Origin of the sequence: Paludisphaera rhizosphaerae, from assembly GCF_011065895.1 — a bacterium.
GTDB lineage: Bacteria > Planctomycetota > Planctomycetia > Isosphaerales > Isosphaeraceae > Paludisphaera > Paludisphaera rhizosphaerae.
In genome coordinates this window covers 1-57,671 of the sequence record NZ_JAALCR010000026.1, presented here as the reverse complement: position 1 = coordinate 57,671, position 57,671 = coordinate 1, and the positions used below count along the sequence as shown (strand labels likewise).

45 protein-coding genes (1 of these 45 running past the window's edge) are annotated in these 57,671 nt (G+C 65.5%); 19 read left to right on the top strand and 26 right to left on the bottom strand.

The features are described 5' to 3' along the window. The 12 genes from G5C50_RS25685 to G5C50_RS25630 all read right to left on the bottom strand — a co-directional run. Positions 1 to 56 carry the beginning of a cytochrome c oxidase subunit 3 family protein gene (locus tag G5C50_RS25685; RefSeq protein ID WP_240907363.1) on the bottom strand. The gene continues 679 nt to the left of window position 1, outside the view, so 56 of the gene's 735 nt are visible here — the first part of the coding sequence; it begins with the start codon at positions 54 to 56; its stop codon lies beyond the left edge, outside the window. Continuing rightward, positions 25 to 1,683 (bottom strand): cytochrome c oxidase subunit I, encoded by a 1,659-nt coding sequence (gene ctaD, locus G5C50_RS25680; RefSeq protein ID WP_165073834.1) that lies wholly within the window; start codon positions 1,681 to 1,683, stop codon positions 25 to 27. The genes G5C50_RS25685 and ctaD overlap by 32 nt, the downstream gene beginning before the upstream one ends. Then, on the bottom strand, positions 1,680 to 2,642 hold the full coding sequence (gene coxB, locus G5C50_RS25675) for a cytochrome c oxidase subunit II (RefSeq protein WP_165073833.1): 963 nt from the start codon (positions 2,640 to 2,642) through the stop codon (positions 1,680 to 1,682). Before coxB ends, ctaD begins: the two co-directional genes overlap by 4 nt. An 18-nt stretch (positions 2,643 to 2,660) precedes the next feature. After that, a complete protein-coding gene (locus G5C50_RS25670) occupies positions 2,661 to 3,575 on the bottom strand; it encodes an SCO family protein (protein WP_165073832.1) in 915 nt (304 codons plus the stop codon). After that, a complete protein-coding gene (locus tag G5C50_RS25665) occupies positions 3,572 to 4,108 on the bottom strand; it encodes a hypothetical protein (RefSeq protein WP_165073831.1) in 537 nt (178 codons plus the stop codon). Before G5C50_RS25665 ends, G5C50_RS25670 begins: the two co-directional genes overlap by 4 nt. Next, complete coding sequence (locus G5C50_RS25660) at positions 4,105 to 5,379, bottom strand: hypothetical protein (RefSeq protein WP_165073830.1); 1,275 nt, start codon at positions 5,377 to 5,379, stop codon at positions 4,105 to 4,107. Before G5C50_RS25660 ends, G5C50_RS25665 begins: the two co-directional genes overlap by 4 nt. Beyond that, positions 5,376 to 6,014, bottom strand: coding sequence for a c-type cytochrome (locus tag G5C50_RS25655; RefSeq protein ID WP_165073829.1), 639 nt, complete (start codon positions 6,012 to 6,014; stop codon positions 5,376 to 5,378). Before G5C50_RS25655 ends, G5C50_RS25660 begins: the two co-directional genes overlap by 4 nt. 58 nt (positions 6,015 to 6,072) lie before the next feature. Further along, positions 6,073 to 6,633: a DUF3341 domain-containing protein gene (locus G5C50_RS25650; protein WP_165073828.1), complete on the bottom strand. Its 561-nt coding sequence runs from the start codon at positions 6,631 to 6,633 to the stop codon at positions 6,073 to 6,075. After that, positions 6,630 to 8,045 carry an NrfD/PsrC family molybdoenzyme membrane anchor subunit gene (gene nrfD, locus G5C50_RS25645; protein WP_165073827.1) on the bottom strand — a complete coding sequence of 472 codons (1,416 nt, stop codon included), beginning with the start codon at positions 8,043 to 8,045 and terminating at the stop codon, positions 6,630 to 6,632. Before nrfD ends, G5C50_RS25650 begins: the two co-directional genes overlap by 4 nt. Beyond that, a complete protein-coding gene (locus tag G5C50_RS25640; RefSeq protein ID WP_165073826.1) occupies positions 8,038 to 11,091 on the bottom strand; it encodes a 4Fe-4S dicluster domain-containing protein in 3,054 nt (1,017 codons plus the stop codon). The genes nrfD and G5C50_RS25640 overlap by 8 nt, the downstream gene beginning before the upstream one ends. Further along, complete coding sequence (locus G5C50_RS25635; protein ID WP_165073825.1) at positions 11,088 to 11,744, bottom strand: cytochrome c3 family protein; 657 nt, start codon at positions 11,742 to 11,744, stop codon at positions 11,088 to 11,090. Before G5C50_RS25635 ends, G5C50_RS25640 begins: the two co-directional genes overlap by 4 nt. Before the next feature lie 531 nt (positions 11,745 to 12,275). Next, on the bottom strand, positions 12,276 to 12,446 hold the full coding sequence (locus tag G5C50_RS25630) for a hypothetical protein (RefSeq protein WP_165073824.1): 171 nt from the start codon (positions 12,444 to 12,446) through the stop codon (positions 12,276 to 12,278). 15 nt (positions 12,447 to 12,461) lie between these two features. On the opposite strand from G5C50_RS25630, the gene G5C50_RS25625 reads away from it, so the two are divergent. The 4 genes from G5C50_RS25625 to uvsE all read left to right on the top strand — a co-directional run bounded on the left by G5C50_RS25625 (position 12,462) and on the right by uvsE (position 22,996). Next, entirely contained in the window at positions 12,462 to 18,089 is a 5,628-nt protein-coding gene (locus tag G5C50_RS25625; protein ID WP_165073823.1) for a GH36-type glycosyl hydrolase domain-containing protein, read from the top strand. Further along, on the top strand, positions 18,086 to 20,197 hold the full coding sequence (locus G5C50_RS25620; protein WP_165073822.1) for a hypothetical protein: 2,112 nt from the start codon (positions 18,086 to 18,088) through the stop codon (positions 20,195 to 20,197). Before G5C50_RS25625 ends, G5C50_RS25620 begins: the two co-directional genes overlap by 4 nt. A 79-nt stretch (positions 20,198 to 20,276) precedes the next feature. Continuing rightward, positions 20,277 to 22,100 carry a glycoside hydrolase family 15 protein gene (locus G5C50_RS25615; protein ID WP_165073821.1) on the top strand — a complete coding sequence of 608 codons (1,824 nt, stop codon included), beginning with the start codon at positions 20,277 to 20,279 and terminating at the stop codon, positions 22,098 to 22,100. Beyond that, a complete protein-coding gene (uvsE, locus tag G5C50_RS25610; RefSeq protein ID WP_165073820.1) occupies positions 22,097 to 22,996 on the top strand; it encodes a UV DNA damage repair endonuclease UvsE in 900 nt (299 codons plus the stop codon). The genes G5C50_RS25615 and uvsE overlap by 4 nt, the downstream gene beginning before the upstream one ends. 57 nt (positions 22,997 to 23,053) lie before the next feature. On the opposite strand, the gene G5C50_RS25605 is transcribed toward uvsE, so the two are convergent. Both G5C50_RS25605 and G5C50_RS25600 read right to left on the bottom strand, forming a co-directional pair. Beyond that, on the bottom strand, positions 23,054 to 23,551 hold the full coding sequence (locus G5C50_RS25605; protein WP_165073819.1) for a hypothetical protein: 498 nt from the start codon (positions 23,549 to 23,551) through the stop codon (positions 23,054 to 23,056). 15 nt (positions 23,552 to 23,566) lie between these two features. Beyond that, entirely contained in the window at positions 23,567 to 24,481 is a 915-nt protein-coding gene (locus G5C50_RS25600) for a cation diffusion facilitator family transporter (RefSeq protein WP_240907362.1), read from the bottom strand. Between the two features lie 802 nt (positions 24,482 to 25,283). Between G5C50_RS25600 and gpmA the strand changes: the two genes are divergently transcribed. After that, positions 25,284 to 26,030: a 2,3-diphosphoglycerate-dependent phosphoglycerate mutase gene (gene gpmA, locus G5C50_RS25595; protein WP_165073818.1), complete on the top strand. Its 747-nt coding sequence runs from the start codon at positions 25,284 to 25,286 to the stop codon at positions 26,028 to 26,030. Beyond that, positions 26,027 to 26,614, top strand: a complete 588-nt coding sequence (locus G5C50_RS25590) for a DUF1697 domain-containing protein (protein ID WP_165073817.1) — start codon at positions 26,027 to 26,029, stop codon at positions 26,612 to 26,614. The genes gpmA and G5C50_RS25590 overlap by 4 nt, the downstream gene beginning before the upstream one ends. Here G5C50_RS25590 and G5C50_RS25585 read toward each other — a convergent pair whose 3' ends face one another. The 4 genes from G5C50_RS25585 to G5C50_RS25570 are packed head-to-tail and all read right to left on the bottom strand — an operon-like array spanning position 26,615 to position 29,680. Next, positions 26,615 to 27,172 (bottom strand): sugar O-acetyltransferase, encoded by a 558-nt coding sequence (locus G5C50_RS25585; protein WP_165073816.1) that lies wholly within the window; start codon positions 27,170 to 27,172, stop codon positions 26,615 to 26,617. It lies immediately after the preceding gene. Between the two features lie 4 nt (positions 27,173 to 27,176). Beyond that, positions 27,177 to 27,380: a DUF5989 family protein gene (locus tag G5C50_RS25580; protein WP_165073794.1), complete on the bottom strand. Its 204-nt coding sequence runs from the start codon at positions 27,378 to 27,380 to the stop codon at positions 27,177 to 27,179. 8 nt (positions 27,381 to 27,388) lie between these two features. Next, the gene (locus G5C50_RS25575; RefSeq protein ID WP_165073815.1) at positions 27,389 to 27,805 is read right to left on the bottom strand and encodes an SxtJ family membrane protein; all 417 of its coding nucleotides are present in this window, start codon (positions 27,803 to 27,805) and stop codon (positions 27,389 to 27,391) included. A gap of 18 nt (positions 27,806 to 27,823) precedes the next feature. Further along, positions 27,824 to 29,680: a carbamoyltransferase family protein gene (locus tag G5C50_RS25570; RefSeq protein ID WP_165073814.1), complete on the bottom strand. Its 1,857-nt coding sequence runs from the start codon at positions 29,678 to 29,680 to the stop codon at positions 27,824 to 27,826. A gap of 315 nt (positions 29,681 to 29,995) precedes the next feature. Here G5C50_RS25570 and G5C50_RS25565 point away from each other — a divergent pair, with 315 nt between their 5' ends. Beyond that, on the top strand, positions 29,996 to 30,772 hold the full coding sequence (locus tag G5C50_RS25565) for an exosortase-associated EpsI family protein (protein ID WP_165073813.1): 777 nt from the start codon (positions 29,996 to 29,998) through the stop codon (positions 30,770 to 30,772). Between the two features lie 3 nt (positions 30,773 to 30,775). Here the strand turns inward: G5C50_RS25565 and G5C50_RS25560 are convergent, their stop codons facing one another. Then, positions 30,776 to 31,024, bottom strand: coding sequence for a hypothetical protein (locus tag G5C50_RS25560; RefSeq protein WP_165073812.1), 249 nt, complete (start codon positions 31,022 to 31,024; stop codon positions 30,776 to 30,778). A 640-nt stretch (positions 31,025 to 31,664) separates the two neighbouring features. Here G5C50_RS25560 and G5C50_RS25555 point away from each other — a divergent pair. The 5 genes from G5C50_RS25555 to G5C50_RS25535 all read left to right on the top strand — a co-directional run bounded on the left by G5C50_RS25555 (position 31,665) and on the right by G5C50_RS25535 (position 37,880). Next, positions 31,665 to 34,109: an exopolysaccharide transport family protein gene (locus G5C50_RS25555; RefSeq protein ID WP_165073811.1), complete on the top strand. Its 2,445-nt coding sequence runs from the start codon at positions 31,665 to 31,667 to the stop codon at positions 34,107 to 34,109. Positions 34,110 to 34,262: 153 nt separating this feature from the next. Further along, positions 34,263 to 35,243: an exosortase/archaeosortase family protein gene (locus G5C50_RS25550; RefSeq protein ID WP_165073810.1), complete on the top strand. Its 981-nt coding sequence runs from the start codon at positions 34,263 to 34,265 to the stop codon at positions 35,241 to 35,243. Beyond that, positions 35,240 to 36,061 carry a WecB/TagA/CpsF family glycosyltransferase gene (locus G5C50_RS25545; protein ID WP_206107851.1) on the top strand — a complete coding sequence of 274 codons (822 nt, stop codon included), beginning with the start codon at positions 35,240 to 35,242 and terminating at the stop codon, positions 36,059 to 36,061. Before G5C50_RS25550 ends, G5C50_RS25545 begins: the two co-directional genes overlap by 4 nt. After that, positions 36,058 to 36,633: a D-glycero-alpha-D-manno-heptose-1,7-bisphosphate 7-phosphatase gene (locus tag G5C50_RS25540; protein ID WP_165073809.1), complete on the top strand. Its 576-nt coding sequence runs from the start codon at positions 36,058 to 36,060 to the stop codon at positions 36,631 to 36,633. Before G5C50_RS25545 ends, G5C50_RS25540 begins: the two co-directional genes overlap by 4 nt. Next, positions 36,630 to 37,880: a glycosyltransferase gene (locus G5C50_RS25535; RefSeq protein WP_206107850.1), complete on the top strand. Its 1,251-nt coding sequence runs from the start codon at positions 36,630 to 36,632 to the stop codon at positions 37,878 to 37,880. The genes G5C50_RS25540 and G5C50_RS25535 overlap by 4 nt, the downstream gene beginning before the upstream one ends. Before the next feature lie 30 nt (positions 37,881 to 37,910). Here the strand turns inward: G5C50_RS25535 and G5C50_RS25530 are convergent, their stop codons facing one another. The 4 genes from G5C50_RS25530 to rfbF form a co-directional block, all read right to left on the bottom strand. Beyond that, on the bottom strand, positions 37,911 to 38,840 hold the full coding sequence (locus G5C50_RS25530) for an NAD-dependent epimerase/dehydratase family protein (RefSeq protein ID WP_165073808.1): 930 nt from the start codon (positions 38,838 to 38,840) through the stop codon (positions 37,911 to 37,913). A 7-nt stretch (positions 38,841 to 38,847) separates the two neighbouring features. Further along, the gene (gene rfbC, locus G5C50_RS25525) at positions 38,848 to 39,396 is read right to left on the bottom strand and encodes a dTDP-4-dehydrorhamnose 3,5-epimerase (protein ID WP_165073807.1); all 549 of its coding nucleotides are present in this window, start codon (positions 39,394 to 39,396) and stop codon (positions 38,848 to 38,850) included. Between the two features lie 54 nt (positions 39,397 to 39,450). Beyond that, positions 39,451 to 40,449, bottom strand: a complete 999-nt coding sequence (locus G5C50_RS25520; protein WP_165073806.1) for an NAD-dependent epimerase/dehydratase family protein — start codon at positions 40,447 to 40,449, stop codon at positions 39,451 to 39,453. Positions 40,450 to 40,530: 81 nt separating this feature from the next. Beyond that, entirely contained in the window at positions 40,531 to 41,328 is a 798-nt protein-coding gene (gene rfbF / locus G5C50_RS25515; protein WP_165073805.1) for a glucose-1-phosphate cytidylyltransferase, read from the bottom strand. Between the two features lie 241 nt (positions 41,329 to 41,569). Between rfbF and G5C50_RS25510 the strand changes: the two genes are divergently transcribed. Both G5C50_RS25510 and G5C50_RS25505 read left to right on the top strand, forming a co-directional pair. Beyond that, positions 41,570 to 42,592, top strand: a complete 1,023-nt coding sequence (locus G5C50_RS25510; RefSeq protein ID WP_165073804.1) for a glycosyltransferase — start codon at positions 41,570 to 41,572, stop codon at positions 42,590 to 42,592. Further along, positions 42,592 to 43,221: a serine O-acetyltransferase gene (locus G5C50_RS25505; protein WP_165073803.1), complete on the top strand. Its 630-nt coding sequence runs from the start codon at positions 42,592 to 42,594 to the stop codon at positions 43,219 to 43,221. The genes G5C50_RS25510 and G5C50_RS25505 overlap by 1 nt, the downstream gene beginning before the upstream one ends. Here G5C50_RS25505 and G5C50_RS25500 read toward each other — a convergent pair. Beyond that, positions 43,216 to 44,241 carry a glycosyltransferase family 2 protein gene (locus G5C50_RS25500; protein ID WP_165073802.1) on the bottom strand — a complete coding sequence of 342 codons (1,026 nt, stop codon included), beginning with the start codon at positions 44,239 to 44,241 and terminating at the stop codon, positions 43,216 to 43,218. The genes G5C50_RS25505 and G5C50_RS25500 overlap by 6 nt on opposite strands. Positions 44,242 to 44,580: 339 nt before the next feature. Here G5C50_RS25500 and G5C50_RS25495 point away from each other — a divergent pair, with 339 nt between their 5' ends. From G5C50_RS25495 to G5C50_RS25480, 4 genes are all read left to right on the top strand, one after another. After that, positions 44,581 to 45,489 carry an ABC transporter permease gene (locus G5C50_RS25495; RefSeq protein WP_165073801.1) on the top strand — a complete coding sequence of 303 codons (909 nt, stop codon included), beginning with the start codon at positions 44,581 to 44,583 and terminating at the stop codon, positions 45,487 to 45,489. Between the two features lie 68 nt (positions 45,490 to 45,557). Next, positions 45,558 to 46,850 (top strand): ABC transporter ATP-binding protein, encoded by a 1,293-nt coding sequence (locus G5C50_RS25490; RefSeq protein WP_165073800.1) that lies wholly within the window; start codon positions 45,558 to 45,560, stop codon positions 46,848 to 46,850. 123 nt (positions 46,851 to 46,973) lie between these two features. Then, a complete protein-coding gene (gene rfaE2 / locus G5C50_RS25485; protein WP_165073799.1) occupies positions 46,974 to 48,383 on the top strand; it encodes a D-glycero-beta-D-manno-heptose 1-phosphate adenylyltransferase in 1,410 nt (469 codons plus the stop codon). Between the two features lie 780 nt (positions 48,384 to 49,163). Further along, on the top strand, positions 49,164 to 49,856 hold the full coding sequence (locus tag G5C50_RS25480; protein WP_165073798.1) for a sugar transferase: 693 nt from the start codon (positions 49,164 to 49,166) through the stop codon (positions 49,854 to 49,856). 124 nt (positions 49,857 to 49,980) lie between these two features. Here G5C50_RS25480 and G5C50_RS25475 read toward each other — a convergent pair whose 3' ends face one another. Then, positions 49,981 to 51,534, bottom strand: a complete 1,554-nt coding sequence (locus G5C50_RS25475) for an FHA domain-containing protein (protein ID WP_165073797.1) — start codon at positions 51,532 to 51,534, stop codon at positions 49,981 to 49,983. 300 nt (positions 51,535 to 51,834) lie between these two features. Here G5C50_RS25475 and rfbA point away from each other — a divergent pair, with 300 nt between their 5' ends. Further along, on the top strand, positions 51,835 to 52,734 hold the full coding sequence (rfbA, locus tag G5C50_RS25470; RefSeq protein WP_165073796.1) for a glucose-1-phosphate thymidylyltransferase RfbA: 900 nt from the start codon (positions 51,835 to 51,837) through the stop codon (positions 52,732 to 52,734). A gap of 63 nt (positions 52,735 to 52,797) precedes the next feature. On the opposite strand, the gene G5C50_RS25465 is transcribed toward rfbA, so the two are convergent. Beyond that, positions 52,798 to 57,324, bottom strand: coding sequence for a tetratricopeptide repeat protein (locus tag G5C50_RS25465; RefSeq protein ID WP_165073795.1), 4,527 nt, complete (start codon positions 57,322 to 57,324; stop codon positions 52,798 to 52,800). Positions 57,325 to 57,671 lie beyond the last annotated feature (347 nt).

Genomic DNA, 57,671 nt, shown 5'->3' with positions numbered 1-57,671 from the left:
GACAGAAGGATCTGTCGCCCCGAGTCAGGCGCTGTGGACGTGCTGGGCGTGTGCATATTCCCGTTCCGCCTCCTCGGGCGAGTACAAATAGGGTTCGCAGGTGACCAGGACCGGTTCGTGGAAGTTGTGGGTGGTCGGCGGCGATTCGATCTGCCATTCCAGACCGGTGGCGCCCCAGGGGTTGTCGCCGGCGTTCTTGGGCTGACGGAGCGAGAGCCCCAGGTAGATCATCGGCATCAGCATGCCGACCGCGAGGACCGTGGCGCCGGCCGTCGACATGACGTTGAGGACCTGGAACTCCGGCCGATACTCGAAGTAGCGGCGGGGCATGCCCAGGTAGCCCAGCAGGAACTGGGGGAAGAAGGTCAGGTTGAAGCCGACGAAGACCAGCAGCGCGGAGAGCTTGCCCCAGATTTCAGGGTAGGTCCGGCCGGAGATCTTGGGCCACCAGAAGTGGATGCCGCCCAGGTACGCCATCACCGTGCCGCCGACCATGATGTAGTGGAAGTGGGCGACGACGAAGTAGGTGTCGTGGACGTGGACGTCCAGCGCCAGCGAGGCCAGCATCAATCCGGTGAGGCCGCCGATGGTGAACAGCCCCATGAAGCCCAGGGCGTAGAGCATCGGGGTGTCGAACGAGAGCGACCCCTTGTAGAGGGTGGCCGTCCAGTTGAACACCTTGATGGCCGAGGGAATGGCCACCAGGAAGCTGAGGATCGAGAAGACGGCCCCGGCGTACATCGACTGCCCGGAGACGAACATGTGGTGTCCCCAGACCAGGAAGCCGAAGATCGCGATGGCGACGCTGGCGAAGGCGACGAACCGGTAGCCGAAGATCGGCCGCCGGGCGAAGCAGGGGATGATCTCCGAGATCACGGCGAACCCGGGGAGCACCATGATGTACACGGCCGGGTGCGAGTAGAACCAGAAGAGGTGCTGGAAGAGGACCGGGTCGCCTCCCAGCCTGGGGTCGAAGACGCCGACGCCGAAGAACTTCTCCAGGCCCACCAGCACGATCGAGATCGCCAGGACGGGGGTCGCCAGGACCATGATCAGAGCCGTCGCATAGTGCGACCAGACGAACAGCGGCATCCGGAACCAGGTCATCCCCGGGGCCCGCATCGTGTGGACGGTCACGATGAAGTTGAGGCCCGTCAGGATCGACGAGAAGCCGGTGATGAAGACCGCCACGGCGGCCGTCAGGACCATCGAGTTCGAGTACATCGAGCTGAACGGCGTGTAGAACGTCCAGCCGGTGTCGATCCCGCCGTGCATCAGGATCCAGACGCCCATGATCCCGCCGACCATGTAGACGTACCAGCTCAGCAGGTTGATCTTCGGGAACGCCAGGTCGCGGGCCCCGATCATCAGCGGCAGCAGAAAGTTCCCCAGCACCGACGGGATCGCCGGGACCAGGAAGAAGAAGATCATGATCACGCCGTGCATCGTGAACATGCGGTTGTACGTGTCGGGCGACCCCAGCACGTCGCCGCGAGGCGTCATCAACTCCAACCGCATCAGGCCCGCAAGGACGCCGCCGGCGATGAAGAAGATCGTCACGGAGATCAGGTACAGGATGCCGACGCGTTTGTGGTCGGTCGTCAGCAGCCACGACTTGACCGTGGACTCCGACAGGTAGTCCGCCGGCGGCCCGTCGTGATGGGCCTGGGCCGAGGCGCTCATTGGGCGGTCTCCGGGGTGGCGTTGGCGTTCGAGATCGACTTGATGTATTCGATGATCTTCAAGAGATCGGGCTCGCTGATCTGGTCCTTGAAGGACGGCATGATCGGCTCGTAACCGGCGACCACCTGCTTCTTGGGGTCGAGGATCGAGTCGCGGATGTAGAGATAGTCAGCCGTGGCGAATTCCACGTTGTTGCCGTTCTGAATCGGCACGGGCTTGCCGTACACGCCTTCCAGCCTGGGGGCGTGGACGATCTGGCTGCCGCGGTGGCAGCCGGCGCAGTGGTTCTGGACGAACAACCGCTCGCCCTCCTCGGCCTGCGACGGGCCCGAGCCCTTCTCGGTGAGCCAGTGCTCGTAGTCGGCCGGTTCCATGACGTGGACCTTGCCGATCATCACCGAGTGGTTCGTGCCGCAGTACTCGGCGCAGAAGAGGTTGTACACCCCCACCTTAGTGGGCTCGAACCAGAGTGAGGTGTATCGTCCCGGCAGCACGTCCTGCTTGATGCGGAAGGCCGGGATGTAGAAGCTGTGCAGCACGTCCTGCGACGTCATGTTGAGCTTCATCGGCCGACCCAGCGGGACGTGCAGCTCATTGGTCTCGGAGCGGCCCTGGGGGTGCTGGAGGTACCACATCCACTGCTTGCCGACGACGTCGATCTGGGCCGCGTCGGGCGGAGCCTCGTACAGGTCGAAGAACAGGCGCGTCGACCAGACGAACATGATCAACGACAGAATCAGCGGGACGCCGATCCAGACCACCTCCATCGCCTTGCTGTGAGTCGGCGGGTGGCTTCGGTCGACCGGGTTGCCGCGGCGGAAACGCACGCAGAAGGCCAGGACCAGCAGGCCGATCATCAACGTGAAGAAGACGACGACGCCTAGCTCGAAGAGCATCAAGGCGTCCAGCTTCGGCGCGTTGACCGAGGCCTGGTCGGGAAGCAGGGGGAAATCCCACATGGATGAAATACCTTCGTTTCAGATCCGAGGGCCTTCGACGGCAGCCGCCGGGGCCGCGTCGGGGGGCCCGTCCCCGGTCCGCCCCCGGCGCTCGCGCCGGAACATCAGGAAGAGATACAGGCCCAGCGACAGAGCCGTCAGCGTCCCGAACGCCCGCAGCAAGCGGACGATCGAGAGCGTGTACTTGCCCGTCGCCGCGTCGTAGTCGTAGCAAAGCAGTAGCAGGGCGCCGATCTTCGAGCCGACCCGCCCTTCGGCGGCCGCCCGGACGGCGGCGTCGAGCTCCTTGGGCGGGTAGTCGATGCCGAAGAAGTACTGCGAGGTCCGGCCTTCGGGGGTGAGGACGACGATCCCCGCCGCGTGGGCGAACTGCTTGGTGGTCGGGTTCTGGACGTACTGAAATCCAACAGCGTTGCAGAGGGCGTCGATCGAGTCCTTGCGGCCGGTGAGGAACTTCCATCCCGCCTCGGTCCCCGGGCGGTCGTACCGCTCCAGGTAGCCGAGCTTTTTCTTCTTGGCGGATTCAGGGGTGTCCTCCGGGTCGATGCTGACGGCGAGGACGTCGAAATCGACGCCCGCCAGCAGCGGCAGCGGCTTGAGGCTGCGGGTCAGACCTGCGAGCACCTGATTGCACAAGAGCGGACAGCGGTGGAAGACCAGGGCCAGGACGACCGGACGACGGCCGAAGCACGATGAGAGCGAGACCTCGCGCCCTTCCTCATCGATGAACGTCGCGTCCATCGGAATCTGCGATCCCAGCTTTTGCTCGAACTTGACCTTCGACGCCGTGCTCTCGAACGCCGAAGGGTCCGAGACCGGAGTCGGCCGGGGCGCGGCCGGGTCGATCGGCTCGTCGCCGACGACCGAAGGCGCCGCGGCCAGCAACAGGCCGGCGGTCAGCAGGGTGAGGATCGGGAGCGAGTGCCGGTTCATGGTTTGGGTTCCGAAGCCGGCGCGGCCGCCGGCGACGGTGCGGCGGGCAGTCCGATCTTGGGAGTGTTGGACGAACCGGGTTGAGGGTGGAACTGGTCCATCACGCCGCGCTCGGGGAGGCCCTTCTCCGCCAGGATCGAGATGGCTCGATCGATCGGGATGTGGGCCGACTTCTTCGCGGCGTCGTTCCAGCCGTACGATTCGAGCCGGGCCTTGGCCTCGGCGACGATCTCGTGAGTCTCCAGCTCCGGATGGGCCTGGAGCACGGGCGCCGGCGGCGGCTGGTCCTTGGAGAACCGCAGCGAGAGCCGGTCCTTGTCCAGCGCGGCCTCTTCCGACTGGAAGTGGCCCATGACCAGGCTGATCACCCAGAACGTGACCGCGCAAAGGCCGATCAGGACGCCCGTGTTGACCAGGACGCCGCGGATGTCCAGATCGGTGTCCTCGTGGAACTCCTCGAGGTCGTGGTGTGCGACGAAGCGGCCCTGGGGAACCTTGTCCCCCTCCAGCATGCTGGGGTCGATCTCGCTCATAGGACGGCACCTCCGGTGTGCTGCTGGTGTGCGTGGGCGTGGGCTCGGTCGCGCTCCAGGGCCTCAACGACGCGGGGGTCGCGGAGGGGGACAAGCGGAGCGGTCCGCAGCCGTCGGATGAAGGCGGCGACCCAGATCCCGCCGACGCCGGCCAGGGCGGCGGCGTACCAGAGCAGGCTTCCCCAGGCGAACGAGTCGCCCTCTTCGCCGTGCGGGCCGGGGATCTTGCCGAAGCCGGGAACGATCACCCAGAAGAGGTCGACCGCCCGCATCACCAAAATCCACGAGGCGATCGGCAGAATCCAGTTGGCGTCGCGCTTGTGCGACCGCTGGAGCAGAGCGAGGAACGGGGCGAAGAAGCCGAAGGCGATCAGGCCCAGGGCGATCGCGCCGTAGATCCCGAAGACGCGGCGCTGGTAGTAGACCACTTCTTCCGGCAGGTTCCCCAACCAGGTGATGAGGAACTGCGAGAACGACATGTAGGCCCAGAGCATGGTGAAGGCCAGCATCAGGTTGCCCAGGTCGTTGAGCCGGCCGACGGTCAGCGCCGAGTGGATCGGCTCATACTTGCCGTTGCGGATCGAGAAGACCGCGGCCAGGGCCAGCGTCGACAGGATTGAGCCGACGATGAACAGGGCGCCGTAGATGGTCGAGTACCAGTCGGGGTCGCGGGACATGCCCCAGTCGAACGACGCGAAGGACGCCGTCAGGAACATGAAGACGGTGGCCGGTCCGGCGACGGCGTTGAGCCGACGGCTGGGGGCCTTGTCGGCCGCGTCGTCCTGCTGGCGGGACCAGGCGTTGACGATGTAGGCGGCGGCGGTCGCGATCGCGAAGTAGATCACGGCGCGCAGGGTGAAGGAGCCGGGGTTCAGCCAGTGCACCTTGTTGGCGACGTGGTGGTTCGCGTCGACGACCGCCTTGTCGGCCCAGGCGTAGGTGTACCCGAGACCGAGCAGGATCGGCACGAAGAACAGGGCCATGAGGACGATCAGCGACCCAGCCGCCTCGAACGACCGCCGGTGGGGCACAGCCCACGAGCCGCCGGTGAGTTGGTGCAGCAGGCAGAGCCCGATCGATGCGAACGAGACGCCGGTCCACAGGAGGAAGGCGGCCAGGTACGACGGGAAGAACGCCGCGGGGGCGATCACGGCCCCGGCCACGCAGGCGGCCAGTCCGACGAGCCCGATGCGGCCGGCCGTCGATTGGATCAGGTCGAATCGGGTTTCGAGTTCGGCTGAGGCGCGGGCGCCGTTGGCTTCGATGCTCATCGGGCGGCCTCCTGGAGCTTGCTTTGGTCTTCGGGAGGCAGCTCGGAGGGGACGGCGCCCTGGCTGAGCTGGAGGGCCCGGATGTAGGCGGCGATCTTCCAACGGTCCTGAGGGGCGATGCGGGCGGCGAACGAGTACATCGCGCCGTGGCCGTTGCTCATGACCTGGTAGAAGTGCCCGATCGGCGAATCGACCAGGCGGGCCTCCGTGTACGCGGGGGGCTTGGTGAAGCCTCGCTGAACGATCACGCCCCGACCGTCGCCGGCGATGCCGTGGCAGGGGGTGCAGTAGATGTTGTAGCGGTTCCGGCCGCGTTCGAGGGCTTCCCGATCGATGGGGAACGGGGTGACCTTGGACGGCAGGCCGTCCTTGAGGCCGGTGACCAGCAGGTCGCGGTCTTCGACCTTCGGCAACCCTCGGGGGTCCTCGTGGGGGACGGTCCCCTGGACCAGCGGTCGAGACGCTGCGCCGTTGGCGAACAACGGGCTGGCCTCGTAGGGCTCGTATTTGGCCTGGTCGTACATGTCGGTGCAGCCCGGCGCGACGGCCAGCAGCGCGGCGAAGGCGGCGGCGAGCCGGATCGGCCGGCGGGCCTTCGCGTTCCAGGCGCGGGTGGTTGGGATGTTCGGGAGCATCGTGGGCGGGCGGATCCCAATAAAGTTGAGGGCGGCCGGAGCCCCGGCCCGGGCCGGGTCAGTACGGTACGACGGAGATCGACAGCGGCGAGCAGGCTTCCAGGAACGCCAGCGTCCCTTCCGGATCAAACTGCGGGTCCCGAGACTGGACGCACAGGAAGAACCGGTCGTCGGAGGCCCGAGCGAACGCCGGCGCGTTGAAGATCGGGTGGTAGAGCCGCGGCAGGCCGTTGTAGATCAGCATGCCGAAGACCGCGGACAACGCGCCGCCCAGCACGGTCAGCTCAAACGTGATCGGGATGAACGCCGGCCACGAGTAGAGCGGCTTGCCCGCGATGTTGTGCGGGTAGTAGTACATCGCCGACCAGCACTGCAGCAGGAAACCGGTCAGCCCGCCGAGGACGGCCCCCGTGAACACGGTGATCGGCACCTTGTTCTTGAAGTAGCCCAGGGCGTGGTCGAGGCCTTCCACCGGGAAGGGGGCGTAGGCCTCGATGGACCGGTACCCGTTCTCGTAGGCGGTCTTGGTCGCGGCGACGAGGCGGTCGGGGTCGTCGAACTCGGCCAGCAGGCCGTAGACCTCGGGCTCGGCGGCGACGGGGGCGTGTTGGGCGCTCATGCGGTCTCTCCGTGCGCCCCGGACGCGGCGTGGGGGGCGTGCTCGATGTGCGTCTCGTGCACCAGCTCTCGCATCTCGGCGACGGCGATCGCCGGCAGAGTCCGGACGAACAGGAACAGGCAGAAGGTGAACAGGCCGAGCGTCCCCAGGTAGGTCATGACGTCCCACTTCGTCGGGCTGTAGTCGGCCCAGGCGCCCGGCAGGAAGTCCTGGCTGAGGCTCGTGACCACGATCACATAGCGTTCGAGCCACATGCCGATGTTGACGAAGATCGAGATCACCCAGAGGATCGCCGTGTTCCGCCGGATCGAAGGCACCCAGAGCAACTGCGGCACGATCACGTTGCAGAAGAACATGAACCGCCAGGCGTTCGAGTAGGTCCCGAAGGGGCGGGCGTTCAGCAGCAAGAACTGCTCGTAGGGGTTGCCGCTGTACCAGGCCATGAACAGCTCGGTGACGTAGCCGTAACCGACGACCATGCCCGTGGCCAGCATGACCTTGGCCATGTTGTCCAGGTGGCGGTCGGTGATGAAGTCCTTCAGCCCGTACCACGACCGCAGGGGGACGCAGAGGGTGACGACCATCGCGAAGCCCGAGAAGATGGCGCCCGCAACGAAGTACGGCGGGAAGATCGTGGCGTGCCAGCCCGGGATGACGCCGGCGGTGAAGTCGAGCGACACCACCGAGTGCACCGAGACGACCAGCGGGGTGGCCAGGGCGGCCAGCAGAATGTACGCGCTCTTGTAACGCGCCCAGTGCCGGGCCGATCCCCGCCAGCCCAGGGCCAGGGCGCCGTAAATCATGGCGATGTACTTGTTCTTGGCCCGGTCGCGGAGGGTCGCCAGGTCGGGGAGTAAGCCCACATACCAGAAGAGGGCCGAGACCGTCGCGTAGGTCGAGACGGCGAACACGTCCCAGACCAGCGGGCTGCGCCATTGGGGCAGCAGCGCCATGGTGCTCGGGTAGGGCATCATCCAGAAGAACTTCCAGGGCCGACCCATGTGCAGCAGCGGGAAGACGCCGGCGCAGGCGACGGCGAACAGGGTCATCGCCTCAGCGAACCGGTTGATCGACGTCCGCCACTGCTGCTTGAGCAGCAAGAGGATGGCCGAGATCAGCGTCCCGGCGTGGCCGATGCCGACCCACCAGACGAAGTTGATGATCGCCCAGCCCCACATGACCGGGGCGTTGATGCCCCAGATCCCGGTGCCCATGTAGATCAGGTAGGCCACCGCGATGCCGAAGATCATCAGCAGCGAGGAGCCTGCTCCCATCCCCAGCGCCCACCGCCAGTCGGGGGCTCGCTCCAGGACGATGTCGCTGATCGTCCTGGTGACCGAGGCGTAGTCGTGCCCCGGGGCCAGGACCGGCGTCTTGGAGTCGCCGCCGGCCTCGTGATGATTCTCAGCCATGGTGCGACTCCTTCGGGGCCTCGGCCTCGTGGCCGGCGCCGCCGGCGGGGTTGGTCAGCTTCGCCAGGTAGGACGTCCGCGGCAGCGTCCCCAGCTCCCCGAGCAGCGAGTAGTTCCGGGTTGAAGCCTTCAGCTTCGACACGGCGCTTTCGGGGTCCTTGAGGTTGCCGAAGACGATCGCCTTGGTGGGGCAGGCGCCCTGGCAGGCCGTGACGACCTCGTCGCGACCGATCTTGCCGCCGGCGATCTTGGCGTTCTGTCGAGCCTCGTTGATCCGCTGCACGCAGTAGGTGCACTTCTCCATCACGCCCCGCATCCGGACCGTGACGTCGGGGTTGTTCACCATCGGCAGGTTGCTGACGTTCGGCTCGTAGTTGTTGTAGCCGAGGAAGTTGAACCGCCGGACCTTGTAGGGGCAGTTGTTGCCGCAGTATCGCGTCCCCACGCAGCGGTTGTAGGTCATCTCATTGAGACCTTCATCACTGTGGGAGGTCGCTTCGACGGGGCAGACCAACTCGCAGGGGGCCTTTTCGCACTGCTGGCAGGGGACCGGCTGGAAGTGGGTCGCCGGGTTCTCCTCGCCCCCCTCGTAGTAGCGGTCGACGCGGATCCAGTGCATCTCGCGAGAGTTGAGCACCTGGTCCTTGCCGACGACCGGGATGTTGTTTTCGGCCTGGCAGGCGATCGTGCAGGCCGAGCAGCCTAAGCAGCGGTTCAGGTCGATGGCCATCCCCCAGGCGTAGTCCTCGCTTTGCGGGACCGGCGGGTCGGGGATCAGGCTGCCCGTGGGCTCCTCATGGTGGTGAGGATGCTCGCCGAGCTTGTGAACGCGGAGGATGTCGCGGCCGTCCTCCTCGCTCCTCATCGAGTTGTGGTGCTGCGTGATCGGCAGCTTGGTCGTTTCCTGGGTCGGCTTGAGGGCCAGCCCAAAGCTCGACCAGAGGGCGTCGGACCGTCGCAGCAGATTGGCGTCGAATCCGATGTCGTTCCCGACGCGGCCGGCGCGGGCGCGGCCGTAGCCGAGGTGGACCGTCACCGAGTTCTCGGCCTGACCCGGCTGGATCAGGATCGGGATCTTCTTCTCGAGGGGCGTGCTGCGGAAGTCGAGCACGACGAGCTGGCCGTCGCGGAGGTTCAGCTTCTTGGCCAGCGCCGGGCTGACCATCGCCGCGTTCTCCCACGTCATGGTGGTGATCGGCTTGGGCAGCTCCTGGAGCCAGCCGTTGTTGGCGTACCGACCGTCCCAGATGGTGGGGTCGGGCCGGAAGACGATTTCCAGATCCTCGCCGCCCGGAGCGGCCGGGGCCGGCCAGGTCACCTTATCCAGCTTGGGAGCGGCGACGGTCGGAGCCGCCTCGCTCTCGCCGGGGAGCCGGAAGACGCCGTCGCGGAGGGCGGCCCGCCAGGTCTGCTCGAAGGAGGGGGCCGGCAGCTTGGTCCGCCAGTAGTTGCGGACGACCTCGCGGGAGGGGACGCCGACCTCGCCGAGCAGGGCCGACAGGACCTCGATCGGCGAATGACCCTGATACAGCGGCTCGATCAGCGGCTGGATCGGGGCGATGGTGCCGTCGGACGAGCGGACGTCGCCCCACGATTCGAGGAAGTGAGCTTCCGGCAGATGCCAGTGGCTGATCGCGCCGGTCTCGTCGTTGTACAGGCCCATGTGGACCAGGGTCGTGAGCTTCTCGTTCTTGAGCGCTTCGGCGACCTTGAGGTCGGCCGGGGCCTCGTAGACCGGGTTGCCCCCCAGAACCAGCAGGGTGTCGACGTTGCCGGCGTCGATGTCGCGGACCAGCTCGACGAGCGAGGCCCCCTGTTCGACGGCCGGGCCGAACGTGAGCGTGGTCCCGATCGCGCCCAGGGCGGAGTTGATCGCCAGGGCGAGGGCGTGAACCTCGGCCGGCTGCGAGTCGCCGACGAGGACAATCGCCTTCCCCTTGTGGGCTTCAAGCTCGGCGGCCAGAGCGGTGATCGCGTCCGAGTGGGCGCTGATCCGATCGGTCGCCAGGGCGGGAGCCCCTTCGACCTTGAGGGCCTTGGCCAGAGCGGCGGCGACGAGCAGGACGTCGGCCGCGGCGACGGGCGTCCGGTGGTCGGCGGCCGCGCCGGTGACGGTCGGGGTCGGCTCGAAGGCGTAGAGCCGGAGCATCGTCCCGCCGGTGAGGTCGGGGTCGCGGCGATCGGCGAAGGCTCGCGAGAGGCGGACGGAGGCTGGCCCCCAGCTAAGGAAGTCGGCGTCGAGGGCGACGACGACGTCAGCCTTATCAAGATGCGGCCGAAGCTCGTGGGAAGCTCCCAGAGCCAGCTCGGCGCCCTTGTGGGCGGCGTCGCGAGAGACGGCCTCGTAGGTGTGCCACTTGGCCTCGGGCATGGCCTCTTTGAGCCGCCGGAGCTGGTCGAGCATCGTCGGCGAGGAGACCGAGCGAGTCAGGATCCGCAGGCCTCGGCCCTTGGATTCCAGCTTGCGGGTGCGGAGATCGACGGCGAACCTCAGGAAGTGGTCCCAGGTGTCGACGCGGCCGTCATGGACGAGGACCTGCGAGCGGTCGGGATCGTAGAGGGTGAGGATCTCCGCCTGGGCGAAGATGTCGGTCGCCCCCTGGCTCGCCGGGTGGCTGGGGTTCCCTTCGATCTTGGTCGGCCGGCCCATGTGGCTTTCGACCAGCAGGCCGAGGCCGTCTCCGCCCGCCGGCGAGGCGGTGGCGAAGAAGAGCGGCCGTCCCGGGACGATCAGCTCGGGCTGTTCGACGTAGGGGACGATCTTCTCAACCGGCTGGACGCCGCAGCCGACGACGCCGGAGAGGGCGAACGAGGCCCCCATGAGCGTCAGGAACTTGCGGCGGCTGGCCTCGTCGAGGCCGTAAATGGCGGCCTGCGCTCGGGCGGCGGCGCTGCGGGCCTGCTCGGCGAACGAGCCGTCGTCGGCCAGTTCGGAGAGGCTGCGCCAGAATCGGGGGCCGGTGGGCTCGGGGTCGGCGTCGGCGGCCCCCATCAGCTCGGCGAGGGTCAGCGGCTTCTCGACGTCGTCGATTGGTGGCTTCATCATCGGTGACAAATCGAGCAGTTCGTCAACTGACCGACCTCCACATGGTTCATCGGTTTCGTCTCAGCCGCTTCGAGCCCGCTCCCCTCGGGGGGCGTCCAGTCCATGGCGAAGACGGCCTCCTTGGGACGAAGATGGGGCTCTGGATTGCGGTGACAGTCCAGGCACCACTGCATCGTCAGCGGCTTCTCACGCCAGGCCAGGGGCATCTTGTCGACGCGGCCGTGGCACTCGACGCAGCCGACGCCCTTCTGGACGTGGACGCCGTGGTTGAAGTACACGAAGTCGGGCAGGTCGTGGACCCGGTTCCACTGAATCGGCTTCTGCTCCTTCAGACTGGCCCGCACCGGCTCAAGCATTGGGCTGCCGGACCAAATCTGGGAGTGGCACGTCATACAGGTGTGGGTCGGCGGCATGCCGGCGGCGGCCGACGTCTCGACCGAGGCGTGGCAGAAGCGGCAGTCGATCCCCAGACCGGTGACGTGGTGTTCGTGCGAGAACTGGACGGGCTGCTCGCGGACCACGCCGACCTGCGTCTGCAATGGGGACCGGACCAGCAGCATCATGGTCCCCAGCACCGCCGCCGGCCCGGCCGCGAGGCCGAACAGGACCACGCGCGAGAGCGTGTTGGCACTCGGGGGGAAGACCTGGGGCATCGCTCGTCTCGTCCTGTGGGTCAAGGAAATCGAATGGAAGTCACCAAAAGCTATACGATGGGCCGGATTGTCGCAACCGGCCGACGCGAGCCTGCCTTAGGGGGCGCCCGCTTGTTTTAAGCCGCGGCGTCGCGGTACGCTTCCGGGCGCCGTCCGGGACGCGGGCGCCGCGATGCGGCGCGAGGACCCGGAGTCGTTCCGGAAGGGAGTAGGAATATGTGCGAGCGAGGAAGGATCCGGCCCGGCCGCCCCCGGCGCGTGGCGTTCGCGGCGGCGACTCAGTGGGCCGTCGTCATCCTCGGCGTCTCGACCGCCGGCTTCGCCGACGTCGAAATCCCCGGGACGACGTCCCTCGGGAATGCTGGTCAACAAGGTACGTTCAACGTGGGGCTCGCGCAGGGGACCGTGACTCGGACGTTCGAGCCGGCCGCCGGCGGAAACGTGTCGCGTCTGGAGTATACGGTCCATTCCGACGCGACTGTAGGTGTCTTTGCGAAAGAATTTCGCGAAACCCCCGTCGATGAACGTTCCTCAATCGTCGAAATCCTCGTCGAACCCAGCACTTCCGAAGAAATCGCCGAAGTCGAAACGACTTTGGAAATCAAGGGTTCCGCCGGAGTTCAGCGTCTGCCCATCACGCTTCGGCCGGGATGGACGACCGCCGAACATCTTTTCGATTCCCGCACCGTCGGAAATCTCCAAGAAGTCGTTCTGGCCGTGAAACGCCGCCCCGGCTCGCCAGACCCCGTCGTCGGCAAGATCAGCTTCGACGTTCGGTTTCAGCCCATGAGCCAGTTACGCGAACTCAGCTTCAATCCATTCGCCAGGCTTGGCTCCGTCGCGCTGGCGGCTCTGGCGGCCGCGATGATCGCTCTGGCGCTGCGGCCCTGGCTGGGAACGCACGCCCAGGGCCGTCAAACCTGGACGACGGGCGCGAAGGCCGTGGCGCGAGATCTCGCCCTGGGCGCGGGCTGGGCGGCGACGGCTGCTTTGATCGCCGCGGTTTATGGGATCGGCGAGTTGGACGCTCTGGCGGCCGGCTGGCGAGCGGCCTGGATCGCGCTAGGGGGAGCGGCGGTCGGGGCCTGGTGGTCGCTCGTGCTGTCGGGCAGGACGCCCAGCCCGTGGGAGGCCGCGCGGCACGCGGCTGTCGCCGGTCTGCTGGCGTTGGCGTCCAGTCCCATGACGCTGATCCAACCGCCCGGGGAATGGCGGCAGATTCTCTGGCTGAGTCAGACGGGCGCGGCGGTGACGCTGGCGGTGTACGTCCTGGCCCACGTCGTGCGTCTGTCGACGACGGGGAAGGGGCTGGGAGCGGCCGGAGCGGCTCTCATCGCGGGAACGCCATTCGTCGCCGGCGGGCTCACGCTGCTGGAACCGAGCGGGCTGCTCGACGGCCTTGCGGGAAGCTCGGCGATCGCCGCCTACCTGATGCGTGCGGGGGTCGTCTTCCTGTTCAACGTGCTGCTGGCCGAGGGCCTGGGATGGGTCTCGGGGAAGGCTTCGCGATCGGCGGCCGGATTCCTGGCAATGCTGGCGGCGGCGGCCGCGGTCGCGGCGGGACCGTGGATCGCCTCGCTGGGATCGGGGGCGAACCTCGCCGGCCTGATGCCCGACCTCCGCCTGCCGATCGTCGTGCTGGCGACGATCTTCTCGCAGGCCGGCCTGTGGGCCGAGGCCTACCTCTGCACGGGCCTGGCGATCGACGCCGTGAACGGACGGCCTCCGACGGGGACCTCGATGCGGTCGCATCCGTGGCAGGGGATGAAGAAGGGGATGATCTACAGCGGGATCTTCATGACCTTGCTGTACGTCGTCGCAACGCTCGTCGCGCGTCCTGGATTCCGCGGCCTGTTCGACGCGCATCCGCTGCCGTGGTCGGCTCTGCTGGGGGCGATCGCCTTCCCGTTCGTGAAGACGATCTTCGAGTCGTTCGACGGCAGTCCGCCGTTCTTCGAGCGACTCGCGCGGAGCTATCGCGACCCCTGGCTGACGGCTCGGGGCGCGATCATCGGCTTTGGGTTGGCCTTCGGCTTCCTGGGTTCCTGGCAGGACCGAGAGATGTCGCACCGCGCGGCCCTGGGCTTCCTCATTGGAGCCGCGGCTTACGCGGGGGTTGACGCCGTTCGCGACTCGATCCGCGGGGCTCTGAGCCGGGGCGGTTTGCAGGCCCTGCGGTTCTACGGCGTGCGGGTCTTGCTGGGCGGCCTCATCGGCGCGGCGATTGGGTTTTACCTTGATGCGACCCAGGTCGGGGTCGTGATCGCGAAGTTCCTCAAGTACACGTCGGTGGGACGACCGGCCGAGGATTTCGGGATCTATCCGCTCGTAAGCAAATGGGGGTTCATGAGGCTGGGAACCGTGCAGGGGGGGGCCGACCTCCTCTTCGCCGAGGCGCTCGCCGGGGTGCTGACCTGGTCGACGGCCGCCTGGCTGTTCGCGCTCAATCGGACCTTCATGGCGGCCGGCTTCGAGAAGCAAACCGCCCCGATCCGGGCGATGTTCTCGGCGGCCGGGCTGCGGCAACTGGGCGAAAATTCGATCCAGGTGGCGCGGTGGGGCCTCTGGATGTCGCCGATCATCAACTCGTTCCTCCGACCGATGGGCGACCCGACCTGGTACAACCAGGACGGCGCGTTGCGGACCGTCGTCGCGACGTTCGAGTCGCTAACGAAGACGCCCGAGGCGTTCCGTGCCTGGTCGTTGCAGATGTTCATTTACCTTCTGGCCTACGACGCGGTCCGGGTCCTGATCTGGATGGACCACATGGGCCTTCGGGTGGCGACGCTCGTCAACCTGAGCTTCCTGGGCGTCGACGCCGGGGAGCGCAAGCTGGCCCGCTTCCTGGCGCCGTCGTCGACGGCTCGCTGCATCCCGGAAGCCGTCAAGCGATTCGCCACCTGGGCGCCGTTGCTCCTGCCGTTCTACATCCCTCGAGGCGCGGACTGGGACCACGCCTGGACCGCATCCCAGGCCATCATCAGCCAGGAGGGGAGCTTCTGGGGCGATCTCGCCGCGCGGCCGATCGGCGAACAATTCAAGCTGCTGGCGCTGGCGGCCCTCGCCTGCGCTGCTGTCTGCATGATCGTCCGATTGGTCCGCCGCCTGTTGGGAGTGAAGGCGCCGACGACGCTCTCGCTCCACAACGCCTCTTACGAGTTGACAGTCCGGGAGGACGGCGCGGTCATCGGGCGGTCTCCGCTGAAAGATCAGGACGTGAGCCGTCGTTCGTACGATCTGCTCGACCCGGCCGGCCGCGAGTTCTTCCTGGTGGAGGGGGGCGAGTCGTCTTCGATCCTCGCCGGGAGCTACCTCTCCGACTGGCGGCGACACGGAGACTCCCTGGACCACGGCAAGGGGCATGAGGCCTCTCACCTGGGGACGATGATGAAGGTCAGCCTCCCGGAAGACGGCGACCCCGTCGAACTGTGGACGCTGACCGTCGGCAACCCCACCGACTCCTTGCGCACCGTCAAACTCGTTCCCTACATCGAGTGGGTTCTGAACCGCGCCGACGCCGATCGAAACCACACGCAGTACAACCGCCTGTTCGCCGAGCTGGAGTACGTCGACGCGCTCCATGCGATCCTCGCCTGGGACAAGCACGCCAAGGCGATGGGCTTCCTGGCGACCGACCGCAAGCCCGAAGGGTTCCTGACGTCTCGGATGGACTTCATCGGCCGGGCTCGATCCCTGGACCAGCCTCGGGCGTTGGAGACGCTCGACTTCACGCCCGCGCGAGACGAAGCGGCGCATCCGACGCTCGATCCCATCGGAAGCCTCCTCGTGGATGTGATCGTGCCTCCGAGGGGGGAAGTCTCGGTCCGTTTTTTGATCGGCCTGGCGACCGACAAGGCCCAGACGGCCGATCTGATCGCCAAGCATCTCGAGATCCCCGGCGCGAATTCGGGGCCCCCGGCTCGAACGCGAAAAGAACGGCACCGGATCGGTCACGGCGAGATCCCCGAGGGAACGCCGTCGCCCTACTGCGAATTCGTCGAGGACGGCTCGAAGCTCCTCGTCCGCACGCCCTTCACGCCTCGACCGTTCGACCACACGATGTCGAACGGACTGGGCCACATCATGGTCGTGACGAATCGGGGATTGCACACGTCGGCGAGCGTCAACGCCCAGCAGAACCGACTGACGCCCGACTGGTCGGACATCGTGACGAAGGAAGTTCCGTCGGAGGCGTTCTACCTCCACGACCCGGCGACCGGCGAATGGTTCTCGCCGACGTACCACCCGCTGAACGATCCCGAGGCGGCGACGGAATCCGAGTTCGGCGTCGACGGTACGGCCGTCTTTCGGATGAGCAAGGGGACTCTCGAAACCGAGCTGACCACCTTCGTCCCGCCCGACGATCCAGTCGGCGTCTATCTCCTGATGGTGAAGAACAACGCCGACTCGCCGCGACGGCTGCGCGTGGCCCCGTACTTCCAGATGGTTCTGGCTGGCCAGCCCGAATTCGCCGGCACGCTCGCGGTACGGATCGATAAGACGCTCAACGCCGTCTTCTTCGAAAACCCCCGCAACACGTTCCGGACCGGCCCGGCGTTCGTCGCCGTCTCGGAAGACGTTGAGCGGTTCGAGACCCGCCGTGGCCGGTTCTTCGGCCGTCAGGGAAGGCTCGGCCTGAGTCGTCCGTTCCTCGTCGAACAGGGCGATCCGAACACGAACATCGACGACGACCGGCCCATCGCCGGCCTGCTGACGACGATCGAGGTCCCGGCGCGGGGCTCGTACACGGTCGTCGTCGTGCTGGGCCAGGCCGACGATCGGGCCTCGGCCGAGGCCGTCATCCGGAAGTATCAGGACGTGGCCGACGTCGAAGAAGGCCTGGAGGCTACCCGCCGCTGGTGGTTGAATCTCGCGGCGACCGTCCAGGTCGACTCGGATTCGCAGGAGTTCGACGCCTACCTCGACTGGCTGAAATACCAGGCGCTCGCCGAGCGGATCTGGTCGCGGCGGGGGTTCTACCAGGCCAGCGGCGCGTATGGGTTCCGCGACCAGTTGCAGGATTCGGTCAACCTGATCTGGGTCGACCCGGAAATCGCGCGGCGGCAGATCATTCTGCACGCCTCTCAGCAGTTCCTCGAAGGGGACGTCGTCCACTGGTTCCACCGGCTCCAGGATGGCCGCACGGGCTTTGTGGGGAGGTCGCACGCCTCCGACAACCTCCTCTGGCTGGCCTGGGCCGTTGCCGATTATCTCGACGCCACTGGAGACGCCTCGCTCCTCGACGAGCGGACGCCCTATCTGGAATCGGAGCAGCCCTTCGAGCCCCTGCCGAGGGGCAAGCACGGGATGGGCTTCGACCCGATCCGATCGACGCGGTCAGACACGGTCTATCGCCACTGCCTCCGCGCGATCAACCTCGTCCTCGACAAACGGATGGGGGCGCACGGGATCCCTCTGATCGGCACGGGCGACTGGAACGACGGCCTGGATGAGATCGGCAGCGAGGGCAGGGGGGAGAGCGTCTGGCTGGGCTTCTTCCTGTCGTACATCCTCCAGCGGTTCATCCCGGCGATCGAGGCCCGCGACGGCAAGGCGCGAGCCGAATCCTATGCCCGTCGACTCGCCGCCCTGAACGAGGCGATCCAGAAGACCTGGCGAGGCGACCGCTACTTGCGGGCGATCCACGACGACGGCACGGAGATCGGCGTGAAGGGGAGCGGCGTCTGGGAGATCGACGCCCTCACCGCCGCCTGGGCCGTGATGTCGGGGATCGACCCCGACCGAGGCCGGATCGTCTTCGAAACCGCCCTGGAGGTCCTGGAACAGCAAGACACGATCCTCCTGGGGTATCCCCCTCTGCGCGAGGATACGAAACCCTACCTCGGCCGCAGCAGTTGGTATCCCGAGGGGGTTCGCGAGAACGGCATGTACAGCCACGGCGTCCAGTGGCTCGTCGGCGCGGCTCGCGTGCTGGCCGAGCAGGCCGCGAAACGCGGCGACATCGAGGCGGCGAAGGCTTATACCGAAACGGCCTTCCGCCTCTGGAAGAAGATCGCCGCCGTCTTCCATTCAGACCCGACCACGATCGAGATCTACGGGGGCCAGCCCAACAAGCAGGCGGCCGACATGGTGACGACGTTCGATCCGGGCCGTATGATCTGGAATGGCTACACCGGCGCGGCGGGCTGGATGTTCCGCCAGGCGATGGAGTCGGTCCTCGGCCTGCGACTCGCAGCCGGGACCGCCTTCGAGCCGACGGACGTCGAGGCCGCCGAGGAGTTGGGAACCGTCCACGTCGTGCGTGACGTCTCCTGCAGCCCGTTCGCCGCGACCGGCCCCGGCGCTCCCGAGGACCGGCCGGCCGCTTCGAGGATCGAACGATGATCATCCGTGCGAACTGGCTGGGCGCCCTCCTCAAGACGCCCCAACGCGCGCTCGTCGGCCTGTCGCTGGCCCTGGCCGGCGCGGCCTCGGCCGCCCCGCCGCCTCCGGAGGTCTCCCCCGGGTTCCGGTTCCCCACCGTCCCGGCCGAGCACCCCCACGCCCGCGCCTTGCTGGCGAACGCGCTCCAGTATCTGGGCCCGGACAACCGCATCTTCGACCCGGAATCGGGCTATCCCTTCGAGGGCTGGAATCAGGATCCGCCGAAGGGTCTTTTCCTGCGGTCGTTCACACAGTTGACGGCGATCGGGCAGGGGATGGAGATCCTCGCGAACGTCGCCGCCGGGCTCTGCGATGCTCCTTTCCTCTCGCGTCAGGACGCGTTGGCGAAACTCCACCAGCAGACCCGAAGTCTGTTGAAGGACCAGGCCGATCCTCGCCTGAGCGCCGACGGATTGCTGGGGAACTTCCTCGACCTGGCCACCGGCAAGCGTTTGGGACCGTTGACCGGGGAAGTGGAGAAGAGCAAGCTCGCCGCGGCCCTCGGGGCCGAGAAGGCCGAAGCGGCCTGGAAGGCGCTCGCCGCCAAGGGGTGGATCACCCCTCGCAAGGACGGCCAGGAGGCCTCCGTCAACCGCACGCAGACCTACGGCTGGTCGCACTTCGACGGCGAATTGCAGCCGTTCCGCGACAATGAGACGAAGCAGAAGATCATGGACGTGCTCGACGACCGAGTCGTGATGACCGTGTTCGTCGACAACGCCAACCTCTCGTCATCGGTCGCCCGCTGCATCGGGGCCCTCTCGCGGGCCGACGTCCGCGACATGCCCGAGGTCGTCGAGCTTCGCCAGAAGATGGAGCAGTTCCTCGAACTTCAGCGCGACGGCTACGCCCGTCTCTACGACCCGGCCGCCGGCCAGTTCTACTTCGGCCGCGACGCCACCCACAACCGCCTCTTCGGCTGGAACGACCTGGAAGGGAAGTGGGTCGACGGCCACGTCGACTACCTCGTCAACGAGTTCCGCGGCCCGGCCACGTTCATCGTCCTGCGTTACGGGCTGCCGACCGACGCGATCAAGAACCTGGGCTTCAAGCTTCGGCCCTATCAGACGGTCGACGGCAAGACGCTGAACGTCCTGGCGCCGTGGGAGGGCTCAGCCTTCCAGGGCCTGGGCTTCGAACTGGCGATGACCGAGCTCGACCGTCCGAGTTGGCGGCGCCTGCTGGAGGACTTCGTCGCCGTCGAGATCGACTACTCGACCCGCAACAAGCTCCCCGGCTTCCTCTCTGAGTCGTACAGCGGCCGAGGATTGCAGTACACCGGATCGATCGGCATCCCCGACGTGACCGTCTCGCCCGATCCTCGGATCACCGACGCCCCCTCGCTCTACACGATCGGCCCGGCCTACTCCGTCTCGCCCGCGGCCGTCGAGTCGTTCCTGGCCGCCAACTGGACGACGATCGACGAACTCCTAACCGAGCACGGCCCCTGGGAAGGCTATCGCACGACGACCAAGGAGCCGATTCGGTTCCAGACCTCGGCCCATACGTTCTCGCTGATTCTGGGCCTTCTGGGAACGGCGTCGGAGCATATGAAGTCGTACCTGGCCTCCAAGAGTCTCGGCGCGGCGCTCGACGATCTATTCCACCCTGGGGTTACCGCCGGCCTGCTCCACGACGATTCCTCCTCGGCCTTCGCCTGGGACTCCAAGGACCACCCGATCGAATCCGGCCGCGACGGCGCAGGGTTCTTCGTTCGCAGCATGGGAATCGCCGATCCGGGCGTCGCCGTCGTCGCCAAGAGCGATGAGGGTTTCGACCTCTCGGGCGTCGAGCTTCGGCTGCGGTATCAACTGAAGTCGGAGGCGAGCGTCGTCAAGATCGCGCTCAAGCCGGCCAAGACGGCGACCAACACTCATTCCGGGATGATCCCCACGGAGATCACCGCCGAACTGGCCCGGACTGGAACCAGCGAGGCCGAGGTCAAATTCCAACTCCCCGCCACCCCCGGCCTGGCCCAGGTCAAGGAAGTCGTCCTGACGTTCGGACCGGGCTCGAAGGGGAAACCGCTCGACCTGACGATCCTCAGCCTGACGGCGGCTTCACGCTGAGTTTGATCCCCGGCGCCCGGTTTGCGGACATCCTCCTCGGACGTTCCGCTTCCGCGTCGCCGGGGAGGGCAGGGCCGCGATGGGCTATCGACCAATTGAGGAATACGGGCTGATCGGCGACCTGCATACGGCCGCCCTGGTGGGTCAGGACGGGTCGATCGACTGGCTATGTTACCCACGGTTCGACTCGCCGAGCCTCTTCGGCGCGATTCTCGACGAGCACAAGGGCGGATCGTTCCGGATCGCCCCGAGCTGCCCGCATGCAACCCGGAAGCAGCTCTACTGGCCCGACACGAACGTCCTGGTGACGCGCTTCCTCTCCGAAAAAGGCGTGGCCGAGATCACCGACTTCATGCCGGTCGGCCTGCACAACGTCCCCGGTGCGCCGTTCCTCGTGCGAAAGGTCCACGTCATCCGAGGCTCGGCCCCATTCCGCCTCCATTGTCGGCCGGCGTTCGACTACGCCCGCACGCGTCACCAGACGAGGATCGACGGCGCCAGGGCCGTGTTCGAAGGTCCCAGCCTGGAGTTGGAACTCGTCGGCTCGATCGATCTGACGCCCGAGGACGACGGCGTCGCCGCGGTGTTCACTCTCAAGCCGGGCGAGACGGTCGCCTTCGCCCTTCGCCGACCTTCCGACGGCCCCTTCGGTCATGACGAGGCGGAGGAGCTCATGCGCGCCACGATCGCCTACTGGCAGACGTGGCTGTCGCACTGCACCTACAAGGGGCGATGGCGCGAGATGGTCGAGCGCTCCGCGCTGGCCCTGAAGTTGCTGACCTATGAACCCACCGGCGCGATCGTCGCCGCGCCGACGTGCAGCCTTCCCGAAAAGATCGGCGGTGAGCGGAACTGGGATTATCGATTCACCTGGATCCGCGACGCCGCCTTCACGCTCTACGGCTTAATGCGGATCGGCTTCACGGAGGAAGCCGGTCGGTTTATGAACTGGATCGAGGCTCGCTGCCATGAGGACTGCGGCGACGCCCCGTTCCAGGTCGTCTACGGCATCGACGGTCGACACGACTTGCCAGAAGAGGAATTGAGCCACCTGGACGGCTACTGCGGCTCGAAGCCCGTCCGAATCGGCAACGGCGCCGCCGGCCAGCTTCAGCTCGATCTGTACGGCGAGTTGCTGGACGCCGTCTACCTCTACAACAAGCATGGCGCGCCGATCTCTTACGACCTGTGGGTCCAGCTTGAACGGATCGTGAACTTCGTCTGCGACAACTGGAAGCGCGAGGACGAGGGAATCTGGGAGGCTCGCAGCGGCCGCCGGCATTACGTCTATTCCAAGCTCATGTGCTGGGTGGCCATCGACCGGGCGATCCGACTGGCTGACAAGCGGTCGTTCCCCGCCGATCGCGAACGCTGGATCAAGGCTCGCGACGAGGTCTACCTGGACGTGATGAAGAACGGCTGGAGCAATCAACAGGGCTCGTTCGTCCAGGCGTACGGCGCCGAAGCGCTCGACGCCTCGGTCCTCATCATGCCGTTGGTCTTCTTCCTGTCGCCGACCGACCCGCGGCTGTTGAAGACCGTCGAGGCGATTCGCCGCCCGCTGGCGCAGGGGGGGCTGTCATCCGACAGCCTGGTCTACCGCTATGACCCCGAGTTGAGCCCCGACGGGCTCGACGGCCGAGAGGGCGCCTTCAATATGTGCTCGTTCTGGATGGTCGAGGCCCTGACCCGGGCCGGGAAGGCCGATCCCAAGTACCTGCGAGACGCCCGCCTGATGTTCGAACATATGCTCGGATACGCCAATCATCTCGGCCTCTATGGCGAGGAGACCGGTGCGACCGGCGAGGCCCTGGGCAACTATCCCCAGGCGCTGACCCACCTGTCGCTGATCAGCGCCGCGTTCAACCTCGACCGCGCTCTCGACGAAGGACGGTCCTCGTGATCCGGTTCGGCCTCTGCTGCGTCTTTCTCAACGAGCCCATCAAGTTCTCCACGACCACGGCCGCCTCGCTCGGCAAGCTGGACCGCGCGGCCGGCCTGGCGAAGCTCTCCGCGATCGGCCTGGCGAACGCCGGGTCTTTGCGCTCGGCCTTGACGTATTGCGCGGCGAATGGGATCGGCTGCTTCCGGGTCAACAGCCAGATCCTGCCGCTGAAGACGCACCCGCTGCTGGGTTACAACGTGGAAGACCTGCCGAACTCCGACCAGGTCGTCGCCCGGTTCAAGGAGTGCGGCGACTTCGTCCGCGCCCACGGCCTGCGGACGTGCTTCCATCCCGATCAGTTCGTCGTCCTGAACTCGAAGCGAGCGGACGTGGTGGACTCCTCGCTGCGCGAGCTTGAGTATCAGGCCGAGGTCGCCGAATGGATTGGGGCCGACGTGATCAACGTCCACGGCGGCGGGGCGTTCGGCGACAAGCCGACTGCGCTGGCTGATTTCGCCAGGGCCCTGGACCGCCTATCTCCCCGAGCCCGCGAGCGCCTGACCGTCGAGAACGACGACCGCGTCTTCACCCCGGCCGACCTGCTGCCCGTCTGTCGCTCAACCGGAGTGCCGCTCGTCTACGACGTCCACCACCACCGTTGCCGCCCCGACGGCCTGTCCGTCGAGGAGGCCACGACGGCCGCCCTCGCCACCTGGAACCGCGAGCCGCTCCTGCACATCTCCAGCCCCATCGACGGCTGGACCGGAGCCCGCCCCGAACGCCACCACGACTTCATCGACACGACCGACTTCCCCGACTGCTGGCGAAGCCTCGACGTAACGGTGGAGGTCGAAGCGAAGGCGAAGGAAGTCGCCGTCCTCAGACTGAAAGGCGACCTGGCTCGGCGGATTTGAACGATCGGTGACGTCAGAGGAATCGTCTGATAAGTGGCCTTATTCGGTCGGCCCATTTCACCGTGGGGCCAGTCGCCGGTCCGTCGCAACGGCCGCATTCCGTCTCGCTCTCGCGATGCCCATCGCCACCGTCCCCCCGGCCAGTGCAACGAGCAGTTGCGGCGAACCGAGGACCAATCCTTGGACTTCCAGGCTCAACCGATAGACCTCGCCCAGGTCGGCGTCATAAAGGCTCGGCTCAATCTCGTTGATGTAGTACACGACGGACCGCCTCACGAGTTCAGGGGTCGTCAGGCAGCAGACAAGATAGATGCAGACCGTGACCGCAAGAGACGCCGCGAAGCCCCTGACGAAGGTCCGGCCTTGTTCCCCGCGTCGCCCGTTCGTCGACACAGACATAAGTGAGATGGCCAGAACGGTGACGCTCGGCAACAGGCCGACTTCTAGGTTGCCCAGACCAAGAGGCGGAGAAGAGGAACAGACGACCGCGAGATGAAACCCGATTAGGGCGATAGCGAGCATGAGCCAGCCGAGCGAGATTCGGTAACGAGTCACTTCGACCTCCTACGGTCAATCGAACGGTTCCATATGCACGAGGACTCCGGCCACGTTGGGGACGGCCGAGCGGATGGCTCCTTTGACCTTGCCGCTCATCACATGAGCCTCCCAGAGGGGAATCATGCGGTCCGCCTGGACGTGGAGGTCGACGAAGAATTCGGTGCCGAGCCTTCGGACTCGTAGTTTCTCGATGGACCGGACCCCTTCGACGCCTCGGGCCGCTTCCGCGATTCGCTCCGTGGGGAAATCCTCAGGCATCCGGTCCATAAGGTCGCGGATAGCGGGACGAAGCAGCAGGAAGCCGTTGATGGCGATGATGCCGGAGGCGACCAGGGCCGCCCAATCGTCGGCCGACTCCCAGCCTGGACCACCCCAGAGGGCGACGGAGATTCCGATGAACGCAGCGGCTGAGGTCAGGGCGTCGCTGCGGTGATGCCAGGCGTCGGCCTTGACCGCCGTGCTTCCGGTCTCCTCGCCGACCCGCAGCACTCTTCGCGAAAGCACCTCTTTCACCACGACGACGACGGCAATGACGGCGAGCGTGAACGGGGCGGGCATGTGGTGCGGCGTCCGTATCTCCCTAACGGCGGCGACGGCGATGCCGAGGGCTGCACCGAGAAGCATGAGCGAAACGATGGCGGCGGCGAGTGTCTCAGCCTTCCCATATCCGTAGGGGTAATCCTCGTCTGCGGGTCGCGTGGTGACCCGCAGACCAGCCCAAACGATGAGCGAGGAAAAGATGTCGGTCGACGATTCCACGGCGTCAGCCACAAGGGCGTACGAGTGGCCGAGGATTCCGGCCAGGAGTTTGACTGTGACCATCGCGGCGTTGACCCCGAGGCCCGTCAAAGCGGCCTTCATGCCGCGTTCGGCCGGCGAGGCGAGACTTTCGTTCCGAGAGGGGACGGTGTTGGGTGAAGTGCTCATGGGGCCATTTCATCTCATCGAGCAGAACTTGGATAGATGAGCGGGGGGGCTCAAGCGAAGCTCTCCCAAGGACGCCACGCGGACGTCAGCAGGCCGAGCAGATTGCCGGGAGGCTTTGTGCAGGATAAACCCCTTTATCTTCCCCTTGCCCTCGTGCCGATTACCGGGCAGAACGCCCATTATCTCCTACAAACGCCGACAGCCTTCTGGAGCGACAACCAGAACGCGGACTGCTGGATGGGCAGTCCGAAGGTGGTCTTAATCTAGGTCGACATCCCAAGCTACCAGTGGGTCCGATAATCGAAATTATGTTGCTGAATGAAAGTCTGGATCGATCGTATTGATTACGCCGGGACTCCAGCTGTCGATGAGGTTTGGAGAGTACATTCCCCCATAGAGAGAACCGCTGCGTGCGGGATCTTTGACATCTCGGTTGGATTGTGAGAATCGCCGAGCCCAGGCGCAGGCGGCTCCGCGGCCGTCTCCACAGGCTTGCCTGGAAGAGCCGCCCGACCGGAGGTTTTCTCAGGATGAGGCGGGAGCGAGTCCTCCGGTTTCTCGCCGAACGAAGCGACTGACCCAACAGCGCAACACGTTTGCTTACAAGTCATTGCGACCTGATTCCGGGAGGCTGCTCAAGCCGATCGAACCCAAAGCGAAGCCATCGAAGGGGAGTTGATATCCGTCGAGGGTGAGCCTCAATCCGATGCGACGGGCGGTCGCGTTGACCAGGGTCCGGGTGACGGGGACAATAGGGCGGTGAGCGGCCTCCGCCGCCGATTGTCCCAATTGAGGAGAAGCGATGCCCAAGATCGTCCTGTTGCGCCACGGCGAAAGCATCTGGAACAAAGAGAACCTGTTCACCGGCTGGTACGACGTCGACCTGTCGGATCAGGGGAAGGTCGAGGCCAAGAAGGCCGGCGAGGTGCTCAAGGCGGAGGGGTTCGCGTTCGACGTGGCCTACACGTCGGTCCTCAAGCGGGCGATCCGCACCCTCTGGTACACGCTCGACGAGCTGGACCAGATGTGGCTCCCGGTCTTCAAGACGTGGCGGCTCAACGAGCGGCACTACGGGGCGCTCCAGGGGCTGAACAAGGCCCAGACGGCCGCCAAGTACGGCGATGAGCAGGTCCTCGTATGGCGCCGCAGCTACGACACGCCTCCGCCGGCCCTGGAGGAGTCCGACCCCCGCTATCCCGGCACCGACCCCCGTTACGCCGGACTGACCAAGGCTGAGCTCCCCAAGACCGAGTGCCTCAAGGACACGGTCGCACGGGTCCTCCCCTACTGGAACGAGACGATCGCCCCGGCCATCAAGTCCGGGAAGCGGGTCATCATCGCCGCCCACGGCAACAGCCTCCGGGCGCTGGTGAAGTACCTCGACGGGATCTCCGACGACGACATCGTCGGCCTCAACATCCCGACGGGCATCCCGCTCGTTTATGAGCTGACCGACGACCTCAAGCCGATCAAGAACTACTACCTGGGCGACCAGGACGAGATCGCCAAGAAGGCCGCCGCGGTCGCCGCCCAGGGCAAGGCGAAGTGACCCAGATCAGCCGCACCGGCGAGGACGGCCCGAACTCTCGGACCGTCCTCGTCGCGCTGTATCGGGGTATCAACGTCGGCGGCAATAACGCCGTGAAGATGGAGTCCCTGCGCTCCATGCACGAGCGGCTTGGACACCGCGGCGTGAAGACCTACATCCAGAGCGGCAACGTCGTCTTCGCGGCCGACGGGCCGATCGAAGAGGTCGCCAAGGCCTGCGCCGTGGAGTTCGCCCGCGATTTCGGGTTCTCGTCGCGGGTCATGCTCGTCGATGCGACTCGGTGGTCCGAGATCGTGGCGGGCAATCCTTACTCGGAGCCCGCCGCGGAAGACCCGAAAACGGTCCACGTCGGCATTTGCCTCGGCACCCCGGACGCGGAGCGTATGGCGGCGCTGCTGGCCAAGGCCAAAGGACGCGAGGCGTTCGAGATCCGAGGCGACGTCGTGTATCTCCACGCCCCCGACGGCCTCGGCCGCTCGAAGTTCGCCGAGGGGATGGAGAAAGCGGCCGGCGTCCCGATGACCATGCGGAACTGGCGGACGATGGAAACGCTCCGCGACCTGGCCGCAGCCGTCGAGGACTGATCAGCCCTCGATCGGCCGGATGACGCGGCAGGGATTGCCCGCGGCGAAGACGCCCTCGGGGACGTCGCGGGTGACGACGCTGCCGGCGCCGATCACCGACCGCGAGCCGATCGTCACCCCCGGGCAGATCACCGCCGCGCCGCCGACCCAGACGTCCTCGCCGATCGACACCGGGCGAGCGTACTCGCGCAGGCGACGAGCGGCGGCGTCCATCGGGTGCATCGCCGTGTAGATCTGGACCGAGGGGCCGAACATCGTGTACGAGCCGATGCGGACCTCGGCGACGTCCAGCACGACACAGTTGAAGTTGAAGAAGACCCGCTCTCCCATACGGATGTTCGAACCGTAGTCGCAGAAGAACGGCGGCTGCATCCCAACGGTATCCCCACCGGCCCCGAACAACTCGCGGAGGATTCGCCGACGCTCGTCGGCGTCGGCGTCTCGCGTGGCGTTGAGGGCCCAGCAAAGGTCGCGGGCTCGCTCGCGCGCCGCGACCAGCTCGGGGTCGGCCGGGTCGTACAACTCCCCGGCCAGCATCTTCTCGCGTTCGCTGGGCATCGGCTCAGAAGAGAGTGTAGATGAACGGGGCGGCGGCCGTGCTGGAGAGCCAGATCAGGACGCCCAGCAAGAGCATCACGACCACGATCGGCATCAGCCACCACTTCTTGTTCTCTCCAAGGAAGGCCAGGAACTCGGCGACGAGGCTTTCGCCCTCGCCTTCGGCGGCGGCCTTCTCAAATTCGGTTCGGCGCGGGGCTTCGGACATGGTCGGCCTCAGAACTGCTTGAAGTAGCGGCGGGGATCCGTGGGGGTCGTCTTGGGAGTCCAGTACGTTTCGGCGGCCGGCTCGAATCGACGGTCGAGCGGGTCGCGGCCGATTAGCCGGAACAGCAGGGCCAGCGGCGTGAACAGCCCGTAATACATGACAGCCAGGGTCAACAGCGAGACCGTCCAGCCGATCGGGAAGGCTAGAACCATCCAGGCGACGTAGATCGGCCTCAGCAGAGCCGGGGCGACCAGTCCCAGCAGGCCCATGACCAGGGCGACCCCGCCCAGGACCATGGCGACCGTCGTGCGGCCTCGGTAAAGCCCCTGGTGCAGGGCGAGCCCCCCGAAGAAGACGAAACCGATCGCGGCGAACTGCCGGAGCGTCTTCAGCGTCGGGTCGAACTTGATGTCGGACCACTGCATGCGGGCGTCCTCGTCTCGTCAGTCGAGCTGAAACTGGGAGAGATACCGTTCGCGGACGCTCGCGCCGGCCTTCCGCGCGGCGTCGTCCTTGACGATCACGTAGTCCTCCAGGACGAGGACGTCCATGTCGGTGGCCAGGAAGCAGCGGTAGGCGTCCTCGGGCGTGCAGACGATGGGCTCGCCGCGAACGTTGAAGCTGGTGTTGACCAGAATCGGGCAGCCGGTGAGCCGCTCGAAAGCCTCGATGAGCCTGTGGAACTGAGGGTTGCGTTCCTCGTCGACGGTCTGAAGCCGCGCGCTGTAGTCGACGTGCGTAATCGCCGGCACCTCGGAGCGGACCACGTTGACCCGCCGTCGGAGGTCGGGATCGTCCTGCATCGTCCTGAGAGCCTCGGCGTCGATCGGCGTGCGGCGATCCTCACGCACCGGGGCGACGAGGAGCATGTAGGGGCTCTCGTGCTCCGGGTCGATCTCGAACCAGTCGGAGGCGCGCTCGCGGAGGACGGCCGGTGCGAAGGGGCGGAAGCTCTCGCGGAACTTGATCTTGAGGTTCATCGTCGCCTGCATGGCGGGCGATCGGGGATCGCCGATGATGCTGCGGGCGCCCAGCGAGCGCGGGCCGAACTCCATCCGGCCGTGAAACCAGCCGACGATCTTGTCGTCGGCGAGGTGACCGGCGACCTGCTCGCAAAGCTCGGCCTCGGTTTCACAGGGAGCCGCGTCCACCCCCTGCCCCGCCAGGAACCGGCCGATCTCCTCGTTCGTGAACCGAGGGCCCAGGAAACTCCCCTGCTGGGAGTCGCGGCCGTGGGGCTCACGAGGCTTCTCCAGTAGTTGATGCCAGACGAAGAGCGCCCCACCGAGCGCCCCACCGGCGTCGCCGGCCGCGGGCTGGATCCAGATGTCGTCGAAAGGCCCTTCGCGGAGGAGCCGACCGTTGGCCACGCAGTTGAGGGCCACGCCGCCCGCCATCACGAGGTTGTTCGCCCCCGTCTTCCGGTGCGCCTCGCGGCCGATCCGGAGGACGACCTCCTCCGTCACCCACTGGATGCTCGCCGCCAGGTCCATGTGCCGCTGTTCGAGGTTCGACTCCGGCGACCGCGGCGGGCCGCCGAACAGCTCATCGAACCGGGCGTTGGTCATGGTCAGCCCCTGGCAGTACTGGAAGTAATCCATGTCCAGCCGAAAGCTGCCGTCGGGCTTGAGGTCCATCAGGCGATCGAGGATCGCATCCTTATAGATGGGCCGACCATAAGGGGCCAGGCCCATCAGCTTGTATTCGCCGCTGTTGACCTTGAACCCGCAGTAGTAGGTGAACGCCGAGTACAGCAGGCCCAGCGAGTGCGGAAAGGCGATGTGCTCGAGCAGATCGATCCGCGAGCCCTCGCCGACGCCCACGGTCGTCGTGCTCCACTCGCCGACGCCGTCGAGGGTGAGGATCGCGGCGCGGTCGAAGGGGCTCGGAAAGAAGGCGCTGGCGGCGTGGCTCTCGTGGTGGTCGGTGAAGACCAAGCGGGCGCGACAGCCGAGGCCCAGGGCCTCCCGGATCATCCGCCGCATGTGAAGCTTGTCCTTCAGCCAGAGCGGGATGGCCAAACGGAAGCTCTTGAAGCCGGCGGGTGCGTAGGCCAGATAGGTCTCGAGAAGCCGTTCGAACTTCGTGAGCGGCTTGTCGTAGAAGACGACGTAATCGACGTCGGCCGGACTCAGGCCGGCGGCCTCGAGACAATACGCGACGGCCCTCGTGGGAAACGCGGCGTCGTGCTTGATGCGCGTGAACCGCTCCTCCTGGGCGGCGGCGGCGATCCGGCCGTCCACCACCAGAGCGGCGGCGCTGTCGTGGTAGAACGCGGAAACCCCCAGGATCGCCGTCATGCTCGTCCTCGTCCCTGTTTCTCGAGCGAGCCGGGCGGCGGGCCTCCCGCCCCCCCTCCTGTATACCGGCGATTCCCAGGTTATCACGAGCGTCCAATCCTGGCGAGGCCGGCCGGCGCGGTCCTCGCGCCGAGCAGGCCGCCGCTGGACGGACGGCGATTCCGGACCTACTTGGTTTTTATATAGACTTTCGTGGTTTTCAGGGTCGGCGCAGTCTTGAAGGCGTCGTCTTCGTGATGTCATAATAATGGGTGGAGCGCATCCACGGCATCACCCGCAACTGGCCCGCCCCCTCCCAGGCACCGAGGAGAGCTCATGGAAAACGCCCTGGTCGATCAACCGGCCGCGAGCCACTCCGAGTCAGTGGTCCGACGTCCCCAGACCGCCAGTCGTTCTTCCGCCTGGAAGCTCGACGTGCGCTGGTTGGCGATGATCTGCTTGCTGCTCGGAGTCTCTGGAGCGGTACGATACTGGCGGGAATTCCAGTTCGCCTCCATCCTGACTCGGGAGAAGGAATCCCCGTTTCCGCTGAAAGACATCCCCAAGATTCTGGGGGATTGGCGGATGATCGAAGGGGCGGAAGCCACTCTCGATCCCGAGATCGCAAGGATCGCCGGGTCGAGCGACCATATCGTGCGCAACTATGAAAACCAGCGAACGGGGGAGACTGCCACCGTCCTGGTGCTCTACGGCCTCGCGGAGCTGGTCTGGGGCCATACGCCTGAGGTCTGCTACCCGGCCACCGGGGGCAAGGCGGTATCCGTCCCTCGGACTGTGATGATCGCCGGCGCGAACGAGTCAGCCCCTCCCATTCCCTTCCGTGCGGGAGTGTTCAGCCGCATCGAGGGTGGAATGAACGTCTTCCATGACGTCTACTACTCGTTCCGAAACGCTGGAACCTGGGATCCCTCCATGGGAGGGCGTTGGAAACTCTTCCGGTACAACCCGGGGATGTTCAAGGTCCAGGTTCAGCGTACGATCAAATCCTCCGAGCCCCCCGACGAGGCGTGCAACGACTTGCTCAGCGCGCTGGCCGCCGAGATCGACTCAAAGGCGCGAACCGGGAATGGGACCGAGGTCGCCGCTCGATAACGTTCAGAGCGTCGAAGACCGCTCCTTATGCACGACGCGGCTCACGACCGCAGCCATTTTGATCGCCCCGGCCCCAAGCCCGCCGACGACGAGCACCGTCGCGAGCGCGGGGAGCAGGAGGATCGCCAGGCCGACGTGCACGCAGCGGACGCCGACGTGAAAGCCCCGAGCGTCATTCGAAGTCGAAGCTTGGATCGATCGTGACGCGGCCGCAAGATCCGGCCGCCCTCGCTCCAGGTCTTGAGCGATCATGATCGTCGCTCCCTTCGTCTAGTTTCCCGGACGAGGTGAAGCCGTCGGCTTCCGCCGTCCTCGCACTTAACCGGCGCGCACGAGACTCGCCCATCGAACTCGATCGGCCCCAGGCACGACCAGGCTCCTCAAAAAACACCCCACGCGATGACGCGCCGGCGATGCCTCCGACAATTCCGCAAAAATCCGTTGCTTACAGGCAACGAGGATGCATCCAAATCGCCGCCGCCTGCGACACGCGGGATGTCCTATACGTAATCATAGAAAGCCGGCGCTCGAATTCTATCAGGTCACGAACTTGGGTTAACCAGCTAAAATAGATAAAATCATGGTCGCCAAACGGAAACCGGCTCTTGAGTCGTATCCAGGCCTACAAGGCGGCATGTTCCAGCGTGTGCGTGGACACGGCCGCACGCGGGGATTTCGTTTGACGATTTTGAACGCGTTGGATTACAGTTTCACGATGACGGCGGGGGGCGGGCGTCGAGAATTCCACGGCCTGCGAGCCCTCTCCCTGGTTGACGGGGACCGTCGATCCCTTCTTCTCGACCGGGACGGCTTCGGACCCTCGCCGTCCCCCGCGGCGATCTCGCCGGCGCACGATCTCGATAGCGATCCCACCACCTTCGAGTAATCATCGATGGAAATTTCGGACAGGCACGACTCGACACTGCCGGCGCGATCGCTCTCGCCATCACCGTCGCCGCTCACGCCGGCCCGGCCGGCCGCCTCGTTCGGGGAGCGTCGCGAGTTGGCGACCGTGGGTGCGGGCGCGAACATGGGTGCAGGGCCGACCACGCGAATCGACCCGGTCAGCATCCTGCGAGGCCTGGCCCGGAACTGGTGGAAGATCCTGGGCCTCTGGTTGGCGGCGTCGGCCCCCCTGCTCTACCTGATCTACACTCAGGTGAAGCCGACGTACCAGGCGGTCAGCATGATCGAGGTGCATGCGATCCAGCCGGACCTGTTCGGCAGCGACAACCGCAACTCCTCATCGATGGCCGATCGGAAACTCGAAACGGAAATCAACGCAATCACGGTCGACGATATCCTTAATGAGGTCGTGGCCGATCCGTCGGTGGTCAACCTGCCGATCGTCAAGAATTCGACCTGGCCCGTTCAGACGCTCAGAAACAAGCTGGTCGTCTTCAACCTCCCGAAGACCGAGTTGATCCGAGTCTCGTTGGATTCGACCGACCCCGTCGAAGCGGCGAACGTCGTGAACGCGGTCGTCCGAACCTATATGGATACGACCAGGAATAAGAAGAGCGCCGGCGACGAGCAGTTCATGAAGAGCCTGAAGACGTATCTGGATTCGAAGAACCTCGAACGCCAGAAAAAGGAGGCCGAGCTCTTCGCGCTGATGGATAAGGGAGACATCGATCCAGACAAGGTAACGGTCGGCGCAACGAAAGGCTCTCAGGGAGCGAAAGCGGAGCAATCCACCAACAAGCCGTCGCTCGAGCAGAACACCTCGTTCGAGGAGTTTCGGAAGTACAAGAGCATGCTGCTGGAAAACCAGGTCAAGCTGCTCGAGGCGCAAGCCGAACTCGATCAACGGTCGGCGGGATTCGAGGAAGTCGCCGACGTCGCCGAAGACCCCAACACTGCGACCCGGATCTCGAAGGCGGAGCTTACTCAACTCGTCGCCGCCCAATTCTATCGCCTGCCGCCTGTCGCGGAACTCCTGGAGAAGATGAGGGACATCGAAGGTCAGATGGATCGTATCGAGAAAGGCACTCGCAAGGGGAACGATCCCGCACTTCGTAGGTTCCAGACAACTCACGACGATCTCAAGGCCCGCATCGAGGAGAAGTGGCAGACGCACCGAGCCGAGGTCGAGGAACAGGTCAAACTTTCGTTGCAACAAGGCCGACCAGCGGCAGCGGGCGGCGGGGATCAGCATCTGGAAGGTCGGCCCCGGACGATCCCCGAGCTGCGGGAGATCGTGTTGGAACTCCAGCGGAAGGAGGCTGCCATCACGAAAGCCCTGGACCAGACCCAATTCGAAACCCAGCAGTTGAATTCCGACACGTTCCGGGCCCAATTCCTTCAGACGCAGATCGAATCGATCGTGGAAGACGAGCGCGTCGTCAACCGAAAGCTCCAGGACCTGGACTTCCGCTATCGAGACTCCTTGAGCGTCGAGTTGCGGCAAGAAGCTTCGATTCCCCGGACGCCTTCTGACAGCAAACGGCTCAAGCTGATGGCGGCGGCGCCGCTGGCCCTTCTGATCGCCCTGCTGGGGCTGTTCTCCCTGTTCGAGATCAAGGCGGAACGGGTCGGCGATCCCGACTCGCTGTCGAGCCGGGTTCAGTCGGAGGTCTACTCGCTGCCGCCGATCCCCATGTCGCGGTCGCCGAGACGGCTGGGCTCCAACGGCGACGACAACATCGACCGCTTCATCCAGCGACTGGACCATCTGCGGTTCGCCATCTGCGGCGACCATCCCGACGTCGGTCTGGGGCGTTGCGTGCTGATCACCAGCGCCGTCGGGGGTGAGGGAAAGACGACTCTGGCGGCGCAACTGGCGGCTCGTTGCGGCCACGCCGGCCACTCGACGCTGCTGATCGACGCCGACCTCCGGCGCGGGGCTCTCAGCCCCCTGCTCGACGTCGCCGAAGGCCTGGGCCTCAATGACGTGCTGACGCGGGAAGACCTGAACGTCGAAGACGTGGTGATCCCCGTGCAGGGCGGAACCTTCCACCTTCTCTGCGCTGGAACGCCGACGTCCGACACCAGTCGCGTTTTTCAGGGGCGCTCGTTCGGGATGCTGATCGCCCGGCTCCGACAGCTCTACGATCTGATCATCATCGACTCGCCGCCGATCCTTCCGGTCCCCGACGCCTTGATCATGGGGCGTTGGACCGACGGCGTGGTGCTGGCTTCGCGTTACGACGTGAGCCGCGCCCCGCAGGTCGAACGGGCCCGCCGTCAGCTCGATCTGGCGGGCATCCCGGTTCTGGGCACCGTGATCAATGGCATGAGGTCGTCGGACTCGTATTACGGCCGCTACACCTACAGTCGCCAGCCGACGGCGAGCGCCGACCCTGGCGTAGCCGGCGACGAGACCTCCCCCGAGTGAGCGGCGCGGCTCGCCGGTTCGTGCACAACCGACCCGGCGATGCCCTAGGCTTGAATAGGAGACTGCGAGGAGGCTGCGGCCGCTGGCTCTGGACTGCAGCGGCCTGCATCCGCCTCTCCTCTTAACCGATCTCAGACCCCAAGGGATTCGACCTTGTCTCAACTCCCAGCCTACCCAACGACGGACCCGTCGCAGAGCGCCGGCGTTGGACCGTCCCCACTCGAACGGCTCCGCGACCACCCCTGGCTGCCTGCCGCCGTCGTAGGCATCGCCTTGCTGGTCTTCGCGTACCTGCCGAACCTCCTTTCCCTGGCCAAGGTCTGGGAAATCGAACCGAATTATTCGCACGGCTTTCTGGTGATCCCGATCGCGGCCGTCATCCTCTGGCGGCGGATCAACGATCACCCCTTCACCTGGTCTCCCCCGAAGACGTCCTGGCGGACCTGGGCTCTGCTGGCCTTGCTGCTGGCGGTACGGGCCTTCTCCTATGAGACAGGAAGGGCCTGGACTGAGAACATCACTTTGATTCCGGTGGCGGCGTGCGTCACATATGCGGTGGGCGGCCAGCAGCTGCTCTCGCGCGCCTGGCCGGCCCTGGCGTTTCTGGTGTTCATGTTCCCCCTGCCGGAGGCGCTCAATTCGCTCGTCTCGCAACCGCTGCAGAACGTCGCCACGAAGGGGAGCTGTTTCATCCTCCAGCTCATGGGCATGTGGGTCATTCCCGCGGGCAACGTCATCAATTTGACCTCGCCCCACGGCCCTGAGCAGTTGGAAGTCGCCCTGGCCTGCAACGGTCTCTCCATGCTGATGACGCTGGCCGCGACGGTGACGGCCACCGTGATCCTCATCCCCATGCCGCTGTGGAAGCGCATCGTCGTGTTGCTGAGCGCGCTGCCGATCGCCCTGATCAGCAACATCTCGCGAATCGTCGCCACCGGATGGTGCTACTACTACGTAACCGACGAGGCGTGGCGGCACCGATCGCACGACTGGGCGGGCTTTCTGATGATGCCCCTGGCCCTGGCGTTGGTCGGTATGGAGGTCTGGATTCTGTCCTGGCTGTTCGACGATCGTGAAGCCGAAGCCGCGGCGCGTCCGATCGGTCCGGCCGTCATCCAGCAGAGGTCCTCGTGATCGATCCCGTCTGGGTCTGGGGCGTCCCCTTCGCTCAAATGACGCTTGAGGAAACCGTCGCCGCGATCGACGCACTGATCGAAGAGCGACGGCCCTCATACTTCATCACGGCCAATCTGCACTACGTGATGTTGACCCACCAGGAACCCGACCTGGATGCGATCAACCGTAGGGCCGCGTTCATCCTGGCCGACGGCGCTCCGATCGTCGCGGCCTCGCGCCGCCTGCCGTCGCCGCTCCCGGAGCGCGTCGCCGGCTCGGATCTGATCTTCCATCTCTGCGACCTGGCGGCCCGCAAGGGACGAAGGCTCTTCTTCCTGGGCGCCCCGCCGGGAGTCGCCGAGGAAGCCGCCACCAAACTCCGCAGCCGGTATCCCGGACTTCAGATCGTCGGCACGGCCTGCCCGCCGTTCCGCAAGCTCACCGCTGAAGAGCATCAGACGCTGGTCGACGAGATCCGCGGCGCGCGTCCCGATCTGCTGTTCGTCGCATTCGGTCAGCCCAAGGGCGAACGCTGGATCTCCGAGAACCTGGAGCAGCTCGACGTCCCGGTGGCCGTTCAGGTCGGGGCCTCCCTGGAATTCGCCGCGGGCCGGTTTACTCGGGCTCCTCGTTGGATGCAGAAGACGGGCCTCGAGTGGCTCTTCCGACTTCTTCAAGAGCCCCGCCGACTGACTTCGCGATACGCACGTAACGCGGCGTTCTTGGGACGGATGAGACTCCGCGAGAAACGCGGCGGCCTTGAAGCAGCCCACGCGCCCCGCCGATCGGATAATCATCCCGAGGCTGTCGTTGCAGCGCAGGACGACCGCCCGTGAGCGCTGCACGCCCCGCCGTGTTCCTCGATCGGGACGATACGCTGATCGCCGACGTCCCCTATCTCTCCGACCCTGCCGGGGTCCGGATCCTCCCGGGAGCGGCGAAGGCGCTAACGGCCCTGCGCCGGGCCGGGTTCGCGCTGGTCCTCGCCACCAATCAATCGGCCGTCGGTCGGGGAATGATCACGGAGGCCCGCCTCCAGGAAATCCACGACGAGCTTGAACGCCGGCTCGCCGTCGACGGCGCCGGGCTCGACGCGATCTATCACTGCCCCCACGCACCTCGAAGCACCGACCGGACGACGATCGAACACCCCGATCGCAAGCCCGCCCCCGGGATGCTCCTGCGTGCGGCCGAGGAGCTGCGTCTGAACCTCGCGGCCTCGTGGATGGTCGGCGATCTCATCAGCGACGTCCTCGCCGGGCTCAACGCCGGCTGCCGCAGCATCCTCGTCGGCTCGAAATCAACCCTGGACGATCTGCCCACCCCCGTCGCAGCCGGTCGCGTCTTTGCGGCCGCCGACCTCGCCGCCGCCGCCGATCTGATCCTCGCCCACCCGGAGACGCCGTGAAGCCGACGCCCGACGACGAGACCGCCCCGCGGATCGCCTACCTCGTCAACACCTATCCCGTCCCCAGCGCGACCTTCATTCGCCGCGAGCTGCGCCAGGTCGAAAGCCAGACCGGACCGGTCGCTCGATTCACCCTCCGTCGCTGGGCGACGGGGTTGGTCGATCCTGACGACCAGGAGGAATCGCGACAGACTCGCGCTGTTCTGGAGTTGGGGGCGGTCGGGCTGGGGAAAGCCCTGGCGAAGACGACGGTGAGCCGGCCTGGTCAGTTCCTCAAGGCTCTGAACCAGGCCGTAAAGCTCGGTCGTCGTGGCGCGAGTTCTGGCCAGGGCGTTCTCAAGCACCTGGTCTACCTGGCCGAGGCGTGCGTCCTTCTGGACTGGCATCGCGAAGCCGGGACCGAACACGTCCACGCCCACTTCGGCACGAACTCGACGACCGTCGCCCTGCTCTGCCGGACGCTCGGCGGCCCGCCGTTCAGCTTCACGGCCCACGGTCCCGAAGAGTTCGACAAGCCCGTTGCGCTGGGGCTCGACGCCAAGGTGGAGGGCTCCGCCTTCGCCGTCGCCATCAGCGAGTACGGCCGCAGCCAACTCAGCCGTTGGGCCTCCTACGACCAATGGCCGAAGCTCAAAGTCGTCCACTGCGGGCTCGACCCGCTTTTTCTCAAAGCCGATCCGGTCCCGATCCCCGAGGCCCCACGCCTCGTCTGTGTGGCGAGGCTCGCCGAACAGAAGGGACTCCCCATCCTCATCGAGGCTGCGGCGAAGCTGAAGGCCGAGGGAGTGAAGTTCGACCTCGCGCTCGTCGGCGGCGGTGAGTTGAAGACCGAGATTGAGTCGCTGATCGACCGCCTCGGCCTGGCTGATTCCGTCCGCCTGCTGGGGTGGAAGAGCAACGCCGAGGTCCGCGACCTCGTCCTGCAATCCCGCGCTCTGGTTCTGCCCAGCTTCGCCGAGGGCCTGCCGGTCGTCCTGATGGAGGCCCTGGCGTTGGGGAGGCCGGTGGTCAGCACGTGGGTGGCCGGCATCCCCGAACTGGTCCGCCCGGGCGAGAACGGCTGGCTCGTCGCTCCGTCGTCCGTCGATGCCCTCGCCGACGCGATGCGCGAGGTGCTCGAAGCCCCCGTCGAACGACTCGAAGCGATGGGCCGCAATGGAGCCGTCCGCGCCGCCGAGCGTCACGACGCCCACGTCGAGGCCGGCAAGTTGGTCGCCCTAATCCGCGAGAGCCTCGCCCGCCGCTGAGAGGCGGACGGGCGAGAGACTCAGCCGACTTCAACCCTTCAGGTAGTAGTCCGCCATCGCGTCCCAGGCGGCCGATTCGTCCCAGCCCAGGATGTCGGCGTCGACGACGTCGGTGTTGATGCGGACGCGCGGCTCTGGGAAGGCCGTCTGCTTCTTCAACTCGACCTCGCACGGGAGATTCAGCCGAGGCCGCATCTCCTGAGCGAGCCGGAGCGTGAATGCGCCCTGGCTTTCGGCGTAGCCCATCGGGTTGAGCTGGGCGTAGTTGGGGAGATCCGGCAGGCCCGCGACGAACGCGGCGTACGCCTTCGCCAGAAGCGAGACGTGGATGTTGTCGCGGACGTAGACCGGATTCGAGCAGGAGGGAGTCTTCCCTTCCAGCCAGTTCTTCATGAGGTAGGCCGTGTAGCGCGGCTCCTCATAAGGACCGAACGGGTTCGGGATGACGAACTTGCCCAGGCTCAGACCGTCGCGGCCGGCGTAATAGCGGAACGTCTCGGACGTGAGCCGCTTCGAGAAACCGTACGGCGAGAAGTCGGGAAGGCCCTGCGAACCGGCCCCCTCGCCGCCCTCGAATGCGGAGCCCGTCAGAACGATCCGCCGCGAGCCGCCGGATCGCAGAGCCTCGATCACAGCCGGCAGGTTCTTCGCGTTGTTGGCGGCGGCGCCGACGGCGTCGAAGTCCGGACTTCGGTAATTGGTGACGTCGGCCCCGTGATGGCAGAGGACGTTGAAGCCGCCCTCGCGCAGAAGCGCGAGGAACGCATCGTCGCCGAACGACGCTCCATAGACCGGCTTGCAAACGTCGAGGAGCCCCTCAGCGCGACGGCGGCGGACCTCGTCGGGATAGTCCTCGGGACGCTTGCGCAGGACGGCCGTGACTTCGTGACCGGCCGCCGCCAGTTCGCGGACGAACCAGTAGCCGGTGAACGAGCTGGCGCCCGTGAGAAGAATCTTCATGGGTTGATCAAACCGTCAGGTGCCAGGCGGGGTCGAAATCGCGCTGATTGGCGTCCTTCTCGGAGAGGACGACCGGCGCGATGGGCCACTCGACGGCGAACTTCGGGTCGTTCCAGCGGACGCCCCGCTCGTGCGAAGGCGAGTAGAACTCGTCCACGAAGTAGAACGCTTCGGTGTCGTCGGCCAGGGTGATGAACCCGTGGGCGAAGCCCTTGGGGACGTACATCATCCGCCGATTCTCGGCCGAGAGTTCAGCGCCGAAGCTCTTGCCGAACGTCGGGGAATCCTGGCGGAGGTCGAGGATCACGTCGTAGAGCGACCCCCGGATGCAACGCACAACCTTGGTCTCAGCCGCCGGGGCGAGCTGGTAGTGCATCCCCCGGAGCGTCCCCTTCTGGGCGCTCAGCGAGTTGTTGATCTGGACGAAGCGGTCGACGAGGCCGGCCTTGGCGAATTCCTTCTCGCAGAAGGCTCGCGCGAAGAAGCCGCGGTCGTCGCCGCGCTTTTCCAGGTCGATCAGGAACGCGCCCGGGATGGGCGTCTCGGTGAAGATCATCGGTGTGCCTTGGGTATAGACTCTGAAGGATGTCGCGTCGACCTCGTCGCGGGCTCAGCCGAGCCGATCCATGCGGTGCTTGAGCGTGCGGAGCCGGACGAACTGATCTCCCTCGAAGTCCTTCTTGGAGAAGCCGTGCTCAACCATCTTCCGGTGGAGCTCCTCCATGCCGGAGGCCAGGTTGTAGGCGAGCTTGAAGTCGGGAAGCAGGGAATACAGATAGTCGAACTTCACCCGGTAGTTGCGGGGGTCGGCTCCGACCTCGCCGGTGTAGGTGACCTTGGCGTCGGGGACGAGCCGCTGGACCTGGTCGCCGACGTCCTTGACCTGGTAGTTCTCGCTGTTGGCGCCGATGTTGATCGCCTTGTCGTGGACGACGTCCTTGGGGGCGCGGGCAAGCGCGACGAAGGCGCGGGCGATGTCGCGGCAGTGGATCAACGGCCGCCAGGGGGAGCCGTCCGACTGGATCCGGATCTCGCCGTAAGAGAGGGCCGAGCCCAGCAGATTGTTGACGACGAGGTCGATTCGCAGGACGGGGGAGTGGCCGTAGGCCGTCGAGTTGCGGAGGTAGACCGGGGAGAAGTTGTCGTCGGCGATCTTGGAGACTTCCTGCTCGGTCTCGATCTTGGATTGGGCGTAGGCGGTCAGCGGGTTGAGCGGATCGCTCTCGTCGAGGTCGAGCTTTTCGCCCTGGCCATAGACCGAGCAGCTGCCGGCGAAGAGGTAGCGGGGGACGCCGGCCTCCTTGGCGATCTTGGCGAGGCGGATCGAGGCGTCGCGGTTGACGTCGTAGGTGAGCTGGGCGTTGAGAGCCCCCATGGGGTCGTTCGAGATGGCGGCCAGATGCATCACCGCGTCGCAGCCGTCGAGGTCGACGTGTTCGACCTTGCGCACGTCCTTGACGAGATCGACGTCGGCCGGCGTCAGCGGCTCCCATTCACAACCATCGAAGAGGCCGACGTCGCAGCCGACGACGGTGTGGCCCTCCTGCTTCAGAACGTCGACCAGGTGGGATCCAATGTAGCCCCGATGTCCCGTGACGAAGACTTTCATGGCGGTTGGACGGCTCTTTCAGAAGATGAGCGGTGCGGTGTCGGTGCTTCGAGAGGATTTCAAGAGGAGAGGCGGTCGGGCTCAAACGGCCCAGGGGGCCTCGCCCGAAGCCCACAGCTTGTTGAGCTGCTCCAGGTCGCGCTGGGTGTCCATGCAGGCCCAGTATCCGCGGTGGCGGTACATGCCGAGCTGGCCGTCCTGCGCGAGGCGGATGAGCGGCTCGCGTTCAAGGACGCAGCCCTCGTTCTGGCTGAGGTAGGGAAGGAAGTCGCGTTCGAAGAAGAAATAACCGCCGTTGATCCAGCTGTCCACGAATTCGGGCTTCTCAGCGAATTCCTCGACGCGGTCGCCGTCGAGCTTAAGCTCGCCGAAACGAGAAGGCGGATTGACGCCCAGAACGGTGCCGAGCATCCCCGACTTGCGGTGGAAGGCGTACTCGTCGGTGAGATTCGCGTCGGTGACGCCGTCGCCGTAGGTGACGGCGAAGCGAGGGGCGTCCCCAAGGTACTTGGCCGCGGCGCGGGCGACCCGGCCGCCGGTCATCGTCAGGTCGCCGGTGAAGGCCAGCGTCACTTCCCAGTCCTGGTCGTGATCGACGGAGTGGACGATGACGTTGTTGCTCTTCAACTCGACGGTGAAGTCGCTATTCATCGATGAATAATTGAGGAAGTACGACTTCACAACCTCGGCTTTGTAGCCCAGGCAGAGGACGAACTTCCGGAACCCATGGTGGGCGTACGTCCGCATGATGTGCCAGACGATCGGCCGCGAGCCGACGGGGACCATGGGTTTGGGACGAAGTTCGGTCTCCTCGCGAAGTCGGGTCCCCAATCCACCGCAGAGCACGAAGACGGGCACGTCCGTTAAGCGTTCTTCCACCGATCCCCCTATGCGAGTAGGACTGGCCCCGACCGTCGAGGTTTCTCCGAAGCCTCCCTTGTCGAGGTGAGTTCCGGAGGATTCAATGGAGCTCTCTCGGGCTCTCTCCGCCCGTCGGCTGCATTATTAGGGCAGAATACGCCGCCGGTGGTCGCGCTGTGACGTCACCAACCCGGCGAGGCCGCATATTACAATACTAGACCGGCGGCCGGTCCGACAATTCCCCTTCAGGCGCGTTCGCATGAAACTACTTGTGGTAGTCCTCTGCTACAAGGTTCCGGAGCTGACCATCGACTGCCTGCGGTCGCTGGAAGCGGAGATCGCTCGGGTTCCTGGGGCTCGCGTCGGCGTCTGCGAGAACGGCACAGGCCCCGAAGCCGCCGAGCAACTCCGCCGCGCGATCGACGAAAACGGCTGGAACTCGTGGGTCGACCTGACCGTCGTCGAGGTGAACCGCGGCTTCTGCGGCGGCAACAACCTGGTGATCCGGCCGGCTTTGGAGTCGGACGATCCGCCCGAGTACGTCCTGCTCCTGAACGCCGACACGATCGTCCAAAAAGACGCGATGACGTCGCTGGTCGAGTTCATGGACGCCCACCCGCGGGCCGGAATCGCCGGCAGCCAACTCCTCTCTCCCGAGGGGGAGATCCAGGCCTCGCCCTTCCTCTTCACCGGCGTCGGCTCCGAACTGGATCGGGGGCTCCGCCTGGGCGTCCTCTCGCCGCTGCTCAGCGGACGGCTGGACGTCGACCACTCGAAGCCCGGCCCGGCCGAATGGCTCGCCGGCGCAAGCATGATCCTACGCTCGACGATGCTCAAGGAGATTGGGCTGCTGGACGAGGGACTTTACACCTACTTCGACGACATCGACATATGTCTTCGAGCCCACCGCGCCGGATGGGAGGTGTGGTACGTCCCCGAAAGCAAGATCATCCACCTGGAGGGTTGTTCGACGGGCATCAAGGCGAAGGAGACGACCAAGGTCAAGCGTCGACCCGCGTACTGGTTCCAGGCCAGGAGGCGGTTCTTCCTGAAGAACCATGGGGCGGCCTACACGGCCCTGGCGGACGCGGCGTTCCTCGCCGGATTCGCCTGCTGGCGGCTGCGGAGGAGGCTGCAGAACAGGCCGGACCGCGATCCGGAAAACTTCCTGGCCGACTCCTTCCGTCACAGCGTCTTCCGCACGGGATTCGCGGTTCGCGAGGTTGAGAACCCGGCGATGGCCGCCATGAGAGAGCCGGCGCCGGCGGGAGTCCCTCGATAATGACGACCTCCTCCGCAACCTCGGCTCGCGGCCACGACGAAGCCCTGAACGATCCCCTGCCTCCTCTGAATCCAGGGGATCGCAACCTGAATCCGCCCGAGATCGGGTTCATCGCCCTGCTCCGCGAAGACCTGCGGACTCACGACGGATCGTGGTTCGAGCCTGGATTCTGGGCGGTCGCCTTGCACCGGTTCGGCAACTGGCGGATGGGGATACGCCCCAAACTTCTGCGGGCGCCGCTGTCCCTGCTCTACCGGTTCCTGTCGGCCTGGGCGGAGTTGATCGGCGGCATCCACCTGCCGTACACCGTGAAGCTCGGCCGTCGAGTCCGGATCTGGCACCACGGCGGCATCGTCCTGCACGCGCGGTCGATTGGCGACGACGTCCACATCCGGCATTGCACGACCTTCGGCGTCGCGACCAAGGACCGACTCCGAGCGATCCCGGTGATCGAGGACCGAGTCGACATTGGCTGCGGAGCCTGCGTCCTCGGCGCCGTCACGATCGGTCACGACAGCCTGATCGGAGCCAACGCCGTCGTGATTTCGGACGTCCCCGCCTACTCCACCGCGGTCGGGATTCCCGCTCGGGTGGTCAGGACGTCGATTCCGAAGCCCGAGGAATCATGATCCAGGACCGTCGACGGCGCCCGCGGCGGCCGCGTCGCGATACTCGATGACGCGGCTCCGACGCCCGGAGGCGCGGCCCAGCCAGTAGCGGAGAGCCCCCTGCGCCTCGGCGAACTTGCCGACGACGGTGAACAAGGCCAAAGCCCGCGAGTCGGCCGGCGAAACGCCCTCGCGGCGATGGCGGCCGTAGATCCTTACCGTCTGCAGCACGTAGATCACCGCCAGAACGGCGAGACTGAGTCCGCGCGTCGGCCATGCGAGGACCAGTGCGAGCAGTGGGAGAGCCAACCCCCAAAAGACGATTCGCTGGGTCTCGCGGGCGAAATGCCGTTCGGGGGGTTTGCCGTGCATCGCGGCCCCCTCAGCGAAAGCGTGGCCGGCGCGAGCCGTCCGACGCCACCACTGGTTGAAGCGAGTCATCGCCATGTCGTGAAGCGTCATTTCGGCGTCGACGCGATGCACGGTCCAGCCCGCGCGACGGATCCGAACGCAGAGTTCAGGCTCCTCGCCCGCGATCAACGAAGGGTCATAGCCGCCGACGTCGCGAAACGCCTCGACCCGCATCATGGCGTCGCCGCCGCAAGCCTTGGCCTCGCCGATGGGAGTGTCCCACTCGAGATCGGCCAGCCGATTGTAAATCGAGTCGCCAGGCCGACGTTCGCGGCGTCGGCCGCAGACGACGGCCGCCCGGGGCCGGGTCTCCAACTCGTTCCGGGCCCGACTCAACCATTCCTGGGCGAGTTCGCAGTCGCCGTCGATGAACTGCACGTAACGAACGCCGGGAGCATTCGCCGTCAGGCGGTCGAAACCGGCGTTTCGAGCACGCGCCGCCGTGAACGGCTTGGTCAGGTCCAGCTCGACGACGTCCGCCCCCAGACTTCGCGCCAGTTCGACGCTGCCGTCGTTCGACCCCGAATCCACGTAGACGAGGGCCCTGCCGAGCCCCCCCGCGGACGTCAGACAGCGACGCAACCGCTCGCCCTCGTTCCGTCCGATCGCGACCAGACCTACATCATTCATGAATCCGAGCCCACCGCACCGCAAGGCCACGCAGCCGGTAGGCCGCCGCAGGCCTGGATTCTAGCAGTCCAACGACGCCGGGGGCAACATGCCGACGTACCGCAACAGCCGTCGCTAAACGTCCTCGCACCGCCACAAGAGCCTAGAAGAGTTCTTGACGACGGGCGTGGCAAACCGATCAAATAAACCTCTTCAACGGCGGCCTATAGTATATTGGATCTGGCTCTCCCCGGCCGTCTCACACGCCACGGGGCCCGTTGCGTCCTGAAGGTCCCCCTGCTCCGAGGGTGAGCCTCGACGCGGGACCTCTTTCCCTACGGCCTTGGATGTCATCCCCTCATGACCGAGATCGAAGCGACGGTCGCCGCCCCGGAAGAGCCCCTGAGCCGAGTCGAGGCTTCCGACCCATCGGAGTCAGCGGCCGCGGCGGAGCACACAACCGTCATCCGTCCCACCTCGGGATGGCGGGCGGTCAATTGGGGCGAGATGTATGAGTATCGGGAACTGCTCGGATTTCTCATCTGGCGTGACGTCGCGGCGCGATACAAGCAGACGATCCTCGGCCCCGCGTGGGCGATCGTCCAGCCTCTGATCATGCTGGGGATCTTCACGCTCGTCGCGAGCATGATGAAGGTGCCCATGTCGGGAGGCATCCCGGCCCCGGTGGCCATCTTCGCCGGCCTGATCCCCTGGTCGATCTTCTCGCAAGGGATGCCGGCTGCGGCGAACAGCCTGACCACCTCGCTGAACATGGTCACCAAGGTCTACTTCCCTCGGCTCTTTCTGCCGATCACCGGGGCCGCGGTTTTCCTCGTCGACGGCTTGCTGACCACCCTGGTCTTCGGCTTCTTGCTGCTGTTCTACCGAATCCCGCCGCACTGGACGGTCGTCTTCCTGCCGGTCTTCTTCGCCCTCACGCTGATCGCGAGCCTCGGGATCGGCTGCATCCTGGCCGCGGTGACCGTCTTCTTCCGCGACATCAAGCACATCGTGCCGTTCCTCACGCAGATCATGATGTACGTGACGCCGGTCTTCTACACGATCGACCCGCTGATTCCTCCCAAGTATCGCTGGTTCATGTCGTTGAATCCGATGTTCGGCATCACCGACGGATTCCGCGCGGTGATCCTGGGCCTGCCGATTCAATGGAACTGCCTGCTGATCTCCAGCGGCGTGGCGATCGGCCTGTTCATCTTCGCGCTTTTCTATTTCCGCCGCAGCGAGCGGCTTTTCGCGGATTACGTTTGAGCGTCGCGACTGCGTCCCGGACCGTTTGATCGCATCGCCACCATCCGCACACCCCGACCACTTCCACTATGAACCGACCGATCATCAGCGTCGACAAGCTCAGCAAGCGTTACGTCCTGAGGGGAGGGTCGGGGCATAATCTGGCCCGCTTCTCGCTCCGCAGCGTGCTGGGCGATCAGGTCGCCTCGATGCGCCGCCGCCTCGCCGGCGGAACGTCGGAGTCGAACAGTCGGAAGAAGGAGTTCTGGGCGCTCCGGGACGCCGAATTCGAGGTCGAGCAGGGCAAAGTCGTGGGGCTGATCGGCCACAACGGCGCCGGCAAATCGACGATCCTCAAGATCATGAGCCGAATCGTCGAGCCGACCTCGGGCTCGGTGACGCTCCGGGGTCGAGTCGCCTCCCTGCTGGAGGTTGGAACCGGCTTCCACATGGAGCTCTCCGGCCGCGAGAACATCTATCTCAACGGCGCGATTCTGGGGATGCGACGGGCCGAGATCCGTCGCAAGTTCGACGAGATCGTGGCTTTCGCCGAGGTCGACCGCTTCCTGGACACGCCGGTCAAGCGGTATTCCTCGGGCATGTTCGTGCGACTGGCCTTCGCCGTGGCCGCCCACCTGGAGCCCGAGATTCTGATCGTCGACGAGGTCCTCGCTGTCGGCGATTACGCGTTCCAGAAGAAGTGCATGGGCAAGATGCGCGACGTGGCCACGGGGGACGGCCGGACCGTCCTGTTCGTCAGCCACAATATGGGTGCCCTGGGTCAGCTTTGCGACGAGGGAATCCTGCTGGAGAAGGGCCGAGTCGCCATGATCGGCCCCGCCGAGAGCGTGATCCGCTCGTACATGACGTCGAACTCGGATCAGGCCGCGTCGCTCGCGACGTTCGAGCCAGACCCCGCCAAGGCCGCCCAATTCCTCAAGGTGGAGGTTCTCCACCAGGACGGCAGTCGGTCAACCGACTTCACCTGCGACGAGCCCATCGTGATCCGAATGACCTACCAGGTCCGTCGGCCCATCATGGAAAGCTTCCTGTCGTTCTACGTGCAGAACATCGAAGGGACCCGAGTGCTCCACTCTGACGTCCGCGACGTCAATCCCGAGCACACCGAGGCCCTGAGTCCGGGGATTCATACGTTCGAGGTCGCCATTCCTCCCCGAATCCTGGCCGCGACCTCCTACGTCTTGACCGTCGGCAGCGCCGCGACGTTCACAGGCGCCATCGACCACCACTACGACTGCTGCGAATTCACGCTCCGCGATCTCACCAGTCAGTACGAAGGTCGTCCCGGCGTCCTCAGCGTCCGTCTCCCCTGGTCCCGTGATTCGGTTGATTCCCCCGTCCAGGCCGAGGCCGCAGGCTGACGACGGATTGGGCTGTTCGACACAGCCCGGCCCGTTAGAATGACCGGACCTGCGCGCCCGCGGGCCCGGACGGCCGTGATCGGGCGAAACAAGTCGACTCAAGGCGAGGCAAGGAGGCCCGCGATGTTCGACAACCGCGTCCTGGTGGTCGGCGACGTCATGCTGGACCGCCATATCCACGGCCACGTTCGTCGGATCTCGCCCGAGGCTCCCGTTCCGGTCGTCAGCTTGATCGGCGAGGTCCGCACCCCTGGAGGAGCGGGCAACGTCGCCGCCGGCCTGGCCGGCCTTGGATGCCAAGCCGGCCTCTGCGGCCTTGTCGGCAGCGACGCCGAGGGTGAGTTGCTGCGCGAAACCCTCGCGGCCAAAGGGATCGCTCATCTCGAACTGGTCGAACGACCCGAACTCGCCACGGTCAGCAAAACCCGGATTCTCTCCGAGGCCCACCAGCAGCTCCTGCGGCTCGACCGCGACGGCGACCGCGCCCACTTCGCGGCTTTTGAGGAAGACGTCCTGGCCCGCGTTCTACCGCTGATTGAGAGCCAATCAGCCGTGGTTCTGGCCGATTACGAGAAGGGCGTCATCACCCCAAAGGTCGCCCGTTCGATCATCGCCGAATGCCGGCGGCTCGGAGTTCCCTGCGTCGTCGATCCCAAGAAGGTGGACTTCGCCCCCTACGCCGGAGCCACCATCGTCACTCCCAACCTGCTGGAGGCTGAGCGGACCATCGGCCGCCCCCTCCCGGACGATGAAGCAGCCGGCCGCGCTGCGGAGGAACTGCGCGAGGCCCTGGGGACGGACGCAATGCTGATCACCCGAGGCCCTCAGGGTATGACCCTGGCCCTCCCGGATGCGATCTACCACATCCCCTCCCAGACCCGCGACGTCTCAGACGTCACGGGAGCCGGCGACACAGTCGTCGCCGTTCTGGCCGCCTGCCTGGGAGCCGAGTGGCCGATCGCCGACGCCTGCCGGATCGCCAACACGGCCGCAGGCATCGCCGTCGGTCGTCCGGGAACCTACGTCGTTCAAACCGGCGAACTTCAAGCCGCCTGGGGCGGACTCTCGCCCAAAATCCTTCGGCCCCAGGACGCCGCTCTCCAGCTGGCCGAGGCGCGTCGGCGCGGCCGCCGGGTCGTTTTCACGAACGGCTGCTTCGACATCCTTCACGCCGGCCACCTCTCCTGCCTGGAGGGTGCCAAGCGATTGGGCGACCTGCTGGTCGTCGGACTCAACTCGGACGCCTCGGTCCGCGGCCTGAAGGGACCGACCCGGCCCGTCATCCGCGAAAGCGACCGCGCCAGCCTCCTGGCCGGCCTAGCTTGCGTCGACGTCGTGGTCCTCTTCGACGACCCCACTCCCGTCGCCCTCATCGAAGCGTTCGAACCGGACGTTCTCGTGAAGGGGGGGGATTATACGCTTGACCAGATCGCCGGAGCCGACCTTGTCTTGGCCCGAGGCGGGCGAGTGATCGCTCTTCCGCTCGTCCCTGGACTCAGCACCACTGCCATCCTCGACCGCAAGGCCGGTTGATCCTGCCTCGCATCTATGCACCGACGCCCAGCTTCGTGCATCCGAACAGTAGGCCACCGAGCCGATTCCTTATTCTGTCGCGGAATTTGCAGCCTCTCAATCCCACCCCCTCGTCTATCGCGAGCTATTTATTGCATAACTACCTAACCGTCGTCGCCGTCACAGCCACGGCGACGACCGTATAAGAAGCGGACGTTGCAAGCGAGTTGATGAGGCGATCCGAATCGACTCCACTGAGACGACCAAGACGAGATTCGCCGCCGACGTCGGCGGCGACAGCCTAGGACAACGGCACAGTATTTGCTCTGACCGAGGCGGCCTGACTCTCCACGAGTCGGTCGGTTCGACGGGACCGCACTCCTCCCTGGCTCTCCCGCCGAAATGGAACCGCTGACGGAACCGCCTTGCGAAGGCCCAACTCGAAGGGGTCTCCGACTCGGCTGACGGTCTCGGTGCGAATTTGAGTCGTGTGCAATGGCGCGTTGGAGATTTACAACCCGAGTTCACCATTGATTCTTAAAATCGACGCAATGCCGCACAATGATTGACGACGAGCGAGCCAGTGACTAGACTGCGATGCGTTCGTCCGGCACCTGCAACTTGTCATTTTCGCATGGTTGAAAGCGACCTGGTTTCTCTTCCCCCGCTCTGTTCCAAGGCGTTGTCCCTCTCATCAACAAACCGATGGGTCGCCTCGCCGATAACGGAGAGCTCGAAACGATGAACGCCTCGCCGTCTTCATCGCCCTCGCCTCTTCCTACGGAGCCTTTTGGAACGCCGATGCCCTCCCAACCGGACAAGCTCCAACTGACCGCCCTTCTCTCCCAGCGATCCGGATGGCCGGTCGTCGCCGAAGCCGCTCGGTCGTCCGTCAAGCGGGCGATTGATTTCAGCGGCGCCCTCGTCGGCCTCCTCGTGCTCATGCCCGTGATGCTGGCCGTCGCGGTGCTGATCCGCCTGGATTCGCCGGGGCCGATCTTCTTCCGACAGCTGCGCCGCGGCTATCGCGGTCGTCTCTTCTGGGTGCTCAAGTTCCGCACCATGGTCGTCGACGCCGAGAAGCAGCTCGCCGGCCTGGAAGCGAAGAACGAGTCGCCCGGTCAGGTTCTGTTCAAGATCAAGCACGACCCCAGGGTTACGCCGCTGGGTCGGTTCCTGCGTAAGTCCAGCCTTGATGAACTCCCGCAGCTCATCAACATCCTCCGCGGCGAGATGAGCGTCGTCGGGCCTCGCCCGCTTCAGATCCGCGACAGCGAGATGCTCCAAACCCTCGACGCCGAGGGTTATCGGCAACGCCTTCAGGTTCCTCCGGGCCTGACCGGCCCCTGGCAGGTCGGCGGCCGCAGCGGCGTCGACTATGCTCAGATGGTCAAGCTCGACGTCGAATACGCCAAGAATTGGACGATCCTCGGCGACCTGGCCATCATCGTCCGTACGTTCTTCGCGGTGGTCGTCGGGCGAGGTGCTTGCTGATTCGATCGGTTCGGCTCGATCGGCCGATTTCCTCTTCGGCTTCCGCCCTCCTTACGGGGATGGAAGCCGATTCGCTTTCGAAATCAACGACGGAGAGACGATCGCAACCCCTCCGACTCTCAGTTCATGAAGAGCCGGGAAGGAGCTTCAGGATCTTCCGCCAGCGCGTCTCTCGCTCTTCCTGGAGCGTGGCGATCCGCTGGTTGAGCCAAAGCATGACGTCGGCGTCGGCCCCCTCCGGTCGCGGGGCCTTCTCAGGACGTGGACGGCCCGCCGGCCTTGCTCCTGGTTTCTGATCGGCGTTGCCGGCCGTCGCCCTTCGAGTCGGCGTTTCAATCCCCTCTGCGGCGGCCGGAGCAGGCGGCGCAGGCTCGGACGACGCGACGGTTGGGCTTGCGACAGGTTCGACCGCCTCAGGAGCGGGGTTGATAAACCTGTGCTCGTGTTTAAGCGTTTCAGCAGGAGTGACCGGCGCTGAGACTGAGGCGGCAACGGATGCCGCGGGCGGAGTCGTCGGAGTTGCGGGGACCTCGGCAGAGACCGCTGGACCAACCGAAGGCGAGGGCGTTCCCGCGGCACGTTCGCGAGTGTAAGAAGCGAGTTCGGCCTTGAGATCCTGGAACTCCCGAGTCACTTCGCGGAGTTGATCCAGCTCCTGGCGGATCAGGTCCATCTGTTCGCGCTGGAGCGAGCCGAACATGTCGACGAGCATACCCATCGCGCTCTGGAACTGATCGAGCATCTGCTGCTGCATGATGCCGAACTGATTCATGAGCGGAACGAGAACCGAGGCCGATTCGCCCATCCCAGCGCCTTGGATCTCGGCGGGAATGACGGCGATTGGCTGAGCACGAACGACCAGGTCGTTCTCATCATCGATCCGGGCCGCCGCAATCATGGTGGAGTTGGGCGGCGGAGTGCGGAGGAGCGAAAGGGACCGACTCGTGCCACGATCACGGCCAGCCTCGGGCCGCGGCCCTTCGAGCGCCAGACGGCTGCGGACGCGGATCCGATACCGCCCGATGGAGAGGACGTCGTCGTCCTCGAGCATCGCATAACGAACGGCGGTGTTGTTGACCTCAACGCCGCCACCCAGCAAGTCGACGACCCACAGACCAGTCGGAGATCGGACGAGACTGCAGTGGAACAGGGAGACGCTCGGGTCGGCCAGACGGAACTTGCAGCCGGCGGCGGAGCCGACCAGCGAGACGACGCGGTTCATCGGCCAGAGCGCCGATCGCGACGGCCCGTTGAGAAACTCCAATCCGACATCCGGCCAGGGGACGGCTCCATACGATCGGGAGACTAGCGGGACCGCCTCCGGCAGCCGCTCATCCCATCCGGCAGGACGGGTCCGAGTCGTCCTCCGCAGTTCATACGGGCCGATTCTGATGGTCTCATCGCGCGTCAGCCACCCGTACTTGCGCGGTCGACCGCCTCCCAACGTCCCAAGCCGGCTCTCCAGATCGATCCAGAAGGCGTGCCCTTCGACGACCTGAAGGTAGACGTGTCGTCGGCTTACCAGACGATGTTCGAGAGGAACGTCGGCCCGAGGATCCCGGCCGATCAGGGCGAATGGCTGGTGAAGGACGCGAACCCCCACGTCTGGCTCGCCGGCGGCCTCGACGACGAGTTGCAGGGGCTCCACCAGGCGGCATGCGTCCGAGAACGATTTCATGGATCGGCTTGGTCCTGGCGCCTCTCGGCGACGGGCTCGGGATGGGCTGGGAACGTCCGGCGGGCCATTGAGCCGCAGATCCCGGCTGCAAAGACCCGCCTTCAAAAGCACCTACCCTTACAATCATCCAGTTTAGCGACGAGGGGCTGGTTCCACAAACGAACGGCCGGTTCACACGATGCAGTCGGCTGTTTGAGTTCCCAAGTCTGAACCGTTAGGCTACTGTCCAATGGCGGCAGGACGACCAGACAGCCCCGAACGCAAGGCGCAAGGGCTTACCGCATAGGATCTCATGGACACATGAATCGCAAGGGCATCATCCTCGCGGGCGGAGCCGGCACCCGCCTTTATCCGATCACGAGGGCCGTCAGCAAACAACTGCTGCCGATCTACGACAAGCCGATGATCTATTACCCCCTGTCGACGCTGATGTTGGCGGGTATCCGAGAGATCCTGCTGATCTCGACGCCCGACGACATCGGCGGCTTTCAGCGAGTTCTGGGGGATGGGAGCCAATTCGGGCTGCACATCGAGTACGCCGTCCAGCCTCACCCGGGCGGCCTCGCGCAGGCGTTCCTGATTGGCCGTCAATTTATCGGCGGCGGAGATGCAGCCTTGATTCTGGGGGACAATATCTTCCACGGTCAGGGGTTCCAGGCGATGCTCCGCCGCGCCGGGGATTACACCGAGGGTGCCACGGTCTTCGCATACCCGGTCCGCGATCCGGAACGATACGGCGTCGTTGAATTCGACGCCCATGGCAAGGCCCTCTCGATCGAGGAGAAGCCGGCTCGGCCGAAGTCGCACTTCGCCGTGACTGGGTTGTATTTCTACGACAATCGCGTCCTCGACATCGCGGCGTCGCTGAAGCCCTCGCCTCGCGGCGAGTTGGAAATCACCGACGTCAATCGGATCTACCTGGAGAGCGGCGCTCTGCGGGTCGAGTTGTTCAGCCGAGGGTTCGCCTGGCTGGACACGGGTACGATCGAATCGTTGATCCAGGCGGCCAACTACGTCGAGACCATCGAGGCGCGACAGGGGTTCAAGATCGCCTGCATCGAAGAGGTGGCTTACCGCCAGGGATTCATCACGGCCGAGCAGGTCGAACGACTCGCCGCCAAGCTCCCCAACGATTACGGTCGCTATCTCAAGGAACTGATCCGCGAACCCCAGATTGGGGCGAGCGGAGACGTCGACTGAATAAGAACCGACCGGACGTCCTATACGGGGCGTCCGGTCGGTCCAATCAAGGTCGAGTCGTCGTCACTTAAGGGCCTTCTCAACCTGGGTGAAAGCGGCCCGCTCCAGCGGATGCACGTCTGCCTCGGAAAGCCCGCGGTCGTGGGCCTTGACCAGGCTCTTTCGGGCCGCCTCAAGATCGCCGGCTTCCATATAAGCTCGCGCTAGATGGAAGTACCGAGAGGCCGTCGGGTCCATGGCGACCGCGTTTTCGAGGTCTTCGATCGCCTTGCGAGCTTCGCCGTTGGTCAGGTAGACGACGGCGCGGGTGTCGAGGAACTCGGGGGCAGGTCCTCGTATGTTGATGGCGCGGTTGATCAGGTCCAGGGGAGCGGCCCCCTTCTCACCCTTAAGCGTCATCAGCCAGGCGAGGTTGTTCAGCGGCACGACCTCCCCGCTGCTCCTGGACAACGCGCCGGCGTAGAGCTTGATGGCTTCCGGATAGTTCAGCTGACGGTCGCGGATGGTTCCCAGCGCGATCATGAGCAAGGGCGAGTTAGGATGCTGCTGAAGGCTGCGCTCGATCCAGCCGCTGACGCGGGAAATCTGGACAGGGTCGTTGAACGTCTTCGAGCTCAGCAGGATGGCGATGACCGTCGGAGCGATGGGCTCTGGCGTGGGGCTTGCGGTCCTCCAGAGCGGATCGCAGACGTCGAGGGCGTCCTTGATACGATCGCGGCGACCCAGGAAGGCGGCGAATTCGAGCTGGTTCTCGGTTTGGGCGAAAGTCATGGCGTTCCGCCGGAGAATGCGCTCGGCCATGTCGTACAGGCCCAGGGTCTCCGCCAGTCGGGCCGTGGGAATGGCCAGAGCGGTCGGAAGCTGAGGTCGGTCGGCCAGTTCCTTGAGCCGAGCCTCCGCCTGGTCGAGCTTGCCGGTCGCCTTGTCGAGTCGAGCCTGGAAGGCCAGGACGTTGAACCCGTCGGGTTGGATCTTCCGCAGTTTCTCGATCAGCTCCTGAGCCTCGGCGACGTCGCCCGCCGGCTTGCCGCCGGCCGCCTGGATCTTGTCGATCAGGGTCGACACGAAGTCGCTGGCGATCTGCATCTGCTGGTATAGCTCCTGGACGGAGCTGGGCTTGCGCGCCTCCTCAACAAGCCTGGTGAAGACGACGTGCGCCTTGTCCCAGTGATTGTCCGCCCGGTAAAGCTTGGCGAGCAGGAAGCGGTCGTCGTCGGAGGCCCGATGCTGGGCGTCCAGCCGTTCAAGGATCTCGATGGCCTGCCGACGGAAACCGACCATCCGCTGAGATTCGTAAACGCGGGCCAGAATGCGAAGGTCCTCGGCTTCGTCGACGGCCGGCCGCTCGGCCCCCCCTTGCGGCTGGTACAGAGCGAGGGCTTTGAGGGCCTGCTGGTAGTCGCCCGTCAGCTCGGCGCGGATGACGTAGGTCATGGCGAGGGTGCGCTTGGCCCAGGCGGCGTCGGCGGGGTCGACGCCGCTCGTCGGCTCGGCCGCCGCGTTGAGGACGGTCCTCAGTTCCTTCTCGACCTCGTCAACCTCGTTGAAGCGGAGCAAGAACTCGATGTACCGCCGTTTCAGAGCGAACAGTTTGGGCTCAGCAGCCTGGGCCTTGATGAACGAGCTCTTGGCCACGGCGAACCACTTGGCCTTCTGAGCCTCACGACCGGCGACCCCGCAGCCCTGGGCGATCAAGTTCGCGCACTCGGCCAGAGCCAGGGGAAGCCGTTCGGCGGGGACGGCGCGCTCAAGTTGGGCCACGGCCTGCTCGGCCTTGTCGAACTGACTGCCGGCAGCCAGAAGCTGAACCAAAACGATCCTACGGTTCGGGTCGTCGGGAACCGCGGCGATCGATCTACGAATGACGTCTTCCGCCTCTTCGGGCTTCTTCCGCAAGACCAGGAGCTGGGCCAGCGTATGGGCCTCGGCGAAGTCCTTAGGACGGGCAGCGACGCGTTCGCGGACGATATCCACGATTTTGTCGAGAGCCTGGGAGCGGTCGCCCCCCGCAAGATTGCCGGCGTCCTTGTCCTCAAGGACCTTGCCGAGGATGGCCCGCTCCACGGCGTTGGAATCGGCGGTATCGGCGTTGAGTCGGGGGACCTTGTTCCAGAGCGGTCCGACCTCGGACGTTCGATCCGCCTGCATCAACAGCTCCGTCGCCTTCTGAACGACGGCGAGGTCGTGCCGTCCCAGGTCGACGGCCTGACGATACAGGTCGGCGACGCGGCCCAACCGCCGCTTCCGATCGGTCTCGTCCTTAGCCTGGTCGAGCTCCAGCTCTTCAAGCCGAGCGGTTGTCAGCGGAACGATCGACCAGTCCGGGCGACGTGAGCGCAGCTCGGCCAGTTGGGTGCGGGCGTCGTTGCGGAACTTGGCCTTTTCCGCATCGTCGTCAGAGTGCTTGGCCTGCCAAATCTTCATCTCAATTTCGGCGTATCGACTCAGGGATCCGTCCGAGCCCTCGGCGCGGCGGATTTCGTCCACGGCCTTCTTGATATCGGCCAGACGGCGGGCGACGTCGGCGGCGTCGGTCTTCTTCTCGTCAGGCGTGAGAGCCAGGTCCAGCAGGCGTACCCGCGGATCGAGATCGTTGGGCGCGAGTTCGGCGTGACGGTTCCAGATCTCGGCCGCCGCCGTACGTTCGCCCATTCTCGCCAGCGTTTCGGCTACAGCGTCGAGGACGGCGATCCGCTGCTCGACGCGAAGGCTCTCATCCCCCTTGGTCAGAGCGATCAACGACTCCTTCAGATCAGGCGCCTTGCGAGCCGTCAGAATCCGGAGACGGGCGAGCCGAAGCTCATCCGAGTCTCCCAGGGCGACCCGAGCCTCTTCGAGCGTCTTCAAGGCACCTTCGTAGTCTCTCTTGGCCGCCTGGAATTCCGCCGACGTGGTCCAGACGAAGACGGCGCCGGTGTCGCGGCGGCCCTTGGCGTGGGCGTCGGCCAGGAGCTTCGCAGCCTCGTCGGCCAGGAGCTTCGCAGCTTCGTCGCCCAGGCCCTGGGCGGCCTTCATTCGAGCCCTGAGAACGACCGCCGGCGGGAATCCCGGGTCATCGGCCTCGATCCGGTCGAGCACCTGAGTCACCTCGCGCCAATCGCGCTGACCGGGCTCGAGCTGCAGGTTCCGCTCGACCAGAAGTCGGGCCAGTTCCGGGCGGACGGCCGGCTCGATCGACGCCATGGCGCGATACTCGGCGATCGCGCGGTCGATTTCCCCCTGAGCCGCCAGGTCGGCGATCCAGGTGGCTCGAGCGACCCCGTTGTTTGGATCGTCGCGGACCGCGGCGGCCAACGCCGTCCGCTGCCTTTCGACGTCGCCGACGGCCCCGTAGCATTTCGCCAGCAGCAGGCTGACGCGAGACCGCATCATCGGGTTGTTCCCGAAGGCGTCCTTGGAAACCACCTTGTCCAGGAGGTTCTTCTTGGCCGTCGTCCAGTCCCGGGCGTTCGCCTGAGCGTAAGCGGCGTAATAATCGCCGACCACGGTGTAACCCAGCCGTTGCAGTTCCTGGGCCTGGGTCTCAAGTTCGGTGGTCGCGCCTCGGACGGCCAGCACGTCGGCCAGGAGAAACCGCAGGTCCGGGTCGTCGGGCAGTTCGGTGATGCCGGTCCGCAAAATCTTCAATCGGGTCTCAGCGTCGCTCGTCAGTTGAGCAAACGCCAGATAGAGCCGACCCGACTTGGGAGACGCCTTCAGCCCCTGGTCGAGAATCTGCTGCGCCGCCTCCCGGTGCTTCGCCACCTCCGCCGGCGTCTTAGCGGTCTGGGTCATGCGCAACTCGATCGCCGCCAGTTCCAGATAGGGCTCGGGCTCGGCCGCCCCCCACTTCATGGCCTCCTTGAAGTCGGCGATGGAGGCCGACGGATCCTCTTCGGGCTTTCGATTTCGCTCCCGGTACCGACCTCGCTCCAGATAGGCCCGGAACTTATCGGCGTTGTTCGCGGAATTGTTCTTGACCATCTCGTCGATGATGCGGTCGGCCTCCTCGGGCCGTCCCAGCGGCCCACGGTAAAGGGCCGCGATCCGCTGATAGGCGTCGAACCGCTTCTCGGATTTGAGGTCGATGGCCTTCTTGTACGCCTCGAGGGCGGTTTTATCTTCCTTCCGCCCCTGACGATAACGACCGATCATGTAGGCCACGTCGCCGTCGTTGGGGAACGTCTTCTCCAGGGGCGTCACAAACGCCCGCGCATCCGCCAGAACCGCGTCCGAGGGGTTCTCGCCGAACGAGTCGACGATCAACTCGGCCAGCTGCCGGCGGACGTCGTCGCGGCCGGGCTGCCGACTGAGGATCTCGCGGTAAATTTGGCTCGCCTGCTGGGTACGGGCCGCGGTTTTCGACCGCTGAACGACGACCTTCGCATACTCGATCTGAGCGTCGTCGTCCTTGGGGAAGACCAGGACGTGCTGAAGATACAGGTCCTCGGCCTTCGCCAGGTCCCCGTCCTTGACGGCCTGTTGGGCTCGCTCCAAGTTGCTGCGCCCCATACGGGACATCTGATACCGCTGGAGCAGGAAGATCGAAACAACGCCCAAGACGAGAACGACGGCCGCAACGACCAGTCGTCTCAAAGTCTTCGGTCCCATGAAGCAACCTCTCAGGTGATGCGGGGCGCGCGGTGCGACGGCATGCGGAAACGGAGAGCGGATGAGCTTCGCGTTCGGCCGACGTCCTCGGCGTCCCAGTCTAACGAGTCGCCCCGTTCTACGACAACGACGCCCGCAGAGTCTCATCCTCACCCTAGGTCATACGTCGTTCGGTTCAAAATAAGACGGTCCATTTCCACAAGCTTTCATTTCGACCGTCTCGACCGTCACAAATCCCGACCCTCCTCTCGCGTGCACTCACGATTAACCGGACATGGTTCACGTCAAGCGAGGCTTGAGGTCCTTCTCCGTACGGTCAACGCAATCCACAACACCCTTCGGGGGAC

Excerpts from the sequence above, each read along its gene's own strand:
- ctaD (WP_165073834.1), bottom strand. The coding sequence starts at position 1,683 with ATGAGCGCCTCGGCCCAGGCCCATCACGACGGGCCGCCGGCGGACTAC.
- coxB (WP_165073833.1), bottom strand. The coding sequence starts at position 2,642 with ATGTGGGATTTCCCCCTGCTTCCCGACCAGGCCTCGGTCAACGCGCCG.
- G5C50_RS25670 (WP_165073832.1), bottom strand. The coding sequence starts at position 3,575 with ATGAACCGGCACTCGCTCCCGATCCTCACCCTGCTGACCGCCGGCCTG.
- G5C50_RS25665 (WP_165073831.1), bottom strand. The coding sequence starts at position 4,108 with ATGAGCGAGATCGACCCCAGCATGCTGGAGGGGGACAAGGTTCCCCAG.
- G5C50_RS25660 (WP_165073830.1), bottom strand. The coding sequence starts at position 5,379 with ATGAGCATCGAAGCCAACGGCGCCCGCGCCTCAGCCGAACTCGAAACC.
- G5C50_RS25655 (WP_165073829.1), bottom strand. The coding sequence starts at position 6,014 with ATGCTCCCGAACATCCCAACCACCCGCGCCTGGAACGCGAAGGCCCGC.
- G5C50_RS25650 (WP_165073828.1), bottom strand. The coding sequence starts at position 6,633 with ATGAGCGCCCAACACGCCCCCGTCGCCGCCGAGCCCGAGGTCTACGGC.
- nrfD (WP_165073827.1), bottom strand. The coding sequence starts at position 8,045 with ATGGCTGAGAATCATCACGAGGCCGGCGGCGACTCCAAGACGCCGGTC.
- G5C50_RS25640 (WP_165073826.1), bottom strand. The coding sequence starts at position 11,091 with ATGATGAAGCCACCAATCGACGACGTCGAGAAGCCGCTGACCCTCGCC.
- G5C50_RS25635 (WP_165073825.1), bottom strand. The coding sequence starts at position 11,744 with ATGCCCCAGGTCTTCCCCCCGAGTGCCAACACGCTCTCGCGCGTGGTC.
- G5C50_RS25620 (WP_165073822.1), top strand. The coding sequence starts at position 18,086 with ATGATCATCCGTGCGAACTGGCTGGGCGCCCTCCTCAAGACGCCCCAA.
- G5C50_RS25615 (WP_165073821.1), top strand. The coding sequence starts at position 20,277 with ATGGGCTATCGACCAATTGAGGAATACGGGCTGATCGGCGACCTGCAT.
- G5C50_RS25600 (WP_240907362.1), bottom strand. The coding sequence starts at position 24,481 with ATGAGCACTTCACCCAACACCGTCCCCTCTCGGAACGAAAGTCTCGCC.
- gpmA (WP_165073818.1), top strand. The coding sequence starts at position 25,284 with ATGCCCAAGATCGTCCTGTTGCGCCACGGCGAAAGCATCTGGAACAAA.
- G5C50_RS25585 (WP_165073816.1), bottom strand. The coding sequence starts at position 27,172 with ATGCCCAGCGAACGCGAGAAGATGCTGGCCGGGGAGTTGTACGACCCG.
- G5C50_RS25580 (WP_165073794.1), bottom strand. The coding sequence starts at position 27,380 with ATGTCCGAAGCCCCGCGCCGAACCGAATTTGAGAAGGCCGCCGCCGAA.
- G5C50_RS25575 (WP_165073815.1), bottom strand. The coding sequence starts at position 27,805 with ATGCAGTGGTCCGACATCAAGTTCGACCCGACGCTGAAGACGCTCCGG.
- G5C50_RS25570 (WP_165073814.1), bottom strand. The coding sequence starts at position 29,680 with ATGACGGCGATCCTGGGGGTTTCCGCGTTCTACCACGACAGCGCCGCC.
- G5C50_RS25565 (WP_165073813.1), top strand. The coding sequence starts at position 29,996 with ATGGAAAACGCCCTGGTCGATCAACCGGCCGCGAGCCACTCCGAGTCA.
- G5C50_RS25560 (WP_165073812.1), bottom strand. The coding sequence starts at position 31,024 with ATGATCGCTCAAGACCTGGAGCGAGGGCGGCCGGATCTTGCGGCCGCG.
- G5C50_RS25555 (WP_165073811.1), top strand. The coding sequence starts at position 31,665 with ATGGAAATTTCGGACAGGCACGACTCGACACTGCCGGCGCGATCGCTC.
- G5C50_RS25530 (WP_165073808.1), bottom strand. The coding sequence starts at position 38,840 with ATGAAGATTCTTCTCACGGGCGCCAGCTCGTTCACCGGCTACTGGTTC.
- rfbC (WP_165073807.1), bottom strand. The coding sequence starts at position 39,396 with ATGATCTTCACCGAGACGCCCATCCCGGGCGCGTTCCTGATCGACCTG.
- G5C50_RS25520 (WP_165073806.1), bottom strand. The coding sequence starts at position 40,449 with ATGAAAGTCTTCGTCACGGGACATCGGGGCTACATTGGATCCCACCTG.
- G5C50_RS25510 (WP_165073804.1), top strand. The coding sequence starts at position 41,570 with ATGAAACTACTTGTGGTAGTCCTCTGCTACAAGGTTCCGGAGCTGACC.
- G5C50_RS25505 (WP_165073803.1), top strand. The coding sequence starts at position 42,592 with ATGACGACCTCCTCCGCAACCTCGGCTCGCGGCCACGACGAAGCCCTG.
- G5C50_RS25500 (WP_165073802.1), bottom strand. The coding sequence starts at position 44,241 with ATGAATGATGTAGGTCTGGTCGCGATCGGACGGAACGAGGGCGAGCGG.
- G5C50_RS25495 (WP_165073801.1), top strand. The coding sequence starts at position 44,581 with ATGACCGAGATCGAAGCGACGGTCGCCGCCCCGGAAGAGCCCCTGAGC.
- G5C50_RS25490 (WP_165073800.1), top strand. The coding sequence starts at position 45,558 with ATGAACCGACCGATCATCAGCGTCGACAAGCTCAGCAAGCGTTACGTC.
- rfaE2 (WP_165073799.1), top strand. The coding sequence starts at position 46,974 with ATGTTCGACAACCGCGTCCTGGTGGTCGGCGACGTCATGCTGGACCGC.
- G5C50_RS25480 (WP_165073798.1), top strand. The coding sequence starts at position 49,164 with ATGCCCTCCCAACCGGACAAGCTCCAACTGACCGCCCTTCTCTCCCAG.
- G5C50_RS25475 (WP_165073797.1), bottom strand. The coding sequence starts at position 51,534 with ATGAAATCGTTCTCGGACGCATGCCGCCTGGTGGAGCCCCTGCAACTC.
- rfbA (WP_165073796.1), top strand. The coding sequence starts at position 51,835 with ATGAATCGCAAGGGCATCATCCTCGCGGGCGGAGCCGGCACCCGCCTT.
- G5C50_RS25465 (WP_165073795.1), bottom strand. The coding sequence starts at position 57,324 with ATGGGACCGAAGACTTTGAGACGACTGGTCGTTGCGGCCGTCGTTCTC.